General features: G+C 60.5%; 45 protein-coding genes (2 of these 45 cut by a window edge). 27 read left to right on the top strand and 18 right to left on the bottom strand.

Translation table 11 applies throughout. The features are described 5' to 3' along the window. From QYQ93_RS25710 to QYQ93_RS25650, 13 genes are all read left to right on the top strand, one after another. A protein-coding gene (locus QYQ93_RS25710; protein WP_338475777.1) for a glutamate-5-semialdehyde dehydrogenase crosses the window boundary here: on the top strand, positions 1 to 1,200 show its 3' portion. The gene continues 66 nt to the left of window position 1, outside the view; only the last 1,200 of its 1,266 coding nucleotides appear in the window; the start codon falls outside the window, past its left edge; it ends in the stop codon at positions 1,198 to 1,200. Continuing rightward, a complete protein-coding gene (nadD, locus tag QYQ93_RS25705) occupies positions 1,200 to 1,844 on the top strand; it encodes a nicotinate-nucleotide adenylyltransferase (RefSeq protein ID WP_043047989.1) in 645 nt (214 codons plus the stop codon). Before QYQ93_RS25710 ends, nadD begins: the two co-directional genes overlap by 1 nt. A 66-nt stretch (positions 1,845 to 1,910) precedes the next feature. Beyond that, on the top strand, positions 1,911 to 2,405 hold the full coding sequence (gene rsfS / locus QYQ93_RS25700; protein WP_003176298.1) for a ribosome silencing factor: 495 nt from the start codon (positions 1,911 to 1,913) through the stop codon (positions 2,403 to 2,405). Between the two features lie 9 nt (positions 2,406 to 2,414). Next, complete coding sequence (gene rlmH / locus QYQ93_RS25695) at positions 2,415 to 2,882, top strand: 23S rRNA (pseudouridine(1915)-N(3))-methyltransferase RlmH (RefSeq protein ID WP_003176297.1); 468 nt, start codon at positions 2,415 to 2,417, stop codon at positions 2,880 to 2,882. 15 nt (positions 2,883 to 2,897) lie between these two features. Further along, positions 2,898 to 4,796, top strand: coding sequence for a penicillin-binding protein 2 (mrdA, locus tag QYQ93_RS25690; protein ID WP_043047988.1), 1,899 nt, complete (start codon positions 2,898 to 2,900; stop codon positions 4,794 to 4,796). Positions 4,797 to 4,827: 31 nt separating this feature from the next. Then, entirely contained in the window at positions 4,828 to 5,931 is a 1,104-nt protein-coding gene (gene rodA, locus QYQ93_RS25685) for a rod shape-determining protein RodA (RefSeq protein WP_043047986.1), read from the top strand. Positions 5,932 to 5,948: 17 nt separating this feature from the next. After that, complete coding sequence (mltB, locus tag QYQ93_RS25680; RefSeq protein ID WP_043047984.1) at positions 5,949 to 6,959, top strand: lytic murein transglycosylase B; 1,011 nt, start codon at positions 5,949 to 5,951, stop codon at positions 6,957 to 6,959. Beyond that, positions 6,959 to 7,963, top strand: a complete 1,005-nt coding sequence (locus tag QYQ93_RS25675) for a septal ring lytic transglycosylase RlpA family protein (RefSeq protein WP_043047982.1) — start codon at positions 6,959 to 6,961, stop codon at positions 7,961 to 7,963. Before mltB ends, QYQ93_RS25675 begins: the two co-directional genes overlap by 1 nt. Positions 7,964 to 8,145: 182 nt before the next feature. Continuing rightward, positions 8,146 to 9,303 carry a D-alanyl-D-alanine carboxypeptidase family protein gene (locus tag QYQ93_RS25670; protein WP_043047981.1) on the top strand — a complete coding sequence of 386 codons (1,158 nt, stop codon included), beginning with the start codon at positions 8,146 to 8,148 and terminating at the stop codon, positions 9,301 to 9,303. Between the two features lie 85 nt (positions 9,304 to 9,388). Then, positions 9,389 to 9,670 carry a DUF493 domain-containing protein gene (locus QYQ93_RS25665; protein ID WP_043047980.1) on the top strand — a complete coding sequence of 94 codons (282 nt, stop codon included), beginning with the start codon at positions 9,389 to 9,391 and terminating at the stop codon, positions 9,668 to 9,670. Then, entirely contained in the window at positions 9,670 to 10,317 is a 648-nt protein-coding gene (gene lipB / locus QYQ93_RS25660; protein WP_043047978.1) for a lipoyl(octanoyl) transferase LipB, read from the top strand. Before QYQ93_RS25665 ends, lipB begins: the two co-directional genes overlap by 1 nt. Positions 10,318 to 10,343: 26 nt before the next feature. Continuing rightward, the gene (gene lipA / locus QYQ93_RS25655) at positions 10,344 to 11,345 is read left to right on the top strand and encodes a lipoyl synthase (protein WP_161796506.1); all 1,002 of its coding nucleotides are present in this window, start codon (positions 10,344 to 10,346) and stop codon (positions 11,343 to 11,345) included. 150 nt (positions 11,346 to 11,495) lie between these two features. After that, a complete protein-coding gene (locus tag QYQ93_RS25650) occupies positions 11,496 to 12,413 on the top strand; it encodes an LD-carboxypeptidase (RefSeq protein ID WP_338475776.1) in 918 nt (305 codons plus the stop codon). 78 nt (positions 12,414 to 12,491) lie between these two features. Here QYQ93_RS25650 and QYQ93_RS25645 read toward each other — a convergent pair whose 3' ends face one another. The 5 genes from QYQ93_RS25645 to leuS all read right to left on the bottom strand — a co-directional run bounded on the left by QYQ93_RS25645 (position 12,492) and on the right by leuS (position 18,638). After that, positions 12,492 to 13,817, bottom strand: a complete 1,326-nt coding sequence (locus tag QYQ93_RS25645) for a lytic murein transglycosylase (RefSeq protein ID WP_338475775.1) — start codon at positions 13,815 to 13,817, stop codon at positions 12,492 to 12,494. Positions 13,818 to 13,879: 62 nt separating this feature from the next. Then, entirely contained in the window at positions 13,880 to 14,044 is a 165-nt protein-coding gene (gene arfA / locus QYQ93_RS25640; protein WP_003176285.1) for an alternative ribosome rescue factor ArfA, read from the bottom strand. 215 nt (positions 14,045 to 14,259) lie between these two features. Further along, on the bottom strand, positions 14,260 to 15,297 hold the full coding sequence (holA, locus tag QYQ93_RS25635) for a DNA polymerase III subunit delta (protein WP_043047974.1): 1,038 nt from the start codon (positions 15,295 to 15,297) through the stop codon (positions 14,260 to 14,262). A gap of 39 nt (positions 15,298 to 15,336) precedes the next feature. Then, positions 15,337 to 15,942 carry an LPS assembly lipoprotein LptE gene (lptE, locus tag QYQ93_RS25630; RefSeq protein WP_043047972.1) on the bottom strand — a complete coding sequence of 202 codons (606 nt, stop codon included), beginning with the start codon at positions 15,940 to 15,942 and terminating at the stop codon, positions 15,337 to 15,339. Between the two features lie 89 nt (positions 15,943 to 16,031). After that, the gene (gene leuS / locus QYQ93_RS25625; RefSeq protein ID WP_043047970.1) at positions 16,032 to 18,638 is read right to left on the bottom strand and encodes a leucine--tRNA ligase; all 2,607 of its coding nucleotides are present in this window, start codon (positions 18,636 to 18,638) and stop codon (positions 16,032 to 16,034) included. Between the two features lie 261 nt (positions 18,639 to 18,899). Here leuS and QYQ93_RS25620 point away from each other — a divergent pair, with 261 nt between their 5' ends. Both QYQ93_RS25620 and QYQ93_RS25615 read left to right on the top strand, forming a co-directional pair. After that, on the top strand, positions 18,900 to 19,217 hold the full coding sequence (locus QYQ93_RS25620; protein ID WP_043047969.1) for a hypothetical protein: 318 nt from the start codon (positions 18,900 to 18,902) through the stop codon (positions 19,215 to 19,217). A gap of 97 nt (positions 19,218 to 19,314) precedes the next feature. Continuing rightward, the gene (locus tag QYQ93_RS25615) at positions 19,315 to 20,076 is read left to right on the top strand and encodes a YdcF family protein (protein WP_046069677.1); all 762 of its coding nucleotides are present in this window, start codon (positions 19,315 to 19,317) and stop codon (positions 20,074 to 20,076) included. A 123-nt stretch (positions 20,077 to 20,199) separates the two neighbouring features. Here the strand turns inward: QYQ93_RS25615 and lnt are convergent, their stop codons facing one another. From lnt to miaB, 5 genes are all read right to left on the bottom strand, one after another. After that, entirely contained in the window at positions 20,200 to 21,723 is a 1,524-nt protein-coding gene (gene lnt / locus QYQ93_RS25610; protein ID WP_043047965.1) for an apolipoprotein N-acyltransferase, read from the bottom strand. Positions 21,724 to 21,731: 8 nt separating this feature from the next. Beyond that, a complete protein-coding gene (locus tag QYQ93_RS25605; protein ID WP_005791724.1) occupies positions 21,732 to 22,571 on the bottom strand; it encodes an HlyC/CorC family transporter in 840 nt (279 codons plus the stop codon). Positions 22,572 to 22,613: 42 nt separating this feature from the next. After that, positions 22,614 to 23,072 (bottom strand): rRNA maturation RNase YbeY, encoded by a 459-nt coding sequence (gene ybeY / locus QYQ93_RS25600; protein WP_043047964.1) that lies wholly within the window; start codon positions 23,070 to 23,072, stop codon positions 22,614 to 22,616. Beyond that, a complete protein-coding gene (locus tag QYQ93_RS25595) occupies positions 23,065 to 24,069 on the bottom strand; it encodes a PhoH family protein (RefSeq protein WP_043047963.1) in 1,005 nt (334 codons plus the stop codon). The genes ybeY and QYQ93_RS25595 overlap by 8 nt, the downstream gene beginning before the upstream one ends. 232 nt (positions 24,070 to 24,301) lie before the next feature. Next, on the bottom strand, positions 24,302 to 25,630 hold the full coding sequence (miaB, locus tag QYQ93_RS25590) for a tRNA (N6-isopentenyl adenosine(37)-C2)-methylthiotransferase MiaB (RefSeq protein ID WP_338475773.1): 1,329 nt from the start codon (positions 25,628 to 25,630) through the stop codon (positions 24,302 to 24,304). A 130-nt stretch (positions 25,631 to 25,760) separates the two neighbouring features. Here miaB and QYQ93_RS25585 point away from each other — a divergent pair, with 130 nt between their 5' ends. Continuing rightward, a complete protein-coding gene (locus QYQ93_RS25585) occupies positions 25,761 to 26,087 on the top strand; it encodes a DUF1820 family protein (protein ID WP_003194436.1) in 327 nt (108 codons plus the stop codon). Positions 26,088 to 26,213: 126 nt separating this feature from the next. Here QYQ93_RS25585 and QYQ93_RS25580 read toward each other — a convergent pair whose 3' ends face one another. The 4 genes from QYQ93_RS25580 to QYQ93_RS25565 form a co-directional block, all read right to left on the bottom strand. Further along, on the bottom strand, positions 26,214 to 26,768 hold the full coding sequence (locus QYQ93_RS25580) for a tetratricopeptide repeat protein (RefSeq protein ID WP_043047961.1): 555 nt from the start codon (positions 26,766 to 26,768) through the stop codon (positions 26,214 to 26,216). 225 nt (positions 26,769 to 26,993) lie between these two features. Then, positions 26,994 to 28,277, bottom strand: a complete 1,284-nt coding sequence (gene hemL / locus QYQ93_RS25575; RefSeq protein WP_338475772.1) for a glutamate-1-semialdehyde 2,1-aminomutase — start codon at positions 28,275 to 28,277, stop codon at positions 26,994 to 26,996. Positions 28,278 to 28,288: 11 nt separating this feature from the next. After that, positions 28,289 to 28,918 carry a thiamine phosphate synthase gene (gene thiE, locus QYQ93_RS25570; RefSeq protein WP_338475771.1) on the bottom strand — a complete coding sequence of 210 codons (630 nt, stop codon included), beginning with the start codon at positions 28,916 to 28,918 and terminating at the stop codon, positions 28,289 to 28,291. Positions 28,919 to 28,950: 32 nt separating this feature from the next. Continuing rightward, positions 28,951 to 29,748 (bottom strand): hydroxymethylpyrimidine/phosphomethylpyrimidine kinase, encoded by a 798-nt coding sequence (locus QYQ93_RS25565; protein WP_043047956.1) that lies wholly within the window; start codon positions 29,746 to 29,748, stop codon positions 28,951 to 28,953. A 275-nt stretch (positions 29,749 to 30,023) separates the two neighbouring features. Here QYQ93_RS25565 and QYQ93_RS25560 point away from each other — a divergent pair, with 275 nt between their 5' ends. The 4 genes from QYQ93_RS25560 (at position 30,024) to QYQ93_RS25545 (ending at position 36,671) form a co-directional block, all read left to right on the top strand. After that, the gene (locus QYQ93_RS25560; protein ID WP_338475770.1) at positions 30,024 to 32,423 is read left to right on the top strand and encodes a hybrid sensor histidine kinase/response regulator; all 2,400 of its coding nucleotides are present in this window, start codon (positions 30,024 to 30,026) and stop codon (positions 32,421 to 32,423) included. A gap of 193 nt (positions 32,424 to 32,616) precedes the next feature. Next, on the top strand, positions 32,617 to 34,269 hold the full coding sequence (locus QYQ93_RS25555; protein ID WP_338475769.1) for an acyl-CoA dehydrogenase family protein: 1,653 nt from the start codon (positions 32,617 to 32,619) through the stop codon (positions 34,267 to 34,269). 221 nt (positions 34,270 to 34,490) lie between these two features. Beyond that, positions 34,491 to 35,963: an AMP nucleosidase gene (gene amn / locus QYQ93_RS25550; protein WP_161796505.1), complete on the top strand. Its 1,473-nt coding sequence runs from the start codon at positions 34,491 to 34,493 to the stop codon at positions 35,961 to 35,963. A gap of 72 nt (positions 35,964 to 36,035) precedes the next feature. Further along, positions 36,036 to 36,671, top strand: a complete 636-nt coding sequence (locus QYQ93_RS25545) for a pseudouridine synthase (RefSeq protein WP_043047950.1) — start codon at positions 36,036 to 36,038, stop codon at positions 36,669 to 36,671. Here QYQ93_RS25545 and QYQ93_RS25540 read toward each other — a convergent pair. Together QYQ93_RS25540 and QYQ93_RS25535 are read right to left on the bottom strand one after the other, a co-directional pair. Next, the gene (locus tag QYQ93_RS25540; protein WP_025999909.1) at positions 36,666 to 36,875 is read right to left on the bottom strand and encodes a DUF2788 domain-containing protein; all 210 of its coding nucleotides are present in this window, start codon (positions 36,873 to 36,875) and stop codon (positions 36,666 to 36,668) included. The genes QYQ93_RS25545 and QYQ93_RS25540 overlap by 6 nt on opposite strands. A 196-nt stretch (positions 36,876 to 37,071) precedes the next feature. After that, positions 37,072 to 37,551, bottom strand: a complete 480-nt coding sequence (locus QYQ93_RS25535; RefSeq protein WP_003194418.1) for an Lrp/AsnC family transcriptional regulator — start codon at positions 37,549 to 37,551, stop codon at positions 37,072 to 37,074. Positions 37,552 to 37,968: 417 nt separating this feature from the next. Here QYQ93_RS25535 and QYQ93_RS25530 point away from each other — a divergent pair, with 417 nt between their 5' ends. Continuing rightward, positions 37,969 to 38,928 carry a DUF6515 family protein gene (locus QYQ93_RS25530; protein WP_338475768.1) on the top strand — a complete coding sequence of 320 codons (960 nt, stop codon included), beginning with the start codon at positions 37,969 to 37,971 and terminating at the stop codon, positions 38,926 to 38,928. Here QYQ93_RS25530 and QYQ93_RS25525 read toward each other — a convergent pair. Beyond that, a complete protein-coding gene (locus QYQ93_RS25525; RefSeq protein WP_043047946.1) occupies positions 38,925 to 39,818 on the bottom strand; it encodes a cation diffusion facilitator family transporter in 894 nt (297 codons plus the stop codon). The genes QYQ93_RS25530 and QYQ93_RS25525 overlap by 4 nt on opposite strands. An 8-nt stretch (positions 39,819 to 39,826) precedes the next feature. After that, positions 39,827 to 40,246, bottom strand: coding sequence for a hypothetical protein (locus QYQ93_RS25520; protein ID WP_057012850.1), 420 nt, complete (start codon positions 40,244 to 40,246; stop codon positions 39,827 to 39,829). Here QYQ93_RS25520 and QYQ93_RS25515 point away from each other — a divergent pair. From QYQ93_RS25515 to QYQ93_RS25490, 6 genes are all read left to right on the top strand, one after another. After that, positions 40,245 to 40,418: a hypothetical protein gene (locus QYQ93_RS25515; RefSeq protein ID WP_338475767.1), complete on the top strand. Its 174-nt coding sequence runs from the start codon at positions 40,245 to 40,247 to the stop codon at positions 40,416 to 40,418. The genes QYQ93_RS25520 and QYQ93_RS25515 overlap by 2 nt on opposite strands. Continuing rightward, the gene (gene hrpB, locus QYQ93_RS25510) at positions 40,396 to 42,906 is read left to right on the top strand and encodes an ATP-dependent helicase HrpB (RefSeq protein ID WP_338475766.1); all 2,511 of its coding nucleotides are present in this window, start codon (positions 40,396 to 40,398) and stop codon (positions 42,904 to 42,906) included. Before QYQ93_RS25515 ends, hrpB begins: the two co-directional genes overlap by 23 nt. 567 nt (positions 42,907 to 43,473) lie before the next feature. Continuing rightward, the gene (locus QYQ93_RS25505; RefSeq protein ID WP_080889042.1) at positions 43,474 to 44,625 is read left to right on the top strand and encodes a MupA/Atu3671 family FMN-dependent luciferase-like monooxygenase; all 1,152 of its coding nucleotides are present in this window, start codon (positions 43,474 to 43,476) and stop codon (positions 44,623 to 44,625) included. Continuing rightward, positions 44,622 to 46,235, top strand: a complete 1,614-nt coding sequence (locus QYQ93_RS25500) for a B12-binding domain-containing radical SAM protein (protein ID WP_338475765.1) — start codon at positions 44,622 to 44,624, stop codon at positions 46,233 to 46,235. Before QYQ93_RS25505 ends, QYQ93_RS25500 begins: the two co-directional genes overlap by 4 nt. Next, a complete protein-coding gene (locus QYQ93_RS25495) occupies positions 46,232 to 51,502 on the top strand; it encodes an HAD-IIIC family phosphatase (protein WP_338475764.1) in 5,271 nt (1,756 codons plus the stop codon). The genes QYQ93_RS25500 and QYQ93_RS25495 overlap by 4 nt, the downstream gene beginning before the upstream one ends. Further along, on the top strand, positions 51,499 to 57,671 hold the 5' portion of the coding sequence (locus QYQ93_RS25490) for an amino acid adenylation domain-containing protein (protein WP_338475762.1). 3,247 nt of this gene lie beyond the right edge of the window; 6,173 of the gene's 9,420 nt are visible here — the first part of the coding sequence; it begins with the start codon at positions 51,499 to 51,501; the stop codon falls past the right edge of the window. The genes QYQ93_RS25495 and QYQ93_RS25490 overlap by 4 nt, the downstream gene beginning before the upstream one ends.

The raw sequence follows: 57,671 nt of genomic DNA, 5'->3' as shown, positions 1-57,671 counted from the left end.
ATCGCCCGTGCGAGCACTGCGCAGAAGAACCGTGCGCTGCTGGCGGCTGCCGATGCTCTGGATGCCTCGCGCTCCGAGTTGGCCGCCGCCAACGAGCTGGACCTGGCCAGCGGCCGTGCCAATGGCCTGGAACCGGCCCTGCTGGATCGCCTGGCGCTGACCCCGGCACGTATCGACGACATGATCGAAGGCCTGCGTCAGGTGGCCAAGCTGCCTGACCCCATCGGTGAAATCCGCGATATGCGCTACCTGCCATCCGGTATCCAGGTCGGCAAGATGCGCGTGCCCCTGGGCGTGATCGGCATCATCTATGAGTCGCGTCCGAACGTGACCATCGACGCCGCGAGCCTGTGCCTCAAGTCCGGCAACGCTACCATCCTGCGTGGCGGTTCCGAGGCCATCCATTCCAACCGCGCCATCGCCGCCTGCATCCAGCAGGGACTGGCCGCGGCCGAGTTGCCGGCCGAAGTGGTGCAAGTGGTGGAAACCACCGACCGCGCCGCCGTTGGTGCGCTGATCACCATGCCGGAATTCGTCGACGTGATCGTTCCCCGGGGTGGCAAGAGCCTGATCGAGCGCGTCAGCCGCGATGCCAAGGTGCCGGTGATCAAGCATCTGGACGGTGTGTGCCACGTCTATATCGACATCGCCGCCGACCTCGACAAGGCGATCCGCATCGCCGACAACGCCAAGACCCACCGCTACGCTCCGTGCAACACCATGGAAACCCTGCTGGTGCACGCCGGCATTGCCGAGCGCGTGCTGCCGCCGTTGGCTGCCATCTACCGTGACAAGGGTGTGGAGCTGCGCGGTTGCGAGCCTACCCGGGCGTTGCTCGGCGCGGACGTGATCGAGGCGACCGAACAGGACTGGTACACCGAGTACACGGCGCCGATCCTGTCGATCCGTATCGTCGATGACCTGGACCAGGCCATCGAACACATCAACAAGTACGGCTCCAAGCACACCGACGCTATCGTTTCCGAACACTTCAGCGATGCCCGGCGTTTCCTCAACGAAGTGGATTCCGCTTCGGTGATGGTCAATGCCTCGACGCGATTTGCCGACGGTTTCGAGTATGGCCTGGGGGCGGAAATCGGTATCTCCACCGATAAGCTCCACGCCCGCGGCCCAGTGGGACTCGAAGGGCTGACCAGCGAGAAGTACGTGGTGTTCGGCGACGGTCATGTGCGCACTTGATGGCTAAACGCATCGGGCTGCTCGGTGGTACTTTCGACCCCGTGCACATCGGCCACCTGCGCAGTGCCCTGGAAGTCGCGGATGCCCTTGCGCTGGACGAGGTGCGGCTGCTGCCCAATTTCCGGCCGCCGCATCGTGATACGCCGCAAGTGTCGGCGCAACAGCGCCTGGAAATGGTACGCCTTGCGGTAGAGGGTATAGCGCCGCTGGTGGTGGACGATCGCGAACTCAAGCGCGATAAACCGTCCTACACTGTCGACACCCTGGAATTGATGCGCGCCGAGTTGGCCGCGGATGACCAGTTGTTTCTGCTTTTGGGCTGGGACGCATTTTGCGGCCTGCCCTCTTGGCACCGCTGGGAGGAACTCCTCCAGCATTGCCACATCCTGGTTCTGCAACGCCCGGATGCCGACAGCGAACCGCCGGATGCCTTGCGCAACCTGCTGGCTGCGCGGTCGGTAAGTGACCCCTTGGCCCTGACCGGGCCGAACGGGAATATTGCATTCGTCTGGCAGACCCCGCTTGCGGTGTCCGCCACCCAGATCCGTCAACTGCTGGCCAGCGGGAAGTCGGTACGTTTCCTGGTGCCTGACGCGGTCCTGGCCTACATCGATGCGCACGGGCTTTACCGTGCGTCGAACTGAAAAGGCGCGCTTGAACGCACGAGTCGTGCAGCAAGCGCCCGAACATACGAGCAAAACGAGTTTTATATGACGAACAAAGACGTAAGCAAAGTTAAGCGCAAAGGCACCTTCAAAAGCGCGCCGCTGCCGGTTGAAGCCCACGTTGGCCCGGAACTGGCTGGCGAAGAGTTGGTAAAAGTTGCCGTGGCCGCCCTGGAAGACGTTAAAGCCCAGGATATCCAGGTGCTCGACGTACGCGACAAGCAAAGCATCACCGACTTCATGATCATCGCTACTGGTACTTCCAACCGCCAGATCGGCGCGATGCTGGACAAGGTTCGCGAAGCCGTCAAAGCCCAGGGCGTCAAGCCACTGGGTGAAGAAGGCAAGGGCGACAGCGACTGGGTGCTGCTGGACATGGACGACGTGATCGTTCACATGATGACCTCCAACGCCCGCCAGTTCTACGACCTGGAGCGTCTGTGGAAAGGCGCCGAGCAGAGCCGTGCCGCCGATGGCAAGCACCACAGCCCTGAAGTGGGTCACGCGCACTTCGACAAGCTCAACAAAGACCAGGAATAAGGAACGGCTGTGCGCCTGCGTCTGATCGCTGTCGGTTCACGCATGCCCAAGTGGGTGGAAGAAGGCTGGCATGAGTATGCCAAGCGTCTGCCCGCCGAGCTGTCGCTTGAGCTGGTGGAAATACCGCTCAATACCCGGGGCAAGAATGCCGACGTGGCGCGCTTTATCCGTCAGGAAGGCGAAGCCATGCTGGCCAAGGTCGGCCCCAACGAGCGCATCGTCACCCTCGAGGTGCACGGCAAGCCTTGGAGTACCGAGCAGTTGGCGGTGGAGTTGGACCGCTGGCGCCTGGACTCGCGCACGGTCAATTTCATGGTGGGTGGCCCGGAAGGGCTGGCGCCGGAAGTCTGCGCCCGCGCTGATCAGCGATGGTCGCTGTCGGCCCTGACGTTGCCGCACCCGTTGGTAAGGATTCTGATCGGTGAACAGCTGTATCGCGCCTGGACAGTCCTGTCCGGGCACCCTTATCACAAATAGTCTGCGCCGCCCCCGATGACCCAGCCGATCCGCATCAAGGACCACGAGAAAGACGCACGTCTGGTACGCGCGCGGGTCGTGTTCGGTGCCATCCTGGTGGTGGCGTTGATGGGTGTGCTGATTGCGCGGCTGTATTTCCTCCAGGTGATCCAGTACGACTATCACTCCACACTGTCGGAAAACAATCGGGTGCATGTGCAGCCGATTCCGCCGACCCGTGGGCTGATCTTCGACCGCAATGGCGTGGTGGTCGCGGATAACCGCCCAAGCTTCAGCCTGAGCATGACCCGCGAGCGTTCCGGTGACTGGCAGCAGGCGCTCGATGTAATTGTCGAGGTGCTGCAACTGACGCCGGAAGACCGGGTGATTTTCGAGAAGCGCATGAAGCAGGGGCGCCGGCCGTTCGAGCCGGTGCCGATCCTGTTCGAGCTGACCGAAGAGCAGATTGCCCGCATTGCGGTGAACCAGTTCCGCTTGCCAGGGGTGGAGGTGGTTGCGCAGTTGGTGCGCCACTATCCGCAAGGGGCGCACTTTGCCCACTCGGTCGGCTACATGGGGCGGATCAACGAGAAAGAGCTGAAAACCCTCGATCCGGTCAATTACAGCGGCACCCATCATATCGGCAAGACCGGCATCGAGCGTTTCTACGAGCCTGAACTGCATGGCCAGGTGGGTTACGAAGAAGTCGAGACCAATGCCCGCGGTCGAGTATTGCGCGTGCTCAAGCGCACCGACCCGATACCCGGCAAGGACATCGTGCTGAGCTTGGACATCAAGCTGCAGGAAGCTGCCGAGATGGCCCTGGGTGGCCGGCGTGGTGCGGTCGTGGCCCTGGACCCGAAGACCGGCGAAGTGCTGGCGATGGTCAGCCAGCCGAGTTTCGACCCTAACCTGTTCGTCACCGGGATCAGCTTCAAGGCCTATGCCGAGCTGCGCGATTCCATCGACCGGCCGCTGTTCAACCGGGTGCTGCGCGGCCTGTATCCGCCAGGTTCGACGATCAAGCCGGCGGTGGCGATTGCCGGCCTGGATTCCGGCGTGGTCACGGCCTCCAGCCGCGTCTATGACCCCGGCTACTACATGCTCCCCAACTACGACCACAAATACCGTAACTGGAATCGCTCCGGTGACGGCTATGTCGACCTGGACACCGCGATCATGCGCTCCAACGACACCTATTTCTACGACCTGGCCCATAAACTGGGGATTGATCGCCTGTCTGACTACATGGGCAAGTTCGGCCTCGGTCAGAAAGTCTCCCTGGACATGTTCGAAGAATCCCCCGGCCTGATGCCGTCGCGGGAATGGAAGCGTGCGACCCGCCGCCAGGCGTGGTTCCCGGGCGAAACCCTTATCCTCGGCATCGGCCAGGGCTATATGCAGGCCACGCCGCTGCAACTGGCCCAGGCCACGGCATTGGTGGCGAACAAGGGTATCTGGAACCGTCCGCACCTGGCCAAGACCATCGAAGGCGAAAAGCCAGTGGATGAAAACCCGATCCCCGACATCGTGCTGCGCGACCCGTCTGACTGGGCCAAGGTCAACCATGGCATGCAGCAGGTTATGCACGGCGCCCGTGGCACTGCACGCAAGGCGGCAGCCGGCGCGCAATATCGCATTGCCGGCAAGAGTGGTACGGCCCAGGTGGTCGCGATCAAGCAGGGCGAGAAATATGACCGTTCCAAGGTTCAGGAGCGTCACCGCGACCACGCCTTGTTCGTCGGGTTCGCACCGGCCGAGGCCCCGAAAATCGTGGTGGCGGTGATGGTCGAGAACGGTGAGTCCGGCTCCGGCGTCGCGGCGCCTGTGGTGCGCCAGATCATGGATGCCTGGCTGTTGGCCGACGATGGCAAGCTCAAGCCCGAGTATGGCGGCCCCCCATCAAGCCCCGAGGTTACGGCCCGTGAAGAGTAATTTTGACCGCATCCTCTCCAGCGAGGACGTAATGCGTCGCCGTGCGACGTTGCTGCAACGCATGCACATTGACGGGCCGCTGCTGATCCTGCTGCTGACCCTGGCGGCCGGTAGCCTGTTCGTGTTGTATTCGGCCAGCGGCAAGAATTGGGACCTGCTGATCAAGCAAGCGTCCTCGTTCGGCCTGGGCCTGTTGTCGATGGTGGTGATCGCCCAGCTGGAGCCGCGCTTCATGGCGCGCTGGGTGCCGCTGGGTTATGTCGCCGGCGTGTTGCTGTTGGTGGTGGTGGATGTCATGGGCCACAACGCCATGGGCGCGACACGCTGGATCAACATACCGGGGGTGATCCGCTTCCAGCCGTCGGAATTCATGAAGATCCTGATGCCGGCCACCATTGCCTGGTACCTGTCCAAGCGCACCTTGCCGCCACAACTCAAGCACGTGGGCATCAGCCTGATCCTGATCGGCGTGCCCTTCATTCTTATCGTGCGCCAGCCGGACCTCGGCACTTCGTTGCTGATTCTTGCCGGCGGCGCATTCGTACTGTTCATGGGCGGCTTGCGCTGGCGCTGGATCCTCAGTGTGCTGGCCGCCGCTATCCCCGTGGCCGTGGCCATGTGGTTCTTCTTTATGCACGACTACCAGAAACAACGGATCCTGACCTTCCTCGACCCGGAAAGCGACCCGCTGGGTACCGGCTGGAACATCATCCAGTCCAAGGCGGCCATCGGTTCCGGTGGAGTATTTGGTAAGGGTTGGTTACTGGGCACCCAGTCCCACCTGGACTTCTTGCCCGAGAGCCACACCGACTTCATCATTGCGGTGATGGGCGAAGAGTTCGGCCTGGTGGGCATTTGCGCCTTGTTGCTGATCTATTTGCTGTTGATTGGTCGTGGCCTGGTGATCACTGCCCAGGCACAAACGTTGTTCGGCAAATTGCTCGCCGGCAGCTTGACCATGACTTTTTTTGTTTACGTTTTCGTCAACATCGGTATGGTCAGTGGCCTGTTACCGGTAGTTGGGGTGCCGTTGCCATTCATTAGCTACGGCGGAACTTCGCTGGTGACATTGATGTCAGCGTTTGGGGTTTTGATGTCGATTCATACGCATCGCAAATGGATCGCACAGGTTTGAATAAGGTGAAGATGTCAATGCAAGTAATGCGCGGCTGGGCGACTCGGCATGCGACCTGTGTGGGCCTGATTGGGCTCCTGGGCGCAACGCAAGAGGCGCAGGCCGGTGACTACGATGGTTCACCCCAGGTTGCCGAATTTGTCGGTGAGTTGACCCGCGACTACGGTTTTGCCGGTGAGCAACTGATGGGCGTGTTCCGCGAAGCCCAGAAGAAACAGGCGATTCTCGACGCTATTTCCCGTCCCGCCGAACGTGTGAAGCAGTGGAAGGAATATCGCCCGATGTTCCTCACCGACGCCCGCGTAGCCCGTGGTGTCGACTTCTGGCGCCAGCATGAGGCGGTGCTGGCCCGCGCTGAGCAGGAATACGGCGTACCGGCCCAGGTCATCGTCTCGATCATCGGCATCGAAACCTTCTACGGGCGCAATACCGGCAGTTACCGCGTGATCGACGCCTTATCGACCCTGGGTTTCGATTACCCGCCCCGCGCCGAGTTCTTCCGCAAGGAACTGCGTGAATTCCTGCTGCTGGCCCGCGAAGAGCAGGTCGACCCGCTGACCCTCAAGGGCTCCTACGCCGGGGCGATGGGCCTGCCGCAGTTCATGCCCAGCAGTTTTCGTGCCTATGCCGTGGATTTCGACGGCGACGGGCATATCAATATCTGGAGCAACCCCGACGATGCCATTGGCAGCGTCGCCAGCTACTTCAAGCGCCACGGCTGGGTAGCCGGTGAGCCGGTAGTGATTCGCGCCGATGTCAGCGGTGAGCGTGCCGACGAAGGCCTGACCCAGGGTATCGAGCCGGTCAAGACCGTCGGGGAGTTGCGAGCGCTGGGCTGGTCGAGTCAGAATGCGCCACGCGATGACATGCCGGTGACGGCATTCCGCCTGGAAGGCGCAAACGGCCCGGAATACTGGATGGGCCTGAAGAATTTCTACGCAATCACGCGTTATAACCGCAGTGTGATGTACGCCATGGCCGTGCATCAGCTGTCAGACGAGCTGGTCAAAGCACGGGGCAACAAGTAATGCGGGTATCGCCGTTCAAAAAACCGCTCAAGCTGGTGGCGTTCACCGCGTTGTGCCTGCTGGTCGCCAGTTGCTCCACCAGTCCTAACCGGGCGCCTGCCAAGAAGGCCGGCGGTGCGGTGGTCCGCGCCCAGCCGGGCCTGGACATCAACCGCGCGCACAAAGACGGCGCGCCGTGGTGGGATGTGGATGTGTCGAAGATCCCGGATGCCACGCCGACCCTGCACACCGGGCCGTACAAAGCCAACCCCTATACCGTGCTCGGCAAGAATTACTTCCCGCTGCAGGAATCCAAGACCTACGTGCAATCGGGTACCGCGTCCTGGTACGGCACCAAGTTCCATGGCCAGAACACCGCCAATGGCGAAGTGTATGACCTGTATGGCATGAGCGCGGCCCACAAGACCCTGCCGCTGCCCAGCTATGTGCGCGTGACCAACCTGGACAACAACCGCACGGTGATCCTGCGCGTCAATGACCGTGGGCCGTTCTATTCGGACCGGATCATCGACTTGTCCTACGCTGCCGCCAAAAAGCTCGGTTATGCCGAAACCGGCACCGCACGGGTTAAAGTCGAAGGTATCGACCCGGCCCAATACTGGGCTCAGCGCGGCAAACCGGCGCCATTGATGCTCAACGAGCCGCAGACCCCGCAACCGCAAGTGACGGCATCGACCGGCAAGATCGAGCAGTGGACGCCACCGCCGGCGCAGCATGCCCCGGATACGGTGGTGGTACCCCATGCAGCGCCGGGCGCTTCTACCGTGGGCGGGCAGTACCTGCAGGTCGGCGCTTTCGCCAACCCGGATGCGGCAGAACTGTTAAGGTCCAAGCTCAGCGGCATGGTCAGCGCCCCAGTCTTCATCAGCTCCATCGTGCGTAACCAGCAAACCTTGCACCGTGTACGCATGGGCCCGATCGGCTCGCCGAGCGAGGTAGCCCAAGTGCAGAACAGCGTACGCCTGGCTAACCTGGGGCAACCCAGCGTGGTCACCGCAGAATAAGCAGTAATGGATTGATGGCTCAGGCGCGCTTGCGCGCAGGGGCCCAGGTTGTTGGCTCGTGAATAATAAAAACCCAGGGGCAAGGGGTGAGCGGGCAACCGAACACGTGACAGTCTGGAAGCGGGCTGTCTGAATAGTTTTGCCCGCGAGGGCAAGTTTCCATAAGCAATTTCGAGAGACGGATGAACATCACCACCTTAGCCAAACGCACGTGCCTGCTTATCTCGCTGATCATCACCCCGGCCGCCTGGGCGGTTGAAATGGTGCCGGCCTCCCCGCAACTGGCCGCCAAGTCCTGGGTCCTCATGGATGCCGCCAGTGGCAACGTGCTGGTCGAGAGCGGCGGTGACGTGCGCCTGCCGCCCGCCAGCCTGACCAAGCTGATGACGGCCTATATCGCGACCCTGGAAATCCGTCGCGGCCAGATCGGCGAAAACGACCCGGTCACCGTCAGCGAAAACGCCTGGCGTACCGGTGGTTCGCGGATGTTCATCAAGGTTGGCTCGCAAGTCACCGTAAGCGACCTGCTGCACGGCATCATCATCCAGTCCGGTAACGACGCCAGCGTCGCCCTGGCCGAGCACATCGCTGGCAGCGAAGACGCCTTTGCCGACATGATGAACAAGACGGCTGGCGAGCTGGGCATGACCAACAGCCACTTCATGAACCCGACCGGCCTGCCGAACCCTGAGCATTATTCGTCGGCTCACGACATGGCGATCCTGGCCCGCGCGATCATCCGCGTCGACCCGGTCCACTACGCGATCTACTCCCAGAAGGAATTCTTCTGGAACAACATCAAGCAGCCTAACCGCAACCTGTTGCTGTGGCGCGACAAGACCGTCGATGGCCTGAAAACCGGCCACACCGACGAAGCCGGCTACTGCATGGTGTCTTCCGCCGTACGTGATGGCCAGCGTCTGATCGCCGTGGTATTCGGCACCAACAGCGAACAGGCCCGTGCGGCCGAGACGCAGAAACTGCTGACCTACGGCTTCCGCTTCTTCGAAACCCAGACCTTCTACCAGAAGGGTGCTGAGCTGGCGACTGCGCCGGTGTGGAAGGGCACGACCTCCCAAGTCAAGGCCGGCCTGGCCGACGACCTGACCCTGACCATGCCTAAGGGCCAGCTGAAAAAACTTGCTGCCAGCATGACCTTGAACCCGCAATTGGTTGCTCCAATCGCCAAGGGCGACGTGATCGGTAAAGTCGAAGTCAAGCTAGAAGACAAGGTGGTGCACAGCGCCGACCTGATCGCGCTGGACGCGGTCGACGAAGGTGGAATCTTCCGCCGCGTATGGGATAGCATCCGTCTATTCTTCTACGGCTTGTTCAACTGATTGTGTGCACCTGCAAGGCCCCGCGTTGATCCGACGCGGGGCTTTGCCCGTCGCCACGGCTTACCGCTTACGAGGCCGTTACGCCATGACCGATAAAGAAGTAGAAGTAAAGGCGCCCAAGATCGAATTCCCGGTGACGGATTATCCCGTCAAGGTGATCAGCGATACCGGCGTGGGCCGCAAGGACAAGATTCTCGAGATCGTCAGGAAGCATGCGACGATCAACGACAACCGCGTGGACGAGCGTCAAAGCTCCACCGGCAAGTACACCACGATCCAGTTGCACATCGTTGCTACCGATCAAGACCAGCTCTACAACATCAACAGCGAACTGCGGGCCACCGGCTTCGTGCACATGGTGCTGTGATGTCAAAAGTCCTGGGCTTTCGCGAGCTCGGCCGGATGGCCTACGAGCCGGTCTGGCATGCCATGCAGCGCTTTACCAATGAGCGCGGCGCCTCGGCCCCGGATGAAATCTGGCTGGTGGAACACCCGCCGGTATTCACCCAGGGCCAGGCTGGCAAGGCAGAACATCTGCTACTTCCGGGTGATATTCCGGTGGTGCAGGTCGACCGAGGGGGTCAAGTGACTTACCATGGGCCCGGTCAGCTTGTCGCTTATCTATTGCTGGACGTGCGCAAGCTGGGGTTTGGCGTGCGCGACCTGGTCAGCCGCATGGAGGCTTGCCTGATCGAGCTGTTGGCCAGTTATGGCGTGAGCGCCGCGGCCAAGCCCGATGCCCCGGGTGTGTATGTGGATGGCGCCAAGATCGCTTCCCTGGGCTTGCGGATTCGCCATGGTTGTTCCTTTCATGGCCTGGCCCTGAACGTGGACATGGACCTGGCACCGTTCCAGCGCATCAACCCGTGCGGTTACGCCGGGCTGGCGATGACACAGCTGAGTGACCACGCCACACCGATTAAATTTGCCGAGGTTAGTGCCCGGCTGCGTGCGCAGCTCGTCAAACACCTCGACTATGCTGAGCAGACGACCCTCACGGGCGGAATCGACTGACTATGACTACTGATGCAGTGCAAACCATGATCCCGACGCTGGACATCACCGAGCGTCCAGCCCCGGCCCCGCGTGCCAAGGTGGAAGCCGGCGTCAAGCTGCGCGGCGCCGAGAAGGTTGCACGCATCCCGGTCAAGATCATCCCGACCACCGAACTGCCGAAGAAACCTGACTGGATCCGCGTGCGCATCCCGGTATCGCCGGAAGTCGACCGTATCAAGGCGCTGCTGCGCAAGCACAAGCTGCACAGCGTGTGCGAAGAAGCCTCGTGCCCGAACCTGGGCGAATGCTTCTCTGGTGGCACCGCCACCTTCATGATCATGGGTGACATCTGCACCCGTCGTTGCCCGTTCTGTGACGTCGGCCACGGCCGTCCGAAGCCTCTGGACGTCAACGAACCGGAAAGCCTGGCCATCGCCATCGCTGACCTGAAACTCAAGTATGTGGTGATCACCTCGGTTGACCGTGACGACTTGCGTGACGGTGGTGCCCAGCACTTTGCCGACTGCATCCGCGAAATCCGCAAGCTATCGCCGAACGTGATGCTCGAAACCCTGGTGCCGGACTACCGTGGGCGTATGGACGTCGCGCTGGCAATCACCGCCGCCGAGCCGCCGGATGTGTTCAACCACAACCTGGAAACCGTGCCACGCCTGTACAAGGCTGCGCGTCCTGGCTCGGACTACCAGTGGTCGCTGACCCTGCTGCAGAAATTCAAGCAGATGATGCCGCACATCCCGACCAAGTCCGGCTTGATGCTCGGCCTGGGCGAGACCGATGAAGAAGTGATCGAAGTCATGAAGCGCATGCGCGAACACGACATCGACATGTTGACCCTGGGCCAGTACCTGCAACCGTCCCGCAGCCACTTGCCGGTGCAGCGTTTCGTGCACCCGGACACCTTCGCCTGGTTCGCCGAGGAAGGTTACAAAATGGGCTTCAAGAATGTGGCGTCCGGCCCGTTGGTACGTTCTTCGTACCATGCCGATGAGCAGGCCAAGCTGGTCAAGGCAAGCCTGGTTTCCTGATAGAGGCCTTTGCAACACCGCAAGTCCAATGTGGGAGGGGGCTTGCCCCCGATAGCGGTGTAGCAGTTCTTTATGAATTGACTGTCACAACGCCATCGGGGGCAAGCCCCCTCCCACATTTCGTTCCGCGTTGACTAGGGAGAGTTGTATATGACGCCAGCCGTTCCAGCCCTTCGTTCTGAAGGCACCATCGCCCTGATCGCCCCCGCCGGCCCTGCTGCACTGGACGTTGAAAAAGCCGGGCAATGGATGCGTGCCCGTGGCTATGACCTGCGCATTTATCCCGGTGTATACGAAAGCGACGGCTACCTGGCTGGCAGCGATGCAGTGCGCCTGCGCGACGTGCATGCCGCCTTCGCCAACCCCGAAGTCGATGCCATCCTCTGCCTGCGCGGCGGCTACGGCACGCCACGCCTGCTCGATGCGCTGGACTTCGACCTGCTGCGCGCCAACCCCAAGCCGTTCGTGGGCTACAGCGATATCACCGCCTTGCACCTGGCAATCAACCGCTACGCTGGTTTTGTGACATTCCACGGGCCGATGCTCAATGCCGACCTGCTTGGCGGCAAACAGCAACCCACCGAATCCTCCTTGTTCAGCCTTCTGCGTGGCCAACTGGGCGCCGGCAGTGTGCTTGCGCACCCAGCGGCCTACCCATTGACCACGATAGAGCCTGGTATCGCCTGTGGGCGCTTGCTGGGCGGTAATCTGTCGATGATCGCGGCGGTCATGGGCACGCCGTATGAAATAGACGCCGAAGGCATCATCCTGTTTATCGAGGACGTCAACGAGCCGCTCTATCGTATCGACCGCCTGCTGACTCACCTGCGCCTGGCAGGCAAACTGGCCCAGGTTGCCGGTGTGCTGGTAGGCGACGTGGCGGGTGTGGATAACGTCGCGCTGGAGAGGTTGCTGAAGCAGACTTTCGAACCGCTGTGCATTCCAGTGCTGGCAGGCTGGCGCAGTGGTCATTGCGACCCGAACCTCACGTTGCCGATGGGCGCTTTGGTGCGCCTGGATGCGGGGGAGCAGCAGCTGGTGCTGGAGCAGGATGTAGTCTGTAAATAGTGGTCGCCTGCCAGACCCTATCGGGGGCAGTGCGACGATTCGACTTGCCCCCGATGGCGGTAATTGCCCTAAGCAGATCTATCGGTCCTGCAGTGATTCCAGCAACTTCACCGTCGGATACCCATCCGCCGGCCAGCCCAACGCCTGCTGCGCCGCTCGAATCGCCTTGCGCGTGTTGGCGCCGATAATCCCATCCGCATTACCCGCGTCATAACCCTTGGCGCTGAGCGCCGTTTGCAGGTCGATACGCTGTGAGCGGCTCAGCGGCAGCTCATCTTTGGGCCAACTGCCACGAATCACACCGCCGCCGCCAAACCGCTCCGACAACAGGCCAACTGCCAGCGAATAGGATGACGAGTTGTTGTACTTGAGGATCGCACGGAAGTTATCCAGCACGAGGAACGCCGGGCCGCGGTAACCGGCCGGCAACAGCAGGGCGGCGGACAATTGATCGACGTTGGCCGGCAGGCTCACACCGGGTGGCAACTGAATCCCCAGTTGCAGCCATTCGGCGACACTCTTGCGCACGCCACCATCGGCCAGGCTGTAATCGAAGCCCGAGGGAAGCGGCTGCACTTCTACACCCCAAGGCTGGCCTTTCTGCCAGCCGGAGCTTTGCAGGTAATGCGCAGTGGAGGCGAGGGCGTCACCCGGGCTGTTCCAGATATCGCGGCGACCATCACCGTCGAAGTCCACCGCATGGGTGTTGTAGGTAGTCGGGATGAACTGGGTCTGGCCCATTGCACCGGCCCATGAGCCTTTCATCTGGTCGGCCTGAATATCGCCATGCTGGATGATCTGCAGTGCTGCCAGCAGTTGCGCCTGGGCAAAGGCCGGGCGACGGCCTTCGTAGGCCAGGGTGGCGAGGGAGCGGATCACCGAGTTGTTGCCCTGGAACGCGCCGAAGTTGCTTTCCATGCCCCACACCGAGACCAGTGCCTGGCGATCAACGCCATACCGCTCTTCGATGCGCTGCAGGATATCGGCGTACTTGACCAGCAAGGCCTGGCCATTGCGCACACGCAGCGGCGACAGGGCGCCGTCGAGGTATTCCCACACCGGGCGGGAAAACTCCGGCTGGCTGCGGTCGGCGCGAATCACCGCCATATCAGGGGTGACGCCGGCAAAGGCGTTATCGAAGACGTCGGCTGTGATCCCGGCCTGCAGGGCTTGCGCACGAAAGCCCGCCTGCCATTCGGCAAAGGTCTGGGTCGGTTGGATAGCGAGATTGTCTACCGCCAGCGGGGCAACCACGGCAGGCGCGATGGCCGGTGCGGTCTGGAGCTTGGGCAGGGGTTGCGCGTCCGCGGCGGTAGGTTTTTCCGCACAGGCGACGAGCAGAATGAGGCTGGAGGCAGCGATCAATTGGCGAAGGTGCCAACGACGGGAAAGGCTAGAGGGCATGCACAGGTCCAGGGGGTTACAAATCAGGTATAGACCTTATCATGCCAGAGGGGCACTTGCCTTCAGGCAGCCAGAAAGTAAGAAGCCTCCCAGCTATTAGACTGGAAGGCTTCGCGGCGGTAGCTGCCTTTGCCCTTGCCGGCGCGTTCCTGGCGGCTGCGGAACAAGGGCTGGGCGATGATGGATTTGGCCTTGTTGGGGCCATGCTTGGATGGCTTTTTGCTCATGATGGTTCTCTCATTGGTTTAAGTGGAGCGGGCAAATAATCTGCCGAAGTTGAGCGACTGTAAAGCCCGGCGATCTGTAGGAAAGGTATGCAGGTCTAATGTGGGAGGGGGCTTGCTCCCGATAGCGGTACATCAGTGAAATATAAATTCCTGACACACTGCCATCGGGAGCAAGCCCCCTCCCACATTGGATCTATGGTGTGTTTAAGAGAGGGTTATTCGGCGGGCAGGGTGAGGCGCTGGCCGGCCATCAACAGCGACAGACGGCTCAGGCTCATCCACGGCGAGCCGGCCGCCTGGCCCTTGATCTGTGCGTCGATGCGCTGGGCTTCCAGCAACAGTTGCGCCCAGCGTTGCGCCGAGTGCCGTTGCAGGGCTTTGCTCATCAGGGGCTTGCGCTTGTCCCACACCGGTGGCCTGGCCTGGCTGAAACATTTATCCAGGGGTGTGCCCTGGCTGTATTGCAGGGCAATGTTCGCCAGTACCCGCAACTCCCGAGCCAGGGCCCAGAGAATCACGGGCGGTTCCACCCCTTCGCCACGCAGGCCTTCGAGCATGCGCAGGGCGTGGGCGGGCTCGCCGTTGAGGATCGCATCCACCAGGCCGAACACATCAAAGCGAGCGCTGTCAGCGACTGCGCCTTGTACGGTTTCGACAGTGATCTGCCCATCCTCGGCCATCAGCTTGAGCTTTTCGATCTCCTGGGCGGCGGCAAGCAGGTTGCCCTCGACCCGGGCAGCAATCAGCTCTACGGCATCTTGTGTCGCCGCCAGCCCCGATTGTGACAAGCGCTGACGAATCCACTGCGGCAACTGGTTGCTGTCCACTGGCCAGATCTGGATGAATTGGGTTTGCGGGCCCTCTACCAGTGCCTTGCCCCACTTGGTTTTCTGCGCGCTGCCATCGAGCTTGGGCAGGCTGATCAGCAGTACAGTGTCTTCGGCAGGGCGCGAGCAGTATTCCATCAACGCCGCCGCACCTTTGTCGCCCGGCTTGCCCGAGGGCAGGCGCAGTTCCAGCAGGCGCTTTTCGGCAAACAACGACATGCTGGCGCCGGCCTGCAGCAATGTACCCCAGTCGAAACTGGCGTCGGCGCTGAAGACCTGGCGCTCATCGAAGCCTTGCTGACGTGCGGCGGTGCGGATCGCATCGGCCGCTTCCTGGCACAGCAGCGGGTCATCGCCGCTGACAATATAGACAGGCGCGAGGCCACCTTGCAGGTGCTTGGCGAGTTGGGCGGGGGCAAGTTTCATAGGCGGGTCGAACGGGGCGCCGGGGGCGCCCCGCCTGGCTTACTCGACTGGGACTTCAACAGGCGATTGTTTCGGCGTGTTGTCTTCATACTCTTGCGCGGCTTTCAGGGCATCGGCGTCAGCCTTGGCCTTGTTGTCGGCGGTTTGCTGCAGGGCAGCCAGTTTTTCCGGGGTGAGCATTTGCAGGCGAGTCATCATGCGCTGGATCAGCTCACGACGCATTTCCTTGCGCACCTGAATAGTCTCGGAGTCCGAACCCACCAGGTTGTTGCCATCGTGGCTGACGACCTTCTGCACCTGGATCTTGTCACCCATCAGCGGCAAGTTGTCGCGACCTTGTACTTCGAAGAGGAGCGCAGTGTTCAACTCGACGTCTGACGCACGGCCGGCGCTGGCGTAGCTGATATTGCGCTGGGTTTCTTTCTCATCCGTCAGGATCAGTTTGTAGGTCGCGCCGTTGTACACGTGCACGCCGCTGTTTTCCAGGGTCTGGCGCAGTTGGGTCACGGTCTCGCCATAGGCGTTGCGAGCGGTGAGGTCGAGTTCCTTGAGCGACAACTCATTGGTGCCGGTGCCGCGCAGCTGGAAGCCGCAAGCGCTTAACAGCACGGCAAGGCCCATAACCAGCAGATTGCGTTTGATCATTTTGTTGCTCCCCTTGAAACCATGTGGGCCATATCGAGGCCCTAAAGGTTTAGTTCGGCGCAGGGCCCAAGCCCCGCGCCCGATCCGATTTAGCTGGCGACGATGTTGACCAGTTTGCCGGGCACCACGATCACTTTGCGGATCGTCAGGCCTTCGGTAAAGCGCAGCACGTTCTCGTTGATACGTGCAGCGGCCTCAACCTCTTCACGGCTGGCGCTGGCCGGCATGTCGATCTGGCCGCGCAGTTTACCGTTGACCTGGATGACCAATTGCAGCGTGTCCTGTACCAGGGCGCTGTCATCCTGCACTGGCCAGGCGGCATCGATTACGGCGCCGCTGTGGCCCAAACGGCTCCACAGTTCATGGCTGATGTGCGGCGTGATCGGTGCGAGCAACAGAGTAACTGTTTCCAGGCCTTCCTGGATCAGCGCGCGGTCAAGTTCTGTAGCCTGCGGGGCTTTTTCCAGCACGTTCATCAGCGTCATCACCTGGGCGATGGCGGTGTTGAACTTGTGGTGCTGCCCTACGTCCTGGCTGGCCTGGCGGATGGCCAGGTGGGTGCTGCGACGAATGGCTTTCTGCTCGTCGTTCAAGGCCGCGACGTCCAGCTTGCCCGGCAAGCCTTGGCTGACATGGGCATGGGCCAGGCGCCAGACGCGCTTGAGGAAGCGGTGCGAGCCTTCGACGCCGGAGTCGGACCATTCGGCGCTCATGTCAGGCGGCGAGGCGAACATCATGAACAGGCGGCAGGTGTCGGCGCCGAACTGGTCGATCATCGACTGCGGGTCGACACCGTTGTTCTTCGACTTGGCCATCTTCTCGGTGCCACCGATTTCCACCGGCAGACCGTCGGATTTCAGCTTGGCACTGATCACCTTGGCCTTGCTGTCACGCTCGAGCTCGACATCCGCCGGGTTGAACCAGGTGTAGGCACCATTGGCTTCACGGCGGTAGTAGGTCTCGGCGATCACCATGCCCTGGGTCAGCAGGTTCTTGAACGGCTCATCGGAGCTCACCAGGCCTTCGTCGCGCATCAGCTTGTGGAAGAAGCGCGCATACAGCAGGTGGAGAATGGCGTGTTCGATGCCGCCGATGTACTGGTCCACCGGCAACCAATGGTCGGCTGCGGATTTTTCCACCAGGCCGCCTTCATAGTGCGGCGAGGCGTAGCGGGCGTAGTACCACGAGGACTCGACGAAGGTGTCCATGGTGTCGGTTTCACGCTTGGCCGGTGCGCCACATTTCGGGCAGCTGCACTCGTAGAACTGCGGCATGCGCGCCAGCGGCGAGCCAGCGCCGTCCGGCACGACGTCTTCCGGCAGGACGACCGGCAGTTGGTCCTCCGGCACCGGCACGTCGCCGCAGGTCTCACAGTGGATGATCGGGATTGGGCAGCCCCAGTAGCGCTGGCGGCTGATGCCCCAGTCGCGCAGGCGGAACTGGGTGCGCGAGGCACCGAGGTTTTTCTTGATCAGCGCGACTTCGATAGCGTCGAAGGCGCCTTGGAAGTCCAGGCCGTCGAACTCGCCGGAATTGATCAACGTGCCGTGCTCGCCGTAGGCGTCTTGCCACGGAGCCGGGTTGGTGTCGCCCGAGCTGGTGCGCACCACGGACTTGATCGGCAGGTTGTACTTGGTGGCGAATTCGAAGTCGCGCTCGTCATGGGCCGGCACCGCCATGACAGCGCCGTCGCCGTAGTGCATCAGCACGTAGTTGGCGACCCATACCGGCAGTTTGTCGCCCGTCAGCGGGTGTTCGACGAACAGTCCGGTCGGCAGGCCTTTTTTCTCCTGGGTGGCGACGTCGGCTTCGGCCACGCTGCCGCCTTTGCATTCGGCGATGAACGCCTGCAGCTCAGGGTTGTTCTGTGCAGCCTGGGTGGCCAGCGGGTGTTCGGCGGCCACGGCGACGTAGGTCGCGCCCATCAGGGTATCCGGACGGGTAGTGAAGACTTTCAGTGCGCCGGCTTCGCCGATGGAATCGACGTTGTACGGGAACTGTACTTCCATGCCCTTGGATTTGCCGATCCAGTTGCGTTGCATGGTCTTGACCTGTTCAGGCCAGCCCGGCAAGTCATCGAGGCTCGACAAGAGTTCATCGGCGTAGGCGGTGATCTTGAAGTAGTACATCGGGATTTCGCGCTTTTCGATCAGCGCGCCGGAGCGCCAGCCGCGACCGTCGATGACCTGCTCGTTGGCCAGTACGGTCTGGTCGATCGGGTCCCAGTTCACGGTACCGCTCTTTTTATAGATCACGCCTTTTTCGAACAGGCGAGTGAACAGCCATTGTTCCCAGCGGTAGTAGTCCGGCTTGCAGGTGGTCACTTCGCGGGACCAGTCCACCGCCAGGCCCAGGCTGCGCAGCTGGGTCTTCATGTAGGCGATGTTTTCGTAGGTCCACTTGGCGGGGGCCACGTTGTTTTTCATCGCGGCGTTTTCCGCCGGCATGCCGAAGGCGTCCCAACCCATGGGTTGCAGGACATTCTTGCCGAGCATGCGCTGGTAGCGGGAAATCACGTCGCCGATGGTGTAGTTACGCACGTGCCCCATGTGTAGCTTGCCGCTGGGGTAAGGGAACATCGACAGGCAGTAGTAAGTCTCCTTGCCTGGCTGTTCACTGACTTCAAAGGACTTCTGCTCGTCCCAGAACGTTTGGGCGGCATTTTCTATTTCACGGGGCTGATATTGTTCGTGCATGGCTACTTTTGAACTGGATAGGGGTGGCCTAATCCTCTTCGGTGCACTGTCCGGGTTGTTCGACACCAAGAAGCGGCGCGTCCGTGCCCAAACCCTGCGGGAAGTGGAGTTACAGGAAGCGCCGTAGCATACATGACCCCACTCTATCGAGGGAAACCCTGATTGCGCGGCAAGGGCCGTCTGTCGCGGCAGCGGGCAGGCGCAGCAACGGGGGCTACGCTGTTTAGTGGGGAGCAAGTATTTCTTCAATGAGGTGAGGGGATGGTTGAATCGCAGCGAACTTTAACGAAACCGCAGTTGTATGAGGGACTGATCGACCGTTTGGGTCGGGCATTGGATGCCGCAAGAACCGCAGGCCGATTGCGTGATGAACGGCCTCTGGAGCTGGAGTTGCGAGGCTTGAGCCAGGCGGAACTTGAACTGATCAAGAACTACCTGGAGTTGAATCACCACCGCGCCTCTCATGGGCAGGCCTCCCCGCCAGCCCAAGAGCCTCCTCGTTCGGCTAAGGTTGTCTGGCTGAAGGATCTGGCGGCCGGTCGCGGCCCGGAAAAATCCCGGTCCGTACGGTGCAAGTGAAGCACAGTGCCATCTGTTAATTTTCTCGAAACGAGCTGGTAAAGATTGTCGCTCAACCCCGTTGCATCTAGGCTTCGGGCATCTTTGGAGATGCCCGATGCCTTTTCGTTATTTCATTAAGCAATTGTTGTTGCCGCCCGGTATTTTCTTGCTGTTGCTGGCTCTTGCCTGGTGGTTTCGTCGCAGTCGCCCGCGCCTGGCCGGATTATGTTTTGCCCTCGGACTGGGCGGGATGTGGTTGATCAGCCTGCCGGTGATGGTGCAATGGGGCGCTCGTGCCCTCGAGACTGAGCCGCCTTTGGCTCGCGAAGACTGGGCTACGCTGGCCCAGCGGGCCGATGCAATTGTGGTGCTGGGCTCGGGACGTGAGCGTGGCGATATTGCCTGGGGCAGCGACCAGCCCACCGGCATTGGCTTGGAGCGTGAGCGTTATGCGGCGCGACTGGCCAAGGCGTCAGGTTTGCCGGTGCTGACCAGTGGCGGCTTGCACTACGGCACGCCGCCCAGTGAGGCCGAGATGATGGCCGTGTCGATGCAGGATGATTTCGGTGTCAGCGTGCGCTGGAAAGAAGAGCGTAGCCGCACCACTTGGGAGAACGCCCAGATGAGCGCCGAGATTCTGTTGCCCCAAGGCATCAAGCGTGTGGTGGTAGTGACTCAAGCCTGGCACATGCCGCGTTCGGTATGGAGTTTTGAGAAGGCTGGCTTCACTGTGGTGCCCGGACCGGTGGGCTTTCTGGGCGTGGACCATGGCCGACCGCTCGGCGGCTGGATGCCGGAGGTCAAGGCGGTATGGCAAAGCGGGCAGTTGATCAATGAAGCGGTGGGGCAGGTGGGATACCGGGTGTTTTATCAGTAACACCGTAGGATAAAAATGTGGGAGGGGCTTGCTCCCGATAGCAGTGTGTCAGTCAGTACATTTGATACTGACACTCCGCTATCGGGAGCAAGCCCCTCCCACATCTGTTTGGTGTTTGTCCGGTTAGACCGTTTTGGACATCCGGCCAGCCAACAGGGCCCAGCCAAACAACCCCAGGCACACAATAATCAACGGCCACGAACGCCATTGCAGGTACGGCGTGAGGTTATGCATCGGCACCACTTCGCCGTAGAGAATGCCACGCTCGAATTGCGGGATCTGTGCGGTGATCTGCCCGAACGGGTTGATCAGCCCGGTCACGCCGTTATTGGTGGCGCGGATCATCCAGCGCCCGGCTTCCAGTGCTCGCATCTGCGCCATTTGCAGGTGCTGCAATGGGCCAATGGAGCGGCCGAACCAGGTGTCGTTGCTGATGGTCAGCAGCAGGTCGCTCTGGGCCGACAGGCCGGCAGCGAACTCCGGGTACACCACTTCATAGCAAATGAACGGCGCTATCTGATAACCCTTGGCCTGGAGCATGGCCTGGTCTGACGGGCCGCGAGCGAAATCGGACATCGGCAGGTCGAAGAAGGCAATCAGCCCGCGCAGCATATCCTGCAACGGCACGTACTCGCCAAATGGCACCAGCTTTTGCTTCAGGTACGTGCCGTCACCTTCACCGACCACGGTGATACCGTTGAAGTAGCGCTTCTGGTGGTGCACTTCCTGGCGAATCGGCACGCCGGTGATCAGCGCGGTATTCCGCTCGGCGGCAAACTTGCCCATCATCCCCAAATAGCCCTCGACGGACTCCTTGAGCACAGGCACTGCGGTTTCCGGCCATACCAGCAGGTCGACCCGCTTGGAGCTCAGGCTCATGTCGCGGTACAGCGCCAGTTGGGCGTTGAGCTGCTCGGGGTCCCACTTCATGCTTTGTTCGACGTTGCCCTGGATCGCGGCCACGCTCAACGGGGCGCCCGAAGGCGAGGTCCAGGCGTGATGCTTGAGGGCCAGGCCGATGGCCCAGGGGGTCACCAGCAACACCAGGCCCGCGCCGATGAAGGCATTGCGCTTGCTCGCCAACAGACGCGGCAGGTTACACAGCAGCGCGGCAGTCAGTGCCAGGGCGAAGGAAATCAGCCACATCCCGCCCAACGGCGCCAGGCCGGTCAGCGGGCCGTCGAGTTGGCTGTAGCCGGAGTACAACCACGGGAAACCGGTGAGGAACCAGCCACGAAACGCCTCCTGGCCGACCCATAGTGCCGCGAAGGTCAGGGCATCCGCCAATGGCGCCTCATTGCGGCGCAGCCAGCGCGCCCATAACCAGGCGGGCAGGGCGAAGAACCAGGCAATGGCGGCGGTGAACAGCAGCATCAGGAACCCCGCCAGCAGCACCGAAGCGCCGCCGAAGTGGTGGATACTGTAGTAGATCCAGCTGGTACCGGCGCCAAACAGGCCGAAGCCGAAGCACCAGCCGCGGCCCAGGGCCTGGCGGGGCGTCAGTTCGCGCAGGCCGATATAGAACAGGCCGACCGCCACCAGCGCCAGAGGCCAGATATCGAAGGGCGCCAGCGCCAGGGTAGTGAGGGCGCCGGCTACCACGGCCAGCAGGTTACCGGGCCAGCCGGGGCGGTTCAGGCGCTGCATGTCATTCCTTAGCGGGCAATAGGTGTCAAACGGATCAGATGGATACGACGACTATCGGCATTCAGGATGCGGAAGCGATAGGCGCCAATCTCGGTCGTTTCGTTACGCTTGGGCAGATGCCCGAACGCACTCATCACCAGACCGCCGACCGTGTCGAACTCGTCGTCGGAGAATTCGCTGTCGAAAAACTCGTTGAAGTTCTCGATGGGTGTCAGCGCCTTGACCAGGAAGTCACCGCTGGGCAGCGGCTTGATGTAGCTGTCTTCTTCGACGTCATGCTCGTCTTCGATGTCGCCGACGATCTGTTCCAGTACGTCCTCGATGGTCACCAGGCCCGCCACGCCGCCGTATTCGTCGATCACAATGGCCATGTGATTGTGGTTGGCGCGGAATTCACGCAGCAGCACATTCAGGCGCTTGGATTCAGGCACGAAGGTGGCCGGACGCAGCAGGTCCTTGATGTTGAAGCTGTCGCCGTTTTCCTTGAGGATCAGTGGCAGCAGGTCCTTGGCCAGCAGGACACCCATGACGTCGTCATGGCTTTCACCGATCACCGGGTAGCGCGAGTGCGCCGAGTCGATCACGGCCGGGAGGAATTCCCGTGGGGTCTGGGTCGCCTTGATGCTGATCATCTGCGAACGCGGGACCATGATGTCCCGTACTTGCAGGTCAGCCACCTGGATGGCGCCTTCGACGATGGCCAGCGCTTCGCTGTCCAGCAACTTGTTCTGGTGGGCCTCGCGCAGCAGCTCCAGCAGCTCCTGGCGGTTCTTCGGCTCGTGGGCAAAAGCCTGGGTCAGTTTACCCAGCCATGACTTCTGCCCATTGCTCGATCGGTCTTCGCTCATAGCGATTACTCTAAATCCTTTGATATGACAGTTGAGTGTTGATCAGCTTTCGTCGTCTGCGTACGGGTCGCGATGACCCAGTTCGGCAAGCAACGTTCGTTCCAGTGCTTCCATTTCCTCGGCTTCGTCATCGTCTATATGGTCGTAGCCCAAGAGATGCAAGCAGCCGTGGATGACTAGATGGGCCCAATGGGCCTCAAGTTCCTTACCTTGTTCCTTCGCCTCGCGCTCGACCACTTCGACGCAGATCACCAGGTCGCCCAGCAACGGGATATCCAGCAGCTCGTCGGGTACGTCGGCAGGGAAGGACAGCACGTTGGTCGCGTAGTCTTTCTGGCGCCAGGTATGGTTCAGCTCGCGGCCTTCGGGCTCGTCCACCAGGCGAATGGTCAGTTCCGAGTCGGCGCTGCGCTGGCGCAGGGCCAGGGCGCACCACTCGCGGAACTGGGCTTCGCTGGGGGCGGGCGCTTCGGTGGCCAGCTGCAGGTCTAGCTCAAGCATCGCGGTGAACGTCCTTGGCCGGAGCGTCGTCCTTGTGGTCGAAGCGCTCATAGGCCTCGACAATGCGCTGCACCAGCGGATGGCGCACCACGTCCTTGGGCATGAAGTGCGTAAAGCTGATGCCCGGCACGTCCTTGAGCACCTCGATCACCTGCGCCAGCCCGGACTTGGTGCCCTTGGGCAGGTCGACCTGGGTGACGTCACCAGTGATCACGGCGGTGGAACCGAAACCGATGCGGGTGAGGAACATCTTCATCTGCTCGACCGTAGTATTCTGGCTTTCGTCGAGGATGATGAAGCTGTTGTTCAGTGTACGGCCACGCATGTAGGCCAGCGGGGCGATCTCGATCACCTGGCGCTCGATCAGCTTGGCGACATATTCAAAGCCGAGCATCTCGTAGAGTGCGTCGTAGAGCGGGCGCAGGTATGGGTCGATCTTCTGGGCCAGGTCGCCGGGCAGGAAACCAAGCTTTTCGCCGGCCTCGACCGCCGGGCGCACCAGCAGGATGCGTCGCACCTGCTCGCGCTCCAGAGCATCGACCGCACAGGCGACGGCCAGGTAGGTCTTGCCGGTGCCCGCTGGGCCGATGCCGAAGTTGATGTCGTTGCCCAGGATTTCCTTGACGTACTTCTGCTGATTCAAGCCGCGTGGGCGAATCATGCCTTTTTTGGTACGCAGGGCCACGCTGGCTTCGGCCACCGGGTTGTTGGCCAGGTCTTCCACGGCGGACTCCTGCAGGTACAGGTGCACCGTTTCCGGCGACAGTTCACTGCCCTTGGTCTCGCGGTAGAGGCGACGCAGCAGGTTTTCTGCAGACGTGGTGTGTTGGGGTTCACCAATGAGCTCGAACTGATTGCCGCGGTTGCGGATCTCGATGCTCAGGCGTTGTTCGATCAGGCGCAGGTGCTCGTCGAACTGTCCGCACAGGTTGGCGAAACGGCGAGCCTCAAAAGGCTCGAGGAGAAAACGATGGGGTTCTGCTATGGGTGCGTTCAAGGTTGCTTTTAGCCGCCCTTTGGCTGATGAGGTGAGAGAGAGAATAACGCCAGTGGCGCGGGTACGAAAGCACTTACGTCATCGGAATGTTGCATGTGACTAATGTGGGAGGGGCGGTGCGACGATTCGACTTGCCCCCCGATGACTGTGTGTCAGCCAGCACATGCAGTGACTGATACCCAGCTATCGGGAGCAAGCTCCCTCCCACATAGGTTATTTGTTGATCTGCAAATTATTGCACCAACGAGCCGCGCAACGAATGCGGTTGCGCCGCATCAATGTGCACATCGGCAAACTGGCCGATCAGGGTTGGGTCGTCGCAGCGAAAGTTGACGATGCGGTTGTTCTCGGTACGGCCCTGCAATTCACCCGGGTCCTTTTTCGAGTAATCGGTGACCAGGATGCGCTGGATCGAACCGACCATTTGTCGGCTGATCTCGAAACCCTGTTGGTTGAGGCGATGTTGCAGCGTGTTCAGGCGCTCTTTTTTCAGCGCTTCCGGGGTTTCGTCCAGCAGGTCGGCCGCCGGTGTGCCGGGGCGTTGGCTGTAGACGAACGAGTAGGAGAAGTCGAAACCGACGTCTTCAATAAGCTTCATGGTCTGTTGGAAATCTTTCTCGGTTTCACCCGGGAAGCCAACGATAAAGTCCGAACTGATGCAAATGCCCGGTACCGCAGCGCGCAACTTGCGCAGCTTGGATTTGTATTCCAGCGCCGTGTGGTTGCGCTTCATCGCCGACAGGATGCGGTCCGAGCCCGATTGCACCGGCAAGTGCAGGTGCTTGACCAACTCCGGCACTTCGGCGTGGGCCTGGATCAGGCTGTCGGAGAATTCCAGCGGGTGCGAAGTGGTGTAGCGGATACGTTCGATGCCATCGACGGCGGCGACCACGCGGATCAATTCCGCCAGGTCGGCCAGGCGTCCGTCGTGGGTCAGGCCACGGTAGCCGTTGACGTTCTGGCCGAGCAGGGTCACTTCACGCACGCCGTTTTCGGCCAGGTGGATGATTTCCGACAGTACGTCGTCAAACGGCCGGCTGACTTCTTCACCGCGGGTGTAGGGCACCACACAGAAGGTGCAGTACTTGCTGCAGCCTTCCATCACGGATACGTAGGCGCTCGGCCCGTCGATGCGCGGTTCGGGTAGATGGTCGAATTTTTCGATTTCCGGGAACGACACGTCCACCTGGGGCAATTTGGTGATGCGTGCGGCGTCGATCATGTCCGGCAGGCGGTGCAGGGTTTGCGGGCCGAAAACCACGTCGACATAGGGCGCACGATCGCGGATCGCGGCGCCTTCCTGGCTGGCCACGCAACCGCCGACGGCGATCACCATGTCCGGATTGGCCAGCTTCAATTCACGCCAGCGGCCCAGCTGGGAGTACACACGGTCCTGGGCTCGCTCGCGGATCGAGCAGGTATTGAGCAGGATCACGTCGGCATCTTCGGCGCGGGCGGTGACTTCCAGGGCCTGGTGTTCGCCCAGCAGGTCGACCATGCGCGAGCTGTCGTACTCGTTCATCTGGCAACCGTGGGTTTCGATATAAAGCTTCTTGGCCATGGGAATCGTCAACTGGTGGTAAAGAACCGCGCATTATAGGGGGCATGCCCATCGGTTCCTAGCGCTGTGCATCGGGTGCCATGCTATAGTTCGCGCCCTCTTTTATATCCCCATGTGTTCCGCGCCCACCATGACCAAACGTGAAGCTCCAATCTACAAGGTGATTTTCCTCAACCAGGGCCAGGTGTTCGAAATGTACGCCAAGCAGATCTATCAAAGTGATCTGTGGGGCTTCCTGGAAGTGGAAGAATTCGTCTTTGGCGAGCGCACCCAGTTGGTCGTCGACCCGGGCGAAGAAAAGCTCAAGGCCCAGTTCGAGGGCGTGGTGCGCAGTTTCGTGCCGATGCATTCTATTGTGCGCATCGATGAAGTCGAACGCCTGGGCACGCCGAAGATCAGCGAAGCGCGGGGCACCAGCAATGTCATGCCGTTTCCGATGCCGATGCCTGAGAAATAACGCTTTAGACCGAGGTGTGCCCTTCGCGAGCAAGCCCGCTCCCACATTCGACCGCGTTTCAAATTTGAAATGCAGTCAGTGTGGGAGCGGGCTTGCTCGCGAAGAGGCGATCAAAAGCGCTGAAAATCAGGGCAGGGGTGAGAAGGGCGAGCGCCCATCGGCACTCTGCAGTTCCTGCAGATAGTTGCGGAAAATCTGCCCCAGCACCTGGGTGGCCACTTCCAGTTCATCGCGCTGCATGTGCTCGGCGACTTCGTCGGCGGTGTCCAGTGCGTCTTCGGCGCCGTTGACCGCAGCCATTTTCAGCACGATGTAGGCCTGGACGTTATTGGCCGGCACACCTTCGCCCTTGAAGAACATATTGCCGAGCTGGAATTGCGCCTGGGCGTGGCCCTGTAGCGAAGCCTTTTCGAAGTAGCTCAACGCTTTGTTGAGGTCGACGGCCGGGTTCTTGCTGTCATGGTAGAACTCGCCCAACTCGTATTGCGCCTGCGCATCCCCGTCATCAGCCTGTTTCTGGCACGCGCTCAGCGCTTCGGCCTGGCTGTCTGGCTGGGTATTGAGGGTGCAACGACCCATCGCTGGGATTAACAACGAGTTGCCGCCTGCCTGGGCATGTGCCAGTAGCGGCTGAAGGAGCAACAGGCAGCCCAGAATCAGGGTGCGGCCGGTGCGTTTCATGGGAATCGACTTACCTCTGACGGGGCACGCGGACCCTCGGGGAGTCCAATAAGCGCGCATTATGAAATAAGCAGGCCCCTGCTTACAAAGTCTTTACTCGTTTTTCTGCTGCTTGGGCAAGTTATCTGCCGGTTTGCAGGACAATTCTCGAAAAATGCAGGAAATATCTGTAGGCAAGGTAGCAAATCTGACGCTGCCCAGGGCAACGTCAGAGCGTGCCGTCACTTATTTCAGGGCCGCGAAGGCGCGTTCGGCAGCATCGAGGGTGAGTCTCAGCTCGGCTTCGCCATGGGCAATCGAGGTGAACCCGGCTTCGAAGGCACTCGGCGCCAGGTACACGCCGCCTTCCAGCATCAGGTGGAAGAAGCGCTTGAACAGGTCGGCATCGCTGCCCATCACGTCATCAAAGGTGACGATCTCGTCGGCACCGCTGAAGTACAGGCCGAACATACCGCCAGCCTGGGTGGTGACAAACGGGATACCGGCGGCATCGGCGCGTTGTTGCAGGCCGTCGAGCAGGCGGGTGGTGTAGTCGGTCAGCTCGGCATGGAAGCCCGGGCGGCTGATCAGGCGCAGGGTGGTCAGGCCGGCGGCCATTGCCAGCGGGTTGCCCGACAAGGTGCCGGCCTGGTACACCGGGCCCAGGGGGGCGATGTGCTGCATGATTTCGCGCTTGCCGCCGAAGCAGCCTACTGGCATGCCGCCACCGATGATCTTGCCGAAGGTGCTCAGGTCTGGCGTAACGCCGTAATGCGCCTGGGCGCCGCCGAGGGCGACACGGAAACCGGTCATCACTTCGTCGAAGATCAGCACCACGCCGTGCTTGTCGCACTGCTCGCGCAGGCCCTCGAGGAAGCCCGGGGCCGGCGGTACGCAGTTCATATTGCCGGCAACCGGCTCGACGATGATGCACGCCACGTCCTGGCCGACTTCGCTGAGCATCTGCTCGACGGCGGCGATGTCGTTGAACGGCAGGGTCAGGGTGTGCTTGGCGAAGGCTGCCGGCACACCGGCAGAGTTGGGCACGCCCTGGGTCAGCGCGCCGGAGCCGGCTTTCACCAGCAGGCTGTCGGAATGGCCGTGGTAGCAGCCTTCGAACTTGATGATGTTGTCGCGGCCGGTGAACCCCCGGGCCAGGCGGATGGCGCTCATGGTGGCCTCGGTGCCGGAGCTGACCATGCGCACCATTTCCATCGACGGCACGATCGCGCAGACCAGGTCGGCCATCTCGGTTTCCATGGCGGTCGGCGCGCCATAGGACAAGCCGTGTTGCAGCTGCTGGCGCACTGCGTCCAGTACGTCCGGATGGCTGTGGCCGAGGATCATCGGGCCCCAGGAGCCGACGTAGTCGACATAGCGCTTGTCATCTTCGTCGGTGACGTAGGCGCCTTCGGCATGCTTGAAGAACAACGGCGTGCCGCCCACGCTCTTGAACGCACGCACGGGGGAGTTCACACCGCCGGGGATGTGCTTCTGGGCATTGGCAAACAGGGTTTCGGAACGGGACATGATCGGGCTCTCTAAGCTGAATATTTAAGAAGATCGTTGAAGGCGCGGGCGCGGCGCGTGACGTCCTGGGTGCTATCGGCACCGAACAGGCCGTGCACCACCGCCAGCAGGTCGGCGCCGTGGGCTACCAACGGTTCGGCGTTGTCCAGGGTGACGCCGCCGATCACGCAGATCGGCAACTGCAAGCGCGTGCGGGCCTGGGCCAGCATTTCAAGGGTGGCGGCAGGTGCGCCGGGTTTGGTCGTGGAATTGAAGAAGCGCCCGAAGGCGACATAGCTGGCGCCTTCCCTGGCGGCCTGTTCGGCCAGTTCGATCTGGTCGTGGCAGGTGGCGCCGATGATCGCCTTGGAACCCAGCAGTGCACGGGCCGGGGTCAGTGGGCCGTCGGTCTGGCCCAAGTGCACACCAACGCCCAGGCGCGCCGCCAGCTCGGCATCGTCGTTGATGATCAGTCGGGTCTTATAGCGGGAACACAATTCGTGCAGTTTCTCCGCTTCACGCAGGCGCCGCGCTTCGTCGCTGCTTTTGTCACGGTACTGCAACAAGGTCACGCCACCGTCCAGCGCAGCCTCGACGTAGGTGAGGAACTTGCCGGCCAAGAGCTGGCTGTCGGTAATGGCGTAAAGGCCACGTAGTTTCATCGGGCAAGCCCCTTGCTGTGACAGGCGATAGGTTACGAGCAGAAATCCAGCGGCAACCGACGCGGCACATACTGGCCCTGGCCGAGTTGCTCGGCGTCACGCAGGGTGCGCCAGGTGTAGTTGAGGGCCGATTGCACGGCGCTGGCCAAGCCTTCACCCTGGGCGATGCGGCCGGCCAATGCACTGGCCAAGGTGCAACCCGAGCCGTGATAGCTGCCAGGCAAGCGCTGGCAGGTAAAGGTGCGGCGGGTGCCGTCGCGGCTGTACAGGCGGTTGTGCACTTCGTGCTCATCGCCATGGCCACCCGTGATCAGCAGGTGCTTGATGTACGGCAACAGCTTCTCGGCGCACTCGTCCGCGCTGCCGTCGGGCAACTCGGCCAGGATGCGCGCTTCTGGCAGGTTGGGCGTGGCGATCAACGACAGTGGCAACAGCCGCTCGCGCATTGCGTAGCCGACTTCATCCTTGCCCAGGCTACCGCCGCCACCGGCGCGCAGCACCGGGTCGCAGACCACCGGCAGGTGCGGATGCGCCTGCAGCAGTTCGACCACGGTGTCGACCATCGCGGTGGAGCCGAGCATGCCCAGCTTGACTGCCGCCACTTCGGAGTCGCTGAGCACGGCATTGGCCTGGGCCATGACCCACTCGCGGTCAAGCACGCGGAAGTCACTGACGTTGACCGTATTCTGCACGGTCAGGGCGGTGACGGCCGCAGCGGCGTGGCAGCCCTGGGCGAGCAGGGCTTCGATATCTGCCTGCAGGCCGGCGCCACCACTGGGGTCGTGGCCGGAGAGACAGAGGACAACGGGGCGAGAGCTGTAGATATTCATGGTGCGCGAGCTTACCACCAAACGCTTTTTGCGTGGCCGTCTGGCGATGGTTGAAGTCTGCCCGCAGTTACGACGTTTTTCTGCGGCTCGAACCTGCGGTTTAAATACTGAAAGCCTTGATCTAGAGCCTTTCAAAAAAATATTTCAATGCTGTCCAATGGCCTTTAATGGCTATGCTAAAGTGCATCCAAACAACTTACTGTATCGCCGGTGTACGTCTTCTCAAAAGGAATGGGGGGCTTTTGACACAGCCGGGCAGGCCACGCTGGGGCTTTATGCGCTATTTGCTGATCTTTATCTTGTGCGGGCTGCCGATGCTCGCCAGCGCCGTCGAGTTCAACCCGGACACGCGAAGCCTGCCGCTTGGCCAGGTCATGCAAGTGCTCGAAGATCCCACCGATACCCTCACCATCGCCGATGTCAGCTCCCCCGCCTACGCCGCCCAGTTCAAAACCCATGACAAAGCCACCCTCAACGCCGGTTATTCGCGCTCGGTGTTCTGGCTCAAGGTCAACCTGCATTACACCGCCAAGGATCCTCGTGCACCACGCGCCTGGTTTCTGGAGCTGGCCTACCCGCCGCTCAATCGCCTGGACCTGTACCAGAGCGACGGCACCGGTCACTACCGCCTGACCGCCCGTACCGGCAGCGCGTTGCCGTTTTCCAGTCGTGAGGTCAGCCAGAGCAACTACCTGTTCAAGCTCAACTTCCTGCCCGACCAGCAACAGACCCTCTACCTGCGCTTGCAAAGCCAAGGCTCGATCCAGGCGCCGTTGACGCTGTGGGCGGGCACGGCATATCTGGAAGAACAGCCGCTGCGCCTGTATGTGCTCGGGGCGATTTACGGTGTGTTGCTGGGCATGTTGATCTACAACCTGTTCATCTACCTGAGCGTGCGCGACACCAGCTACCTCTATTACATCCTCTATATCGCATCGTTCGGTTTGTACCAGCTCTCGGTCAACGGCGTCGCGGTGCAGTATTTCTGGCCGAACAACCCGTGGTGGGCAAATGCGGCGGTGCCGTTCCTGATCGGTTCGGCGGCGTTGTTCGGCAGCCTGTTCGCCCGCAGCTTCCTGCATACCGCGCAGCACAGTCGCTGGCTCAACCGGATGCTGCTGGCGCTGGCGGCCTGTGGTGGGTTGGTGATGGCGCTGGCGCTGCTGACCAGCTACGCCGTGGCCCTGCGCCTGGCCACGGGCCTGGCGCTGGTATTTACCGTGACCATCTTTGTCGCCGCCATCAAGGCCTGGTACTGCGGGCAGCGTATGGCACGCTACTTCATCATCGCCTGGTCGGCGTTCCTGCTTGGCGGGGTGGTCAACACCCTGATGGTGCTGGGCTACCTGCCTAACGTGTTCCTGACCATGTATGCCAGCCAGATCGGTTCGGCCATTGAAGTGGCGCTGCTGTCCCTGGCCTTGGCCGACCGCATCAACGGCATGCGTGAGCAGCAGGCGCAAATCCTCTTCGACGCCAGCCAGAAGCTCGAGGCGCTCAACCAGCAGCTGGCCCGCAGTAATCGCCTCAAAGATGAATTCCTCGCCACCCTGACCCACGAACTGCGCACGCCGATGAACGGTGTAATTGGTTCTCTGGAGTTGATGCAGACCGTCCCCCTGACCGATGACCTGGCGCAGTACCAACAAACCGCCGCCGGCTCGGCACGGGACATGATGCGTATGGTCAACGGCATCCTCACCCTGACCGAACTGCAGGCCGGCCGCCTGGTGTCGCAGCCCCAAGTGTTCAGCCTGCGGGGGGCGCTTGATACTTTGCGCCAGCAGTTTACCGCCAGTGCCCAAGCCAAGGGCCTGGAGTTTTCCATTGACGTCGCGGATGAACTGCCGGACCGGGTAATCGGCGATGCGGGCAAGTTGCTCCAATGCCTGGATTGCCTGTTGGACAATGCGTTCAAATTTACCCACATAGGCGTTGTGCGCTTGCGTGTGGTCGGTGTGCCCCAAGCGGATGGCAAATTGCACCTGAGCTTTATCGTGACCGACACCGGTATCGGCTTTGCCTTTCTAGACGAGGCCACGCTGTATCAGCGTTTCTTCCAGCTCGACGGCTCGACGACCCGCGAATACGGTGGCCTGGGCATTGGCTTGGCGATTTGCCGGCAGTTGATTGAACTGCAGGGCGGGCGCTTGACCCATCATTCCGAGCCGCGCAAAGGCAGCCGCTTTCAGTTGGAAGTGGACGTCGGCCTGGCGCCTGCGCAACCCACGCAGAATACGCAGGTCCAGGGCATCCAACGCTCACCTCATGAGTGCGGGGTGCTGCTGGTGGACGACAACAGCGTGGGCCAGTTGGCGGTGCGTGGCATGCTGCTCAAATTGGGCTACCGGGTCAAAACCGTGGATAACGGCCCGGCCGCACTGGCAGAACTGCAAGGTGAGCGTTTTGATGCAGTACTGCTGGACGTACCTGAAGGTGGTTTCTCGTTGTGCTGTCAGATTCGAGCCTTGCCCGGCTGCGGTGAGTTGCCGGTGATAGCCCTGACTACCTCACCCGATGGACCAGAACGTGAACGTTGCCACGGCGTCGGTATGACTGATCGTCTGGCCAGCCCCGTGCGTTTCGACGCCCTACAGGCAGTGCTGGAGCGCCGTGTGCTGCGCGTGGAAGAGGGCGAAAGTGCCGAGCATTCGGCAGGTATGCCACTTTTTTAAGCGTGAGGTCGGTGCTTAACTGAAATAACCGGCCTCAATCGAGCGGTGCCTTTTGTAGGAGCGAGCGTGCTCGCGAAGAACGTAAACGATAACGCGCATCCTGGATCAGCGCGTTGCTCTCAGGTTCTTCGCGAGCAAGCTCGCTCCTACAGACAGCCTGAAATCGACGTGGCCTTTTTCCAGGAGGCCCGTCATGAACCTGCATCAGTTTGCCGAAACCCACGACGTCACCAACCAGCCACCGTCCCTGGACGGCACCAACCTTTACCGCATCGATCTGCCCCTGCAAGAATGGTCGCACCGCTTTGGCGCTGGCTGGGCGCAATCGCGTATCGATGCCTACGGTGCACTGGCCGGTGGGCCGTTGATGGAAGCCGGGTTCCTGGCGAACCAGAACAAACCGGTGTTCAGCAGTCATGACCGTTATGGTCATCGCATCGACCTGGTGGAGTTTCACCCGGCCTATCACGAGCTGATGCGCACCGCTGTCGAGCATGGCCTGCCGTCGCTGCCCTGGGCTCATCCGCAATCCGGTGCCCATGTGGCGCGTGCGGCGATGACCTACCTGCACAGCCAGGCCGAAGCCGGTACCGGTTGTCCGTTGACCATGACCTTCGCCTGCGTCCCGGCCCTGCGTTTGCAACCGGAGCTGGCGGACCTCTGGTTGCCGAAGATCCTCAATACCCAATACGACCCGCGCAATGTCGGTATCGCCCACAAGGCCGGCGCCACCATCGGCATGGCCATGACCGAGAAGCAGGGCGGCACCGACGTGCGCGCCAACACCACTCGCGCTTACCCCGTGGGCGCGGGCGGCCCCGGCCAGGCCTACGAACTGGTGGGCCACAAGTGGTTCTGCTCGGCGCCGATGTGCGATGCCTTCCTGACCCTGGCCCAGACCGACAAGGGCCTGACCTGTTTCCTGCTGCCCCGGCAGCGCCCGGATGACACGCACAACCAGTTCTATATCCAGCGTTTGAAAAACAAACTTGGCAATTGCTCCAATGCCTCCAGCGAAGTGGAGTTTCGCGGCGCCCTGGCCTGGATGGTCGGCGAAGAAGGTCGTGGCGTACCGACCATCATCGAAATGGTCGCCATGACCCGCTTCGATTGCATGGTCGGCTCCAGCGCCTTGATGCGCCAGGCGCTGACCCAGGCCAGCCATCACTGTGCCCATCGCTTGGTCGGTGGCCGCGTACTCGGAGAACAACCACTGATGCAAAACGTCTTGGCCGACCTGGCCCTGGAAAGCGAAGCGGCCCTGGCCTTGAGCCTGCGCATGGGCCGCGCGCTGGATCATCTTGATGATGAGCAGGAAGCCAAGTTCGCCCGGCTGGTCACGGCGGTGGGCAAGTATTGGATCTGCAAGCGTGCGCCCGCGATGATCAACGAAGCCGCCGAATGCATGGGCGGTGCCGGGTATGTGGAGGACAGCATCCTGCCGCGCCTGTACCGTGAGGCGCCGGTGAACTCGACGTGGGAAGGCTCGGGTAACGTGCAATGCCTGGACGTACTGCGCGCATTGTCGAAAGAACCGGGTGTGCTGGAGGCGCTGTTTGTCGAACTGGGCGATGGGCACGGCGACCGGCTGTTGACGCGGCATATCGAGCAACTGAAGTCGGCTTTTATGGACACCCAGGACATTCAGTACCGCGCACGGCAGTTGACCGAGGATATCGCCGTGGCATTGCAGGCCAAGTTGTTGTTGGAGGCCGGGAATGCAGCCGTCAGCGATGGGTTTATCGCCAGCCGCCTGGGCGAATCGTCCGGTCGGGTGTACGGCACCTTGCCGCGTGGGGTGGATGTAGCAGCCATAGCCGCGCGCTCAACCCCCCCATATCCTTGAATAAACACGGTCAACTGTAGGAGCGAGCTTGCTCGCGAAAACGTCAACGATAACGCGTGCTTTCTGAATAAACGCGGCGCCTATGGGGTTCTCGCGAGCAAGCTCGCTCCTACATGGTATTAGGGCTTTTCCCCTCCACATTTTAAAATGCATTCCAATCCTGGTGTTTCGGTGAGGCCGGGATACAGGCAAGATAAAGGCCTGCAAGTCCAGAACACAGGATGCTTACCGTGACCGAAGCTTTTGTTGTCGTTAAAACCGCCGAAGAGGCCGTGGATCGGCTGGCGGCCCTGCATGAGCGTGCTACCGGTGCGCTCAACCAAGCCCTCAAGCAATACCTCAAGGACCGCATCGAGCCCGACGCCGCACAACGCGCGCTGTTTCGCTACCCGGAACTGCGCCTGACCTACCACTGCCATGGCGAAGTGCCCCAGACCACCCGGGCGTATGCCAAGGTCCAGTTACCCGGCACCTACAGCGTCACCGTGACCCACCCGGCCGCGTTCCGTAAGTACTTGCTCGAACAATTGGTGCCGCTGATGCACGATTTCACCGTGACGGTGGAAGTGGGCGTCAGCCAGCAGAACATCCCTTACCCCTACGTGGTGGAGCAAGGCGACGAACTGGCCGGCTCCGGCGTAACCGCCGCGACCCTGGCGCGGGTCTTCCCCAGTACCGACCTGTCCGCTGCCACCGATGGCATCGCCGACGGCCTCTACGACTGGGAAAACACCGACCCGCTGCCCCTGGCGCTGTTCGACGCGGCCCGTGTGGATTTTTCCCTGCGCCGCCTGGTGCACTACACCGGCAGCGACTGGCGCCATGTACAACCCTGGATCCTGCTGACCAACTACCACCGCTACGTTGACCAGTTCATCCTGCATGGCCTGGAACAACTGCGCAGCGACCCACGGTTTATCCGCATGGTGTTGCCGGGCAACGTGGTGATCGACAAGAGCATGGACCACGGCGAAGCCTCGGCGATTGCCGCAGGCGTGGTCTGGCACCGCTACCAGATGCCGGCCTATCACCTGCAAGCCAGCGATGGCCACGGCGTGACCCTGGTGAATATCGGCGTCGGCCCATCCAACGCCAAGAACATCACCGACCACCTGGCGGTGCTGCGCCCGCATTGCTGGCTGATGATCGGCCACTGCGGCGGCCTGCGCCAATCCCAGACCATCGGTGACTACGTACTGGCTCACGCCTATATGCGTCGTGACGGCATTCTTGATCGCGTGGTACCGCCAAACATCCCGATCCCGGCCCTGGCCGAGGTGCAGTTGGCCCTTCAGCAGGCCGCGGCGAATGTCACTGGCGAAAAAGGTGAAGAACTGAAAAAACGCCTGCGCACCGGCACCGTGCTGACCTACGACGACCGTAACTGGGAACTGCGCTGGGCCCAGGAACGTCCGTTGATCAACCTGTCCCGCGCCGTGGCCGTGGACATGGAAAGCGGCACCATCGCTGCCCAGGGTTACCGTCTGCGTGTGCCCTATGGCACCTTGTTATGCGTATCGGACAAACCCTTGCACAGCGAGATCAAGCTGCCAGGTTCGGCCAACGCGTTTTATGAGCGTGCGGTCAGCCAGCACTTGAAAATCGGCATTGAGGCGGTCGACCTGTTGCGCACCGAACTCAACTCGTTGCACTCGCGTAAATTGCGCAGCTTCGACGAGCCGCCGTTCCGCTAAGCGGTTGGGATGGTCATTTGGCGGTCAGGCCACTAGCATTGTCGGTCCTGACCGCTGGATGTTCCTTTTGCCATGCCCCGTCCTACCCGACCCGATTCACGCCGCCCTGGCGTGAAACCTCCACATGCCGCTCCCCGTCGTGTCGCCAAGGCGCCACCGGCCGAGCCGAAGCTGATCCTGTTCAATAAACCGTTCGACGTGCTGACCCAGTTCAGCGACGAAGGCGGGCGTGCGACCCTCAAGGACTTTATCGACATCCCCGGCATCTACCCGGCCGGCCGCCTGGACCGTGACAGTGAAGGCCTGCTGTTGCTGACCAACGACGGCCAGTTGCAGGCCCGGATTGCCGACCCCAAGCACAAGCTGGCGAAAACCTATTGGGTGCAGGTGGAAGGCGAGCCGACGCAAGAACAGCTACAACGCCTGCGCGATGGCGTGGAACTCAATGACGGCATGACCTTGCCCGCCGAGGCGCGGCGACTGGATGAACCCGCGTTATGGCCGCGCAACCCGCCGGTGCGCTTTCGCAAAAGCGTGCCGACCCATTGGCTGGAGCTGGTCATTCGCGAAGGGCGTAACCGCCAGGTCCGGCGCATGACCGCGGCGGTGGGCCTGCCGACGTTACGACTGGTGCGCGTGCGCATTGGTGATTGGTCTATCGACGGCCTGGATCAAGGCCAATGGAAGGCAGTCCCGGCGCGCCTATAAAGCGCCGGACTCGATCAAGCCGATCACCACGCTCTTGATGATGAACGCGGCCACGCCCAGGCCCAGCACGAAAAACAAAATGAATGAGCCAAAGCGCCCGGCCTTGGATTTCTTCGCCAGGTCCCAGACGATGAAGCCCATGAAAATGATGAGGATAGTGACCAGGCCGGTCATCATCCATTCTTCGAACAGGGCGGGGTCGATGTTGTTCATGGGACTCTTCCAGCAAGACAAGCGAGCAGTATACGGCAGCGTCGCAGACGCAACATTGACCTGAGTCCAAGCACAATCCAAATGTGGGAGGGGGCTTGCTCCCGATAGCGGTGGGTCAGTTGATAAATACTGACTGACACTCAGTCATCGGGAGCAAGCCCCCTCCCACATTTGAATCTCAGTGTGCTCAGGTGCGCAGGTGGGTCAGGGGCAGTTCGGTGCTGTTCAGTACCTGGTTGAGCACAAAGCTGGAGCGCACGCTGGTCACGCCTTCGATGCGGGTCAGATGGCCCAGCAGCAGTTTCTGATAGTGATCCATATCCGGCACCACGACCTTTAGCTGATAGTCCGCATCCATGCCGGTCACCAGGCTGCATTCCAGCACCTGGGGCAAGGTTCGGATGGCGGCTTCGAAGTTTTCGAAGCGCTCCGGCGTGTGCCGGTCCATGCCGATCAATACGTAGGCCGTAAGGCTCAGGCCGAGCATCTTGCGGTCCAGCAAGGCAACCTGGCGCGCAATGTAGCCGTCGTCTTCCAGCTGCTTGACCCGGCGTGAGCAGGGCGAAGGCGACAGGCCGATACGCTCGGCCAGCTCCTGGTTGGAGATCCTCGCGTCGCGCTGCAATTCCGCCAAAATACTCAGGTCGTATCGGTCAAGCTTGCTCATTGTTTTGGCCTTTGTCGTAACTATTGCGGTGAATTATCCATGAAGGGTTAAAAATTGCGCAAGCACTGTTTATTAACGCAATCTTCGCAATCATCCGTCGGGCGTTGGCGGGTATCTTTATCAACAGAATCACCGCCTGGACAACAGTCCACAGCAGCGCGCCCAATCAGGCCCGCTGCGGCCGCCGCCCCAGCAGGGTTGAGCCGGCCTCCAGGCTGCACACTGTTCACAAGACGGCGTGAGGTGAGCCAACGTCAAAAGCGTTGAGCATGGACGAAGTTCTCAAGGGGTGGCCGACGGGTCACCCCTTTTCTTTTGCCTTGAGAAAATACTGCCCGCGACTGATAACCTGCCTGAGAACCGGGTGTGGCTTTTTCAGTCTCATCTGTAAGGCCCTAATCCGCAGTGAGGAATAGCATGAAGCGCATCTGGCATATGGCAGGTGTTGGTTTGCTGGTGGTCAGCGTCGGCACGCAGGTGATGGCTGATGAGCGCGATAACTCACCGGGCCCCGGGCAACGGCCTGAGAACAATCAGCCACGCCCACAAAACCCGCATTTTGAGCGCGGCGGCCAGCACGAGGGTCAATGGCAAGGTCGCCCTCAAGGTAATGAGCCCGGGCGACCGGCACCGCAGCCGCAACCCTCCAATAACCTGCCGATCCAGGGCCGGCCCGATACCGTGCGTCAGACCCAGGAGCCGCGCCAGGGGTATTACCGCGATATTCCTCGACGCAACGATGACAACCGGCATTGGGAGGCTGGTGGCCCAGGTTCGCGGCCTGGTTATGATCGTCCCGGTGATAACCGCTGGCCAGGCCGCCCCGACGGGCACGGCAATGGCTGGGGCCCAGGCCCGCAGCACCGTCCCGGTTACGTGGTGGATCGCTTCCCTGACCGTAATTACCGCGTGCCTTACCGTGGCCAGGACTACTTCTACTCCGGCGGCTACTGGTATCGCCCCCAAGGCCCGCGCTACGTGGTGGTGACGCCGCCCTATGGCATTCGTGTGCAGTACCTGCCGGACTATGCGCGGGAAGTGTGGGTAGGTGGCTCACTCTTGTTCCTTGCCGCTGGCGCCTACTACGCCTATGAGCAAAGCACCCAGCAATACGTGGTGGTGCAACCGCCGGCGCAAGTGCCATCACCCCAGCCGGCGCCGCAAGGCAATGGCTATGACGTGGTTGCCTATCCCGCCAACGGCCAGTCCCCGGCCCAGGTGCAGCAGGACGGCTACGACTGTTATCGCTGGGCCCTGCAGCAAAGTGGCTTCGACCCGCGCACCGTTACCTATGCGCCTGACCCGGCGGTGGTGCAAACCTACCGCCAGGCCCAGGGCAACTGCCTGGGCAGTCGTGGGTATCAGGTGCAGTACTAGGCCTTGTTGCCGGTGACCACTTCCAGCGGGTCGGCGTGCACCAGCACTTCGGCACGCGGGTAGGCCTGGTGAATGGCGTCGGCGGCTTGGTCGCTGATGCCATGGGCCACCGACAAGGTCAGTTCCCCCGGCAGTTCCAGGTGCAACTGCACAAACCAGTGGCTGCCGGAGATGCGCGTGCGCAAGTCGTGGGCACCCAGTACCCCGGGCACGCCACGGGCCAGTTCCAGCATGTGCTGGCTGACATCCGGTGGTAGCTCTTCATCCATCAACACCGCGAAGCTTTCCCGGGCGATCTGGATCGCACTCCACAGGATGTAGGCGGCGATGCCCAGGCCAAACCACGCATCGACCTGATGAAAGCCGAAGCCCGCCAACACCAGTGCGATGAGGATGCTGCCATTGAGCAGTAAGTCCGAGCGGTAGTGCAGCGAGTCGGCGCGCACCGCGTTAGAGCCGGTCTCGCGCACCACACGGTGTTGCAGCATCAGCAGGGCCACGGTCAGCGCCAGGGACAAGACAATCACGCCAATGCTCAGCCAGGGCGCGCCCACAGGCTCGGGATGCTTGAGCCGTTCAAACGCCTGGAGCGCAATCAGCACCGCACTGCCGGCGATAAACAACGCTTGGGCCATACCCGCCAGTGACTCCGCCTTGCCGTGCCCATAACGGTGATCGTCATCGGCTGGGCGCAGGGCGTAATGCACCGCCAGCAGGTTCAACAGCGAGGTCACGCCATCGAGCAGCGAATCGGTCAAGCCGGCGAGCATGCTCACCGAGCCGCTGAGCCACCAGGCGATGGCCTTGGTAATAATCAGCACACAGGCCACGCCTACCGAGGCGCGGGTGGCCAGGCGCAAGAGCCTGGCGTGTTCGGGGCTGCTGGTCATGGGCTGTCCTACGCGGCGGGTTGCAGGCCCAGGGACGCCAGTTGCTGCACGCTGCCCTTGAACTGGATCAGGCGTGGGTCGTCCAGCGGCAAGGTACGGCCGGTTTCCTTCTGGATGATGCTCTGCAGCTTGGCGTTGTCGACCTGGCCGTCGGCGCCGATGGCTTGGTGCAGTTTCTCGGGGGCGACCTGGGCGGTCTTGCCGGGTTCGTAATAGATCGCACCCGTGGCGAAGTCGACGCCGAACGCGATCAGGCCGGGGATGACGTAGAACAGCAGGCCGACGGCATCGAGTACGGCAATGGCCGGGTCAATCTTGCCGTCGATCTGGCCGCGGCGGTCGGGATAGAAAATCGAGCCGCAGGCGGTGAGTTGGCTCAGCAGGGTGACGGCTAATGCAGCGCCGATGACACGGGAAGCGATACGCATGAAAAGTCTCCTGAACACGTTTATGGGTGACTATAAGCCAGATCTGTTAGGCGCCGATGATCGAATGTGGGAAGGGGCAGGTGTTGTTGAGACCACAGCCGGCTTTCAGCAGTTCGCCGTTATACTCGCCGCTCTGCTTTGGAGCCAGTATGAATTCGTTGCCGATCGATGATGTTTTACCCGCCCTGCGTGACGCCTTGGCGCATCGCCATGAAGTGGTGCTGGAAGCGCCACCCGGCGCCGGTAAAACCACCCGTGTGCCCTTGGCCTTGTTGAGTGAGCCGTGGCTCGCCGGGCAAACCATCTTGATGCTCGAACCCCGGCGCCTGGCTGCGCGGGCCGCCGCCGAGCGACTGGCCAGCGAACTGGGTGAAAAAGTCGGTGAAACCGTGGGTTACCGCATCCGCCTCGACAGCAAGGTCGGCCCCAATACGCGTATCGAAGTGGTCACCGAAGGCATCCTTACCCGTCGCCTGCAGGATGACCCCGCACTGGATGGCGTGGGCCTGTTGATCTTCGACGAATTCCACGAACGCAGCCTCGACGCCGACCTGGCGCTGGCCCTGAGCCTCAACGGCCGCGAGCTGTTTCGTGACGAACAGCCGCTGAAAATCCTGCTGATGTCCGCCACCCTTGAAGGCGAACGTCTGGCGAGCCTGCTGGATGACGCGCCGATCCTGCGTAGCGAAGGGCGCATGTTCCCGGTGCAGATGCGCTGGGGCCGGCCATACCAGGCCGGAGAGTTTATCGAGCCGCGGGTGGTGCAAACCGTCCTTGAAGCCCTGCATGACGAGACCGGCAGCGTGCTCGTATTTTTGCCGGGGCAGGCAGAGATTCGCCGGGTCAACCAGCAACTGGCCGAGGCCATGGGTAATCGGCCTGACGTGCTGTTATGTCCTTTGCACGGTGAGCTGGACCTCAACGCCCAACGTGCCGCCATCGACCTGGCACCGACCGGCAAGCGCAAAGTGGTGCTGGCCACCAACATCGCCGAGACCAGCCTGACCATCAATGGGGTACGCGTGGTGATCGATGCCGGGCTGGCGCGGGTGCCGCGTTTTGACCCGGGCAGCGGCATGACTCGCCTCGACACCCAGCGCATCTCCCGCGCCAGCGCCACCCAGCGCGCCGGTCGGGCAGGACGGTTGGAGCCGGGGGTGTGTTATCGGTTGTGGTCCGAAGACCAGCATGACGGTTTGGCCGCCTATGGCAGTGCGGAAATTCTTGCCGCCGACCTGGCCGGGCTGGCTTTGCAACTGACGCGCTGGGGGGTGACACCCAGCCAGTTGGTTTGGCTGGACATTCCACCGACTGCCGCCTATGCCCAGGCTCAGGATCTGTTACAGCGCCTCGGCGCATTGAACGAAACGACCCTCACCGCCCATGGCCAGAAGATGGCTGAATTGCCGGCCCATCCGCGTATTGCCCATCTGTTATTGCGTGGCCAGGACCTGGGGCTGGCCGCCACTGCCTGTGACGTGGCGGCCCTGTTGGGCGAGCGCGATATCCTGCGTGGCGGCGGCGCCGATTTGCACAGCCGCCTGGCGCTGATGGCCGGTGAAGAACGTGCGCGAGGCACTCAGGGTGGCGTGCAGCGCGCCAAGCAACTGGCGCGGCAATACCGTGGCTTCCTGCGCGGCAAGGCGACCCAGCAGGTGGACAATCCCGACCACCCGCGCTGGCTCGGCGCCTTGCTGGCACTGGCCTACCCGGACCGCGTCGCCCAGCAACGTCGCCCCGGTGGGGCCGAATACCGCCTGGCCAATGGCCGTGCGGCGCTGTTTGCCGAAGCCGACAGCCTGATGAAACAACCCTGGCTGGTGATCGCCGACCTTGGTAGCCGCCAGGGTCAGCGCGAAGAGCGCATCTACCTGGCGGCGAATTTTGATCCGGCGCTGTTCGACACGGTGCTGGCCGAGCAAGTGCACTACGTCGACCAACTAGACTGGGACGAACGCGAAGGCGTCTTGCGCGCCGAGCGCCAACGCAAAGTCGGTGAACTGGTGCTCAGCCGGGAACCGCTGACCGGTCTCGACGAATCCGCCCGCAGCCAGGCGCTGGTCAGCCTGGTGCGCCGCAAAGGCCTGGAACTGCTGCCCTGGACCCCGGAACTGCGTCAGTGGCAAGCCCGTGTGATGCTGCTGCGCCAATTGGACGCCGGCAAAACCAGCGAGTGGCCCGACATCAGCGACCAAGCCTTGCTCGCCAGCCTCGAACACTGGCTGATGCCTTACTTGGGCAAGGTCTCGCGCCTCAGCCATTTCGCTCACCTGGATATTTGCAGCTACTTGCACAACCTGCTGCCCTGGCCATTGCCACAACGCCTGGAAGAGCTGGCGCCGCGCCAGGTGAAAGTTCCGTCGGGGTCATCGGTACGCCTGGACTACAGCGAACAGCCGCCGATCCTTGCGGTGCGCTTGCAGGAATTGTTCGGGCTGGCAGACACCCCGCGTATTGCCGGTGGGCGCCTGGCAGTGAAGTTACACCTGCTGTCTCCGGCGCGGCGACCGGTGCAGGTCACGCAGGATCTGGCGAACTTCTGGCGCATTACTTACGCCGAGGTGAAGAAAGATCTCAAAGGGCGGTACCCCAAGCATTACTGGCCGGATGACCCGTTGGTGGCCGAAGCGACAGCCCGAATCAAGCCCCGGCCAAATTAGAATGTGAGTAACACCTACCGGGGGGCGTGATCTGCACACGAAAGATCAGGTCGTTTCTATGTAAACATTGAGCCATGTAAGTTGTTTGGCGTGCGCAGCCATTGGCGACAACTACTGGCCTATGGAAGACGAGAATTTAAGTAAGGGGGAGGTGAACATTGGACTCGATGTCAAGAGCTATATGATACTCATTATCAAGTGCTATTGGTTATTGTTTGTTTTGCGGGGTGGTGTAATTCACTCAGTTGTACCGGGCCCTAGATAGCGGTACTACCCAGTAGCGGCATGCGCGTTTCGCGCCGCGCTATACATTGCCTCAACCTGCTAATGTGGTGTGCGCTGGGCCTATTCACAGAGGCACTCGATTTTCGGCGTGATGTTAACGGGGGCGTGGCCTGTAGGGTCGTCATGATCTTATGCACGGCTCTTATAGTAGTGTTAACTTCAGGTTTTTTGCCGAGAAAATTAGTTCCCATTTTCGATAACTTGCGGGTGCAGGGTTTGCTGTTACGAATCGTTTCAGGTTAACATCAGGACTACGAAAGGATTCGGCAAGGGCGCTCAGTTATGACGGAAGTAAACCCGGTTATGGGTGGCCATGTTTGTGTCCCTTCTCCAATTGCTCCTTCCTCCGGACAACCCGCTAATAAGTATCTTGGTTCACAAGATATCAATCTAAGTTTATCTTTTTTTTCCAGTGTTGCTGTCGATGACCAGGCTCCTCGCTACGACTTGCTAATGCGTTGCGTTGAGTTGGCCGATCGCGAAGGCTTGCACGCCGTATGGTTGCCTGAGCGACACTTCGGCGACTTCGGAGAGCTTTTTCCTAATCCTTCTGTCGTCGCAGCCGCAATCTCTGGACGTACTCGACAGATCGGTATTCGCGCAGGCAGCGTTGTTGCTCCGCTCCATGATCCGTTGCGTTTGGTCGAGGAGTGGAGCGTTGTCGACAACTTATCCGGGGGGCGTGTCGGGATTTCATTTGCGTCCGGTTGGAACCCTGATGATTTCGTGCTCTCGCCTGATTCGTTCGAGGCGCGCCGAAGCATTACAAGTGAAGTGATCGACACGGTCCGTTTGCTGTGGTCTGGCGAGTCCATCAGGCGCCGTAATGGAACCGGAGCATGGGTTGACGTGTTTTCGCGACCGCGCCCCTTGTGTAAACACCTTCCCACTTGGCTCACGGTGGTGCGTGCGGACGGTTTCATTAGAGCGGCGCAAATGGGCGTGAATGTGCTCACCGGAATGATGGAGTTGAAGGAGGCGGAACTCGCCGTCGCAATCCGCAATTATCGAGCAGAACATCCTAAGCCGGCTGAATCCCATGTCACCCTGCTGCTGCATACCTATATAGATCCAACTCATGGCCGAGCAGCTGATCTGGCTAGAGGCCCTCTTGCCCGTTATTTGGGGTCTCACCTGAAAAGTGGTGAGTCCGCAATGGCCACCAACGGTGATTTGAGCAATGTCATTGGAACTGTAAACAATACTGACAAGGATGCGATTCTCATGCATATGGCACGACGTTATATCGCGAACCGCTCCATGATCGGTACTCCGGCAGAGGCTGTTAGCGTGTGTCAGCGCCTGGCAGCGGCTGGCGTTGACGAGATTGCTTGCCTGGTGGATTTTGGGCTGACGCCTGACCATGTTTTAGCGGGTATGGAGCAACTCCTGCGCGTGCGCGACACGCTGGCCCTTGGTAGGAGCGATCGATGACCCGTGCTCTGTTGATTGTCCCGCACTTCTGGGACCCCGTATGCGTTCCTTTGGGGGTTGCCTCCTTGCGTGCTTATGCTGTTAGAGCGGGGCACGAGGCAATATTATTTGACTTCAATACTGTTCCCGAAGTGTTTCAGGCACAGAGACTGTACTTCGAAGAGGTGAAGCGCCAGCTTCCAGAGTGGCGTCAATGGAATATTGAACGTAACGGTACAGAAGCGCTGGCAATGCACCAGATGCTTTATCTTCATGCCAGAGCGCGGCCGGACTATCGGGAGTTGGTGGCCGAGGTGCTCAATATTGCGGATGTGCCGCTCGATACGGTAGCGGCGCGCATTAATGTCGCCCCTTTTGATGCCATCTTCAGCGCGCTGTACGCAAGGGTGCTGCGCATCCTTGAGCAATTGCTTGAGGACGTGCAGCCTGACGTGATCGGCTGTTCGTTGTTCAACTCCACGTGGGCCGCCACCCTGTTCTTGCTCCGGCGTGCCAAGACACTGCGGCCACAAGCGCGTACGGTTGTCGGAGGGCCGGGGCCGGTGATGGGCATTGCTGCCGATGTGCAAGAAGTCACCGCGTTCTACGAGTCTCACAGTTTTATTGATTACTACGTCGTGGGCGAGGGTGAGCGCGCTTTCATGAGGGTGCTCGATGAGCCCGACCTGCCGCTCGGGGTGATCGCCCCCTCAAGCTTGAAAACCGCCGATACCAGCGAAGTTTCCTCCATTCGAATGGTTGACATTCCTGACCCGGATTATGGAGAGCTGGACATTGCCAGCTACATGCAACTTTCAATTGCCTCCTCTCGAGGCTGTCCGTTTGCCTGTTCGTTTTGTGCGGAAACCATCTTCTGGGATGGCTTTCGTCGCAATGACGCCACCGCTACTGCTGAGCAGATGATTCGACTCGCCAAGCGATATGGGCGACGTTCGTTTTATCTGTGTGATTCGTTGGCCAACCCAGTGATTGACGGGATTTCCACCGCATTATTGGCGAGTGGAGAACAGATGCAATTCGATGCGTATCTTCGGGCCGACAAGTCTTGCCTGAAGCCGGAACGTGCCGCCCGCTGGCACGATGCAGGCCTGTTCAGAGCGCGGTTGGGGATGGAGTCTGCCAGTCAGCGCATCCTTGACGACATGGTCAAGATGACCACGCCGGCCATCATGGCTCAAGCGTTACGAGCATTGACCAGCGGTGGCGTTAGGACCAGCACGCTGTGGATCGTCGGTTACGCGAACGAAACCGCCTCGGAGTTTGAAGACACGTTGGCTTATATACGTGAACACCGTGACCACATTTTTGATGCCGATGCCTGGCTGTTTCAATATCACCGTACTGGGCTGGCGGGCTCCAGCAAGCTTGAAGGGCATACCGGGTCAAAGCCACGGTTCAGCCGCGAGCTCACGGGCATATTAGGAGTAGATGCGCATGTTATTGACGATGGAATGTCCCCCGGCGACCGGTGCGATAGGCTGGCGCGGTTTGTATCGCACATGGCCGAACAAGGCATACCCAACCCTTATTCGATGGCCGAGTGGCGGCAGGCAGACGAGCGCTGGTCTGCCCTTGGCTATCGTTCACGTCCAGGGTTGGGGGCATTATGACTGCGTCAACGCCTGAACTGCCGGATTGGTCAGGATGGCCGAAGCCGTCCGTAGTCCTTGATCCCATCGCACTGCTGCGTACCCGTGCAGAGCGCCAGCCTGATGAAATTGCCGTATGGCTGGTAGATCGCCGGGGTCATGAAATCACCTGCACTTGGCATGAGCTCAATGAGCGAGCAACAGCCGTAGCTTGGCAACTCCAGTCCTCGAATGCTCGTCGTGCGGTGATCGTTGCATCCCACGGGGTAGGCTTTCTTGCGGCATTGTTTGGGTGCATGGCGGCCGGTGCGACGGCTATCCCGGTTCCTGGCGCTAACTCGCGCAGTGCAACAGACCGTTGGCAAGTGATTTTTCAAGACGCACAGCCTGACACTTTTATCAGTGCCAGCCGGCCAGATAGCCTGCCTGTGGGTATGCAGTGGATAGATTGCCACATCAGAGAAGCGCCCAGTGGTTTTGAGGGTAAGTTCGACCCTTCCCGGGTAGCAATTATTCAATACACCAGCGGGTCTACTGCCAAGCCGCGTGGTGTGTTGGTGGACGGTTATAACCTCAGCGCCCAGCAACGCTCCTTGCGAGATATATTCGGGCATACCGCGCAAAGTCGCGTGCTGACATGGTTGCCTGCCTACCACGATATGGGCTTGATCGGTGGGCTCCTCCAGCCGCTGTATGCAGGCATACCTTGCGTGTGGCTGTCGATGACGGCCTTTCTGGCGTCGCCGCTGACCTGGTTACAGGCGATTAGCCGGTATCGTGCAACGACCAGTGGCGGTCCCAATTTTGCTTATGACAACTGCGTGACGGCGATGGGGGAGCAGTCTCTGGAGGGGCTTGATCTCTCGTCCTGGCGCGTGGCATTCAACGGCAGCGAGGCCGTGCGTGCGCAGACACTGGAGCGCTTCACCCGCAAGTTTGCCAGCTACGGATTCAATCGTGATGCGTTTTTTCCATGCTATGGGCTCGCCGAAGCAACTCTGATGGCTACCGGGCCGGTACCTGGGACGAAGGTTGTTGTGAGCCGTTTTGATCGTGATGCCTTATCCCAGGACCAGGTTGTCCCATCTGCTAGCGACAATGCGGTGGCGCTGGTAAGCAGCGGTGTTGCGCTGCCAGGTTCTGCTATTGCGATCGTGTCCGCGCAGTCTCGTATGCCGGTGTCATCCGGTCAGGTCGGGGAAATTCTACTAAGTGGTCCGGGTGTTGTGAGCGGCTACTTGGGCGGCCGTGATGAGTCCAGGTTTAGCGTCAGGCTGCCTCAGGATGAGCGTCGGTGGCTCGCTACGGGTGATATGGGGTTCGTCGAAGATAGTAACCTGTATGTAGTAGGACGCTTGGATGATGTTCTGAATGTGCGGGGCCGCAAGCATTCAGCCGAAGAAATGGAACAGGCCGTTTGCGCAGTTTTCGCAGACGACAGCGACGTATTTGTCGCAGTAGTAGGTGTCGCGCAAGAAGATGGAGATGAAGCCGTCGTTCTTATCGAGACGACGTTTTTGCACGCTATCGATGCAGCCAGGGTTTCTCAGATCACTCAACTGATCACTCAGAATTACGGCGTGAGCGTAGCTGAGGTTGCCTGGCTTGCACCACGTTCCCTGCCTCGTACGACCAGCGGCAAGCTCCAGCGCTCCAAGGCTCGAGACTTATGGGCTGAGGGCAAACTGAATCAACACCGTCTCGGTGACGCGGGCCCTGAGATTGCCTCCCACGGCAGGACAGAGCCGGCGGCGAGCACAGCCGATGCTTTTAGCCGTGCGTTTTCACAAGTCCTGCCTGGGGCCGATATTGGTGAATACAGTAATTTTTTCGCGGCTGGAGGGGACTCGTTAAAAGTCCATGCCTTACGTGCGCAGCTGGAACAGAGCACCGGGCTGAACGTGGAACTGGCGGACATTTTTGAAGCTCCGACCCCCGCGAGTCTTCGCGCACGCATAATGACGCGAGGTGCGCAGCCCGGATCAGCTGCAGTTGCTCCAGACCTTGGAGAACTGGCGCCTGCGCAGCGTCGCATATGGTTTTCCGAGCACATGAACGTCGGATTTTCCTTCTACCACGTGGGCTTGTCATTTGACATCAGTGGGTTACAGCAGGAAGAGGTAGAACGTGCATTGCAGAAGCTGATCGCAAGCGAGCCAGCGCTGCGTACAGTTTTCTTCATTGCGGCGGGTGAGCCACGTCAACGTGTGCTGCAGACGGCAGATGTGAGGCTGCGTGTTGTCGGCGCAGTACCTGCAGATGACATCCCCGGCGTAGTGCTTGACGAGGTTTCTACAGCATTCGATCTGAGTCAAAGCGTCGTACGTGCACTGATACTCAATGGTGAGGCTGGTGAGTGCCGGCTTGTACTCACTGTGCACCATATTGTTTGTGATGGGTGGGGTGCTCGTCGGCTGATAGAACGCATGAGTCAATGGCTACCGGGCATGGCGCCTAAAGCTCTGTCGTTACCGGTAATCACTGAACACGACTACCTGAAGCAATGTGCACTGAGCGCCCTGAATGCTCGAAATGCCCGGTCACCCGGCATGGAGTTTTTTCGTCAGATGCTGGCCGATTCCCGTGGCTCGGTGTTGCCACTTGATTTTGAGCGGCCTTTGAAACCTGCATTGACCGGCGGGCGATGCCGTTCCCGGATGGATGCCCAGACCCTTGAACGGCTGAGCGATGCAGCAAGAAGAGAGTGTACGACGCCTTTCGCCGTTCTGTTGTCTGCCTTGGGCGCCATGGTGCGCTTCCTGAGTGACAGCGATGAGGCTGTGATTGGTACTGTGGTCTCTCTCCTGCCCGGCGCTCAGCACGATGGGGCGATGAGTTGCGACATCAACTTCCTGCCACTGCTGATATGTGCACACGATCAAACGTCGATATCGAGTTGGGTGGAGCAGGTTTCGACTACCCTCGCTTCAGCCCTTAATCACAGCGCCACCGCGTTCGAGGACTTGGTACAAGCGGTCAACCCAGATCGAACCAGGGGGGGGAATCCACTTTACAGCGTAGGACTTTGGTTCAATGACCCAAGCTCCAGCGCAGTGCAACAGGCGGTTGAGCTGGTGGAAACACCCACCGCAGAGTTGGATCTGCGCTTCATCGTGACACCTTTGCATGACGGTACCGCCAACGTTGTATTGGAGTACGCAAGCGAACTGTTCATGGAGTCTTCTGCTCGCAGGTTGCTGGATACGTTCCTGGTCGCCGCCGACGCGATGATCAGACATCCTCAATGGTTGCTCAGTGACTTTGCATCATTGCTGCAAAAGGTAGCGCAGCCTCGTGCTGTGAGGCGTCTGTCGATTGCCGCGAACTTTACCGTCGAGCCGGCATTGGATGCCTTGAATTATTGGAGCCGACGGCTGGAACTGCCGTTGTCCGTCAACCTGGCGCCTTATGATCAGGTTGAACTGCAGCTCTTGCAGCCTGGACAACAGTCGGTTGCGTCCAGCAATGAGCGATTCATCGTCCTTGATCCAGACGCTTGGGTCGACGAGGCTGGCGGGTCAGAACGGGTCAGCGCATTTATCCAGCTCCTTGAGTCGCAGCCCGCCTTACGCCGTGAACTCACATTATTCATCACGCCAGGATTGTCCCTTGATACCCCTCGTTCAGAGGCCGTTCGGCTGGCAAGGGAACAGCTGCTGGCATTGGCTGGCGAGCAATGGAAGATCGTTGATCTGGCGACTGTCGAGGGTGGCTACAACACAGGACCTTGCCGCAGTCCATATACCGATGAGCTGGGTAGAAATCCGTTTTCCCCAACTTGGCTTACCGGATTGGGAACGGTGCTGTTCCGTCATACTCGAAGTGCCGTTCGCCAATCGAGGAAAGTGCTTGTGCTCGATTGCGATAACACGTTGTGGGATGGCGAGTGTGCTTCTTCAATCTCGATTCCGTCGCACAAAATTGCGTTGCAACAAGCGATCCTGCGCTTGAGCGCAGCGGGTGTTGTCCTCGCGCTGTGCACCCGCAACCGTCCGGAGGATGTCATTGAGGCGTTCGCCCACCCGGACATGCTGCTGTCGCGGGATAATATTGCCGCGATGGAAGCTAGTTGGGATCCTAAGTCACAATCCTTGCAGCGTCTGGCTACGCAGTTGTCCTTGGGGACTGATAGTTTTGTATTGCTTGATGACGATCCGGCGATCTGTGCCGAGGTGCGTTCCAACTGCCCGGATGTTTGCGTAATCACGTTGCCGGAGTCCAGTCTCTTGCAAGCGTGTACTCCTTACCACCTGTGGGAATTTGATGGCCTGGGTGGTACCTCGTCGGATCTGAGTCGCGCCTCGGCTTATGCGCTTGAGGCAAAGCGCAAGCGTGCGCAGTTCGAGGCTCCCGACTTGGAGTCCTACTTGGCCGGTCTTGAAACCCGTGTCGATTCGCGACGTGCCCAGCCCGATGATTTGTCTCGTATTGCACAACTCAGTCAGCGGACGAATCAATTCAATGCATCGGATTTTCGAGCCACAGAGTCTGATCTTATAGCGCTGAAGGCTGATCTGCGTGTTGCTCAAGTGCAGGATCGGTTTGGTGATTATGGGATGACATGTGCGGCGTTGGTTTTTGAGAGGGAAGAACGCCTTGATGTCGATGCATTCTTTGTGAGCTGTCGGGTATTGGGACGTGGCGCCGAAGGCTTGTTCCTTGCTTCGTTGCAAGACGAGGCGCGGTCTCGTGGGCTTGTTGAGCTGCGCGTGCGTTTACGCAAGACGGCTCGCAATATTCCTGCGCGAGAGTTTTTTGAAAGTTTGCGTGACTGCACTTACGACAAGGCGAGTGAGTATTTCATCGTGCCTCTGGATGCGACAGCCGCTCCAAGTCTTGCTTGCACTCGACAAACTAGCGTTGGTCGTCAACTGCGCAAAGCGAGCCCCGCTGTTTCTGGTGTACCTCTAAGCATCCTTGAGCGTGCAGATGTACGTGCAGTGCTGGCGGCGACGAATGCCTCGCCGCTTCGCACGGTCCGTCGTCAAACCTATATAGCGCCTGAAGGAGCCATTGAGCAGGGGCTGGCCACAATACTCGCCGATGTCCTTCGGGTTGACCGAGTGGGCACTACCGACAACTTTTTTGAGTTGGGCGGGCATTCGCTCCTGGCGCTGCGGGTCGTCTGGCGTATTCAGGAAGACTTCGGCGTAAGCGTTACGCTTGCCGCGTTTTATGATCGCCCGACCTTGTCAGGGCTGGCGGAGTCGGTGCTGGATGCATTGGTTTTACTTGACGGCTCGGATGCCCTGAGCAATCTCGTCGCTGAAAATGGAATAGTGAAATGAGTGATCTGCGCCAGAAACTACGTAACCTGAGTCCTGCGCAGATCGCCGCGCTTGCTCGCAAGCTTGATGGTGCAAAAACGCCCGCCGAGCCCACAAGCTCAATCACTCAAGGGTTGACAGGTATGCGTCGCCGCTTGTGGTCCGCGCAACGGGTATCGCGAGGAGCCAGCGGGTTAAACAGCTCCATTGCATTGGACGTAGATGGCGCATTGGACGTTCCGCGTCTGCGGCGAGCATTGATTGCTGTCATAGCCCGGCATCACATCTTGCGCGCCACCTACAGCGATGACGGTTCGATCAGCACATTGCTGCCCGCCTCAGAAGCCGTTGATTTTGAATTCGCCAACATGAGCGATTTGGACGAGCCTGCGCGCTCATTGGCATGCGACTCTCTCTTGTCATCTGCTGCGGCAATTCCATTTGACCTCAGCACGGGGCCTCTGATTAGGGTCTTGGTGGTTTCACTTGGTGTCGATTGCCATCGACTGGGCTTTGTAATTCACCATATCGCTTTCGATGCGTGGTCGCGTGGCATCCTGCTGACTGAGTTGGCAGCAGCCTACGCGGATGAGCAATTGCTGGCGCTGAGTGTGCCGGCAATTGGATATGCCGAGTACATCGCTGATAGAGCAAGCAAAACAGACCCCGGGCAAGTCGCTCGCCTGCGTGAGTTCTGGCGAGTCCAAGTAGAAGCTCTGCCTGCTTCGCCACTGGATGGCTTGGCTACCACCGGGCTTCGACGTACCTATGACTCGCGGCTTGTTCCTATAGCATTGCCCAATGATTTGTGGGCGAAAGTCACGGCTGTGGCGATGGCACGTCAGACGACGCCGTTTGCATTGGCAGTGGCTGCATTGGCCCATGTGCTTCACCGGCTTTCAGCCCAACAGGATATTGCCCTGATTACGTCGTTCGCGGGGCGAGAAGATGTGGCCTCCAGAGGTGTAGTGGGGCCTTTGATCGATACGCTGCTTATCCGAGCGAACGTGGGGCAGGTGTCGACACGTGAAGAGCTGGTCGATATGTTCGGCGCCGCTTTGCATAACGCCCTTGCACACAGAGGGTTGCCGTTCGAAGAGATGATCGAGCTATCCGGACGTCCGGTCGAAGAGGGTACCTTCCCGCTTTCGAGTATTGCGATAGTAATGGATCAAGCACCTGTGCTTGCCATGGACTTTCCGGGCTTGGCAATGCGCCCGCGTCAGCTGCATTCAGGCTCATCACAATTTGATGTGATGCTACTGCTTGAAAACGACGGTACATCGATGAAGGCGTCGTTGGAGTATCGGACTGACCTGATCGATGCGTCGGCCGCCCATGCACTTTCACAAGCTTTTGTCAGCGTGCTGTCGGGTATTGCCAGCGCACCGCAGATGCCGCTTTGCACCTTGGGTTTGACCGATGCTTCTCAGGCGGCCGAATTGCTCAGCGCCGCTGCCGGCAGTAGCTCGGTTTCGCCGCCTTTACCGCCTGACATCGGGCGCGTTTTTCTAGACGTGGCGAAGCGCTTTCCTGAGAAGACTGCCTTGCGAATCGCGCAGGTGGAGACCACTTACGCCGAGTTGCTCAGTCATGCATATCGCGTGACCCGTCACCTGCAGGCACTGGGAGTTGGGTCGGGTACGCTGGTCGCCATCGCGTTACCGCGTAATAGGGACTTGTTTGCCGCCATGCTGGGTGTTGCATTGGCAGGGGCGACGTTCCTGATTGTCGATGTGGCAGTATCGGCCTCGGTGGCGTCGGATCTTATCGCTGAGGCGGCCCCTGCCGTGCTGCTGACGTGCGCACACATTGGTGGGACTTTTGGCATTGCGCCCTGGACATTTTGCGTCAATATCGAATCTCTGGACGCCGATTCAGGGACCGGCGATCCGTACATCGCTCTAGCGCATACCGAGTTGGGTGGCAACCGTGCCGCTTATCGAATCTATACCTCTGGTTCAACGGGCAAGCCCAAAGGCATTGATGTCAGTCATCGCTCGTTGGTCCAGCTTGTACAGTGGCAGCGTGAATATTTCCAACTGAAGCCGGGCGATGTTGTCTCCCAGTTTTCGACCCCGAGTTTCGACGCCATCATCGGCGAATGTTGCATGTCGCTCTTAAGCGGCGCCACCTTAGTGGTAGTTGATGATGCCGATCGAACTCCAGAGCGCTTCGCGCGTTTTCTGGTTGAGGAAGCTGTCTGCGTTGCCGTGGTCGTCCCGTCGTTTTTGTCACGTATGGACAGCTTGGCTGTTCCGGTTGAGCGTAGTCGCTGGCTGGTGGTCGTCGGGGAGGCGTTCGCCACGCCATTGGCGGCCTTGTGGTTACCGCGCCGGCGCGTTGTAAACGCCTATGGACCGGCTGAGTTTACGGTCTATGCGAGTGCCTACGAGGTGAGTGAGCGGGACCTGTCCCGATCCCATGGCTTGCTGCCAATCGGCAAGGCCCGGGATGACACGCGCGCCTATGTACTTGATCATGAGCTCTCACCAGTCCCCTACGGCATACCGGGTGAGTTATACCTGGCCGGGGAAGGCGTTGCCTTGGGGTATTCGGCAGCGCCGGCTGCCACGGCGTCGAGATTCCAGCCTGATCCTTTTATTGGCCGGCCTGGCTTGGTCATTGAACTGATTTTGCCCCAGGCCTTGGCGGCCATGGAAGCACTGGAAAACCAGGCGCCACAAGTGCGCCAGCAAATCACCACTGAGCTGCATCACTCTTGGGGCGCCGAGGATATCGCGCGCCATTGCGAGGGCCTTGATCAGGGGCTGATCAACCGTACCCAGGCAATCTGGGAGTGTTTGGCCAGCCAGGAAGAGCGCCATGGTTTTGCTCGCTACTTGATGGAGGGAGAGCACAATCTGATCTGTGCGCGGGGGTTGGAGCCCCAGGTACTTGAGCATTTACTGGGAGGATCGCTGTCTGGCTTGCGCGGTGTCGATCTGGGGGCCGGTGGTGGCGAAGTGCTGGACGCGTTGCAGGCCTGTGGTGCCGAGGTGATCGGTGTCGATATGAGTCCTTGGCTCGTCGATCGCTCTCGTCGTCGCGGTCACCGAGTTGCCCAGGCGATGATCGACAGCGCGCTGGACGAGCTTGCATCCGCGATGGAGGTTGAGGCCGCGAGCCTGGATTTCTCACTCGCTACGCTGGTGCTGGATCGGGTGGCCTCGCCTAAGCGACTACTGGAAAACCTGATCGGTTTGCTCAAGCCGAAGGGCCGGTTCGCCTTGCAGGTCTTGCTCCCCAATGTGCCTTTTGATGAAGTCCTGCAAGACAACGCTTATACGGCGACGACAGAGCGAATTGTCGAGGGTGCGGATGCGCAGGCACAGCATGCCGCTCTGGTCTCGCACCTGGCAACGCTGGGAGCGGTGGGTATGGTCACATACCGCGTGCCCTACACCATAGTCACCAGCGAAGGCAGGGAGCGGATGCAGCTATGGAGCATCACCGGCACCCGTTCGATGCAAACCGGCGGTCAGCGAATGTATCGCACGGGTGATCGAGTTGTGTTGTTGGAGAGCGGCGACCTGGTATTCAAAGGGCGTACCGACAGACAGCTCAAGGTCCGTGGCGGTCGCCTGCATCCGGCGCAAGTCGAGAGCATTCTCCAGTCGCACCCTGCGGTGGACCATGCAATTGTCGCGCAGCGTTTACCGACGGGCAGTGATACGCCCCTGCTAGTGGCCTGGTGTGTTTGTAGGGATGCTGACGTCATCGCTGATCCTGCTGCACGTATCGAAGACATTCGTGACTTGCTGACGCAGCACCTGGCCCATTGGGCGATTCCTCAGCGAATCGAACTTGTTTCCTGTCTGCCGCTAGGGCCGGGTGGCAAGCCTGATGAATCAAAACTGCAGTTGACTGATCGTGTGTCGACTGCCGCCCTCGCACCTCGTGATTCAATTGAACTGACATTGCTGGAGGCGTGCCGGGCTGTTCTGGGTGAAGGCATGCGTGGTATTGACGACTCGGTGTTCGACGCCGGGGCGGACTCGATTTCACTGCTCAGGATAAGTGCCCGTCTCCAGGAGCAGGGGTTGTCGCTGGACATGCGTGACTACTTTGAGTGTCGGTCGGTACGGTTGTTGGCCAAGCGAGTGACCCAGGCTCAAGTTGCTCAACTTGCTTGGGGGAGTGCTTTGCCTTCACCCATCCAGGCCTGGGCAATGTCCCAGACTGAACAAGCGCCTGCGTGGATGACGCAATGGTGTGTGCTTGCCCTGGCAGGCGATACACCTATTTGCCAGGTCGAGCAGGTGCTCGCCCAACTGGTGGAGTCCCATGACGCCCTGCGCTCGGTTGTCAGCTATCAACGCGTGCAAGTGCAACGGGTGGTACAAACACCGGTTCGCGTTCTCAGCGCCGCCTCTCGAGAGGAAGCGTTGGCGCTGGCGGCACAATCGATCAACCCCTCCACCGGACAGATGGTGGCGGCTGCCTGGGTGGCCGGGGAGCCGGCCGAGCTGGTTTTGATGATCAGCCACTTTGCGATTGACGCTGTTTCGTGGACGATTCTGCAAGCAGATCTATGCGCGGCGTTTGAGCAACGCTCCGTCAGGCCGCCGGTGCTGTCCCATATAGACGCATTGCGCGGCCTTGCCGCCTATGCCGCGCAAGCGGCATGCCTGGCCGAGACCGACTTCTGGCTGACCCAGATCAAAGGCGCCCCCATCTCCCCGAAAGGTGTGGTCGACAGTCTCGCAACTCGAGTACTGGACCAGGAGACGACACGTGCATTGCTGACCGTGGCCGCTAAGTTGTCAAGCTCACCTCTGGCTGTGCTTCACGCCTGTGTTGCCCGCCTATTGAGTCGTGAGCAAGGCGTGAGTCGTACGTGGGTCGATATCGAGTCAAATGGGCGCAATGTCCCAGGCCTGGACCTGTCAAGAACCGTGGGCTGGTTCACTGCGTTGTACCCGGTAGTCGTTTGCCTCAATGAAGGACAGGACTGCGTGGAGGATGTCCGAGCCAGCGTTGCCGCGCTTAATCAAGTGCCGGGCGCCGGCGTGTCGTTTCAACTGTTGGGTACTCATCATGAAGACCTCGATGTGCGCGCTCGACTCTCCAATTGGAATGCGCCAGTCGTACTCAATTATCTGGGCGCCATAGCCGGACATGTTCAGTTCGATGGAGCGATCAGGCAGCTGTGCGATTTCGGCGGAACGGTACCCCCGGCGGGCACTGTTGCCCCATACCCTACCGCCGTCGATGCCTGGATCAATCAGGACGGCTGCCTCGAACTTCAAGTGCAATGTACTGCGCATTCTCTAGTTGGAACTGCACCCGCAGCGATTGATGCGCTGGTGAATGAAATCGTACAGGTTAATCGCTCGCTCCTCTCGACCCTGCCCTTCAAGCTGGGGCTTATTGCGCAGGATAGCGTCAGCCTGGAAGGGATACTGGCGGCGACAGCGGGGCGCGATGTAAGTGACGTGGTGCCGTTGAACGCGATGCAGTCCGGCATGATGTTCCACGTACAAGCCGCCCCTGATACGGCGGTGTACGAAAACCAGATGCGTTTCCGTCTGCGGGGAGCATTCGAGCCTGAACGTTGGCGCCGGGCTTGGCAGGCGGTGGTAAGTACGGAAAGTACGCTACGTACCAGTTTCATCAATGCAGAGTCCGCCTGGGTGCGTGCCGTGCATCGACAGGTTGAGACTGACGTTGAAATTCATGACGTGCGGAATGCATTGCCAACGCCGGTTGCGGCGACATCCAGCGTGGCGCTGGCTGAGCAACTGCGCTCATTCCAGTTGGACTGTGCCCCGCTGGCCCGCATGACCGTGGTCCGTCTAGAAGATCAGTGCTGGGAAGTCATCTGGACATTTCATCACCTGATTGTTGACGGGTGGAGTGTGGCAATCCTGATCGAGCGGCTGCTCAAGGCGTATGTCGAAGGTACCGACGGCCCCATGACACTGCTGCCTGCCACCATCATGGACCTGCCGGAGACTGAAGGCAGCCGATATGGCGCCAGGACGTTCTGGACTGCGCAGATGCAGGGCGCATTGCCGTGCGATCCACTTGGGCTTGGGCCAGTTGGCAATCCTGGCGAATTATCGCGTGAGCATCTGGAGGTCTTCCGGCAAATCGATGCTCAAACTTGCGCTCGTATCGGCGCCATGGCCCGTCAGGCAGGTGTGACGCTAGCGTGCTATTTGCAGGCCGCATGGGCGATGGTGCT

The sequence above is a fragment of the Pseudomonas khavaziana genome (assembly GCF_036704165.1).
In the GTDB taxonomy this organism is placed as follows: domain Bacteria; phylum Pseudomonadota; class Gammaproteobacteria; order Pseudomonadales; family Pseudomonadaceae; genus Aquipseudomonas; species Aquipseudomonas khavaziana.
This window is presented reverse-complemented; position numbering and strand designations above follow the sequence as displayed.

Excerpts from the sequence above, each read along its gene's own strand:
- nadD (WP_043047989.1), top strand. The coding sequence starts at position 1,200 with ATGGCTAAACGCATCGGGCTGCTCGGTGGTACTTTCGACCCCGTGCAC.
- rsfS (WP_003176298.1), top strand. The coding sequence starts at position 1,911 with ATGACGAACAAAGACGTAAGCAAAGTTAAGCGCAAAGGCACCTTCAAA.
- mrdA (WP_043047988.1), top strand. The coding sequence starts at position 2,898 with ATGACCCAGCCGATCCGCATCAAGGACCACGAGAAAGACGCACGTCTG.
- rodA (WP_043047986.1), top strand. The coding sequence starts at position 4,828 with ATGCGTCGCCGTGCGACGTTGCTGCAACGCATGCACATTGACGGGCCG.
- mltB (WP_043047984.1), top strand. The coding sequence starts at position 5,949 with ATGCAAGTAATGCGCGGCTGGGCGACTCGGCATGCGACCTGTGTGGGC.
- QYQ93_RS25675 (WP_043047982.1), top strand. The coding sequence starts at position 6,959 with ATGCGGGTATCGCCGTTCAAAAAACCGCTCAAGCTGGTGGCGTTCACC.
- QYQ93_RS25670 (WP_043047981.1), top strand. The coding sequence starts at position 8,146 with ATGAACATCACCACCTTAGCCAAACGCACGTGCCTGCTTATCTCGCTG.
- QYQ93_RS25665 (WP_043047980.1), top strand. The coding sequence starts at position 9,389 with ATGACCGATAAAGAAGTAGAAGTAAAGGCGCCCAAGATCGAATTCCCG.
- lipB (WP_043047978.1), top strand. The coding sequence starts at position 9,670 with ATGTCAAAAGTCCTGGGCTTTCGCGAGCTCGGCCGGATGGCCTACGAG.
- lipA (WP_161796506.1), top strand. The coding sequence starts at position 10,344 with ATGATCCCGACGCTGGACATCACCGAGCGTCCAGCCCCGGCCCCGCGT.
- QYQ93_RS25650 (WP_338475776.1), top strand. The coding sequence starts at position 11,496 with ATGACGCCAGCCGTTCCAGCCCTTCGTTCTGAAGGCACCATCGCCCTG.
- QYQ93_RS25645 (WP_338475775.1), bottom strand. The coding sequence starts at position 13,817 with ATGCCCTCTAGCCTTTCCCGTCGTTGGCACCTTCGCCAATTGATCGCT.
- arfA (WP_003176285.1), bottom strand. The coding sequence starts at position 14,044 with ATGAGCAAAAAGCCATCCAAGCATGGCCCCAACAAGGCCAAATCCATC.
- holA (WP_043047974.1), bottom strand. The coding sequence starts at position 15,297 with ATGAAACTTGCCCCCGCCCAACTCGCCAAGCACCTGCAAGGTGGCCTC.
- lptE (WP_043047972.1), bottom strand. The coding sequence starts at position 15,942 with ATGATCAAACGCAATCTGCTGGTTATGGGCCTTGCCGTGCTGTTAAGC.
- leuS (WP_043047970.1), bottom strand. The coding sequence starts at position 18,638 with ATGCACGAACAATATCAGCCCCGTGAAATAGAAAATGCCGCCCAAACG.
- QYQ93_RS25620 (WP_043047969.1), top strand. The coding sequence starts at position 18,900 with ATGGTTGAATCGCAGCGAACTTTAACGAAACCGCAGTTGTATGAGGGA.
- QYQ93_RS25615 (WP_046069677.1), top strand. The coding sequence starts at position 19,315 with ATGCCTTTTCGTTATTTCATTAAGCAATTGTTGTTGCCGCCCGGTATT.
- lnt (WP_043047965.1), bottom strand. The coding sequence starts at position 21,723 with ATGCAGCGCCTGAACCGCCCCGGCTGGCCCGGTAACCTGCTGGCCGTG.
- QYQ93_RS25605 (WP_005791724.1), bottom strand. The coding sequence starts at position 22,571 with ATGAGCGAAGACCGATCGAGCAATGGGCAGAAGTCATGGCTGGGTAAA.
- ybeY (WP_043047964.1), bottom strand. The coding sequence starts at position 23,072 with ATGCTTGAGCTAGACCTGCAGCTGGCCACCGAAGCGCCCGCCCCCAGC.
- miaB (WP_338475773.1), bottom strand. The coding sequence starts at position 25,630 with ATGGCCAAGAAGCTTTATATCGAAACCCACGGTTGCCAGATGAACGAG.
- QYQ93_RS25585 (WP_003194436.1), top strand. The coding sequence starts at position 25,761 with ATGACCAAACGTGAAGCTCCAATCTACAAGGTGATTTTCCTCAACCAG.
- QYQ93_RS25580 (WP_043047961.1), bottom strand. The coding sequence starts at position 26,768 with ATGAAACGCACCGGCCGCACCCTGATTCTGGGCTGCCTGTTGCTCCTT.
- hemL (WP_338475772.1), bottom strand. The coding sequence starts at position 28,277 with ATGTCCCGTTCCGAAACCCTGTTTGCCAATGCCCAGAAGCACATCCCC.
- thiE (WP_338475771.1), bottom strand. The coding sequence starts at position 28,918 with ATGAAACTACGTGGCCTTTACGCCATTACCGACAGCCAGCTCTTGGCC.
- QYQ93_RS25565 (WP_043047956.1), bottom strand. The coding sequence starts at position 29,748 with ATGAATATCTACAGCTCTCGCCCCGTTGTCCTCTGTCTCTCCGGCCAC.
- QYQ93_RS25560 (WP_338475770.1), top strand. The coding sequence starts at position 30,024 with ATGCGCTATTTGCTGATCTTTATCTTGTGCGGGCTGCCGATGCTCGCC.
- QYQ93_RS25555 (WP_338475769.1), top strand. The coding sequence starts at position 32,617 with ATGAACCTGCATCAGTTTGCCGAAACCCACGACGTCACCAACCAGCCA.
- amn (WP_161796505.1), top strand. The coding sequence starts at position 34,491 with ATGCTTACCGTGACCGAAGCTTTTGTTGTCGTTAAAACCGCCGAAGAG.
- QYQ93_RS25545 (WP_043047950.1), top strand. The coding sequence starts at position 36,036 with ATGCCCCGTCCTACCCGACCCGATTCACGCCGCCCTGGCGTGAAACCT.
- QYQ93_RS25535 (WP_003194418.1), bottom strand. The coding sequence starts at position 37,551 with ATGAGCAAGCTTGACCGATACGACCTGAGTATTTTGGCGGAATTGCAG.
- QYQ93_RS25530 (WP_338475768.1), top strand. The coding sequence starts at position 37,969 with ATGAAGCGCATCTGGCATATGGCAGGTGTTGGTTTGCTGGTGGTCAGC.
- QYQ93_RS25525 (WP_043047946.1), bottom strand. The coding sequence starts at position 39,818 with ATGACCAGCAGCCCCGAACACGCCAGGCTCTTGCGCCTGGCCACCCGC.
- QYQ93_RS25515 (WP_338475767.1), top strand. The coding sequence starts at position 40,245 with ATGAAAAGTCTCCTGAACACGTTTATGGGTGACTATAAGCCAGATCTG.
- QYQ93_RS25520 (WP_057012850.1), bottom strand. The coding sequence starts at position 40,246 with ATGCGTATCGCTTCCCGTGTCATCGGCGCTGCATTAGCCGTCACCCTG.
- hrpB (WP_338475766.1), top strand. The coding sequence starts at position 40,396 with ATGAATTCGTTGCCGATCGATGATGTTTTACCCGCCCTGCGTGACGCC.
- QYQ93_RS25505 (WP_080889042.1), top strand. The coding sequence starts at position 43,474 with ATGACGGAAGTAAACCCGGTTATGGGTGGCCATGTTTGTGTCCCTTCT.
- QYQ93_RS25500 (WP_338475765.1), top strand. The coding sequence starts at position 44,622 with ATGACCCGTGCTCTGTTGATTGTCCCGCACTTCTGGGACCCCGTATGC.
- QYQ93_RS25495 (WP_338475764.1), top strand. The coding sequence starts at position 46,232 with ATGACTGCGTCAACGCCTGAACTGCCGGATTGGTCAGGATGGCCGAAG.